Origin of the sequence: Actinacidiphila acididurans (assembly GCF_016918855.1) — a bacterium.
Classification (GTDB): Bacteria; Actinomycetota; Actinomycetes; order Streptomycetales; family Streptomycetaceae; genus Actinacidiphila; species Actinacidiphila acididurans.
Window position 1 is genome coordinate 115344 of sequence record NZ_JADKYB010000023.1, and the last position, 43440, is coordinate 158783.

31 protein-coding genes (1 of these 31 cut by a window edge) are annotated in these 43440 nt (G+C 73.6%); 8 read left to right on the forward strand and 23 right to left on the reverse strand.

Annotated features, from left to right (window positions below; all coding sequences use genetic code 11):
• On the reverse strand, positions 1-264 hold the 5' portion of the coding sequence (locus tag ITX44_RS32705; RefSeq protein ID WP_205361998.1) for a DUF488 domain-containing protein. Its footprint begins 108 nt before the window's first position; the window shows 264 of its 372 coding nt (coding positions 1-264); its start codon is at positions 262-264; its stop codon lies off the left edge, out of view.
• Positions 265-580: 316 nt separating this feature from the next.
• Between ITX44_RS32705 and ITX44_RS32710 the strand changes: the two genes are divergently transcribed.
• Positions 581-1315 (forward strand): uracil-DNA glycosylase, encoded by a 735-nt coding sequence (locus ITX44_RS32710; RefSeq protein WP_236062120.1) that lies wholly within the window; start codon positions 581-583, stop codon positions 1313-1315.
• A gap of 33 nt (positions 1316-1348) precedes the next feature.
• Here the strand turns inward: ITX44_RS32710 and ITX44_RS32715 are convergent, their stop codons facing one another.
• Entirely contained in the window at positions 1349-2095 is a 747-nt protein-coding gene (locus ITX44_RS32715) for an SDR family oxidoreductase (protein WP_205362001.1), read from the reverse strand.
• Positions 2096-2232: 137 nt separating this feature from the next.
• Entirely contained in the window at positions 2233-2679 is a 447-nt protein-coding gene (locus ITX44_RS32720; RefSeq protein WP_205362002.1) for a MarR family winged helix-turn-helix transcriptional regulator, read from the reverse strand.
• Positions 2680-2737: 58 nt separating this feature from the next.
• On the opposite strand from ITX44_RS32720, the gene ITX44_RS32725 reads away from it, so the two are divergent.
• Positions 2738-3523: an SDR family oxidoreductase gene (locus ITX44_RS32725; RefSeq protein WP_205362003.1), complete on the forward strand. Its 786-nt coding sequence runs from the start codon at positions 2738-2740 to the stop codon at positions 3521-3523.
• Positions 3524-3565: 42 nt separating this feature from the next.
• Here the strand turns inward: ITX44_RS32725 and ITX44_RS32730 are convergent, their stop codons facing one another.
• Both ITX44_RS32730 and ITX44_RS32735 read right to left on the reverse strand, forming a co-directional pair.
• Positions 3566-4132 (reverse strand): hypothetical protein, encoded by a 567-nt coding sequence (locus tag ITX44_RS32730; protein WP_205362004.1) that lies wholly within the window; start codon positions 4130-4132, stop codon positions 3566-3568.
• Positions 4133-4409: 277 nt separating this feature from the next.
• Complete coding sequence (locus ITX44_RS32735; RefSeq protein ID WP_205362005.1) at positions 4410-5297, reverse strand: helix-turn-helix domain-containing protein; 888 nt, start codon at positions 5295-5297, stop codon at positions 4410-4412.
• 197 nt (positions 5298-5494) lie between these two features.
• On the opposite strand from ITX44_RS32735, the gene ITX44_RS32740 reads away from it, so the two are divergent.
• Complete coding sequence (locus ITX44_RS32740) at positions 5495-5956, forward strand: hypothetical protein (RefSeq protein ID WP_205362006.1); 462 nt, start codon at positions 5495-5497, stop codon at positions 5954-5956.
• A 246-nt stretch (positions 5957-6202) separates the two neighbouring features.
• Here ITX44_RS32740 and ITX44_RS32745 read toward each other — a convergent pair whose 3' ends face one another.
• Positions 6203-6421, reverse strand: a complete 219-nt coding sequence (locus tag ITX44_RS32745) for a nuclear transport factor 2-like protein (protein ID WP_205362007.1) — start codon at positions 6419-6421, stop codon at positions 6203-6205.
• 131 nt (positions 6422-6552) lie between these two features.
• On the reverse strand, positions 6553-7266 hold the full coding sequence (locus ITX44_RS32750) for an SDR family oxidoreductase (protein WP_205362008.1): 714 nt from the start codon (positions 7264-7266) through the stop codon (positions 6553-6555).
• Between the two features lie 148 nt (positions 7267-7414).
• On the opposite strand from ITX44_RS32750, the gene ITX44_RS32755 reads away from it, so the two are divergent.
• Complete coding sequence (locus ITX44_RS32755; RefSeq protein WP_205362010.1) at positions 7415-8131, forward strand: TetR/AcrR family transcriptional regulator; 717 nt, start codon at positions 7415-7417, stop codon at positions 8129-8131.
• 286 nt (positions 8132-8417) lie between these two features.
• On the opposite strand, the gene ITX44_RS32760 is transcribed toward ITX44_RS32755, so the two are convergent.
• From ITX44_RS32760 to ku, 10 genes are all read right to left on the reverse strand, one after another.
• Positions 8418-9566, reverse strand: coding sequence for an LLM class flavin-dependent oxidoreductase (locus ITX44_RS32760; protein ID WP_205362013.1), 1149 nt, complete (start codon positions 9564-9566; stop codon positions 8418-8420).
• Complete coding sequence (locus ITX44_RS32765) at positions 9563-10954, reverse strand: NtaA/DmoA family FMN-dependent monooxygenase (RefSeq protein WP_205362021.1); 1392 nt, start codon at positions 10952-10954, stop codon at positions 9563-9565. Before ITX44_RS32765 ends, ITX44_RS32760 begins: the two co-directional genes overlap by 4 nt.
• Positions 10955-10976: 22 nt before the next feature.
• Positions 10977-12182, reverse strand: coding sequence for an LLM class flavin-dependent oxidoreductase (locus ITX44_RS32770; RefSeq protein WP_205362022.1), 1206 nt, complete (start codon positions 12180-12182; stop codon positions 10977-10979).
• Between the two features lie 114 nt (positions 12183-12296).
• On the reverse strand, positions 12297-12473 hold the full coding sequence (locus ITX44_RS43145) for a putative leader peptide (protein ID WP_372441059.1): 177 nt from the start codon (positions 12471-12473) through the stop codon (positions 12297-12299).
• A 183-nt stretch (positions 12474-12656) separates the two neighbouring features.
• The gene (locus tag ITX44_RS32775) at positions 12657-13595 is read right to left on the reverse strand and encodes an NADP-dependent oxidoreductase (RefSeq protein ID WP_205362023.1); all 939 of its coding nucleotides are present in this window, start codon (positions 13593-13595) and stop codon (positions 12657-12659) included.
• A gap of 43 nt (positions 13596-13638) precedes the next feature.
• Complete coding sequence (locus ITX44_RS32780; RefSeq protein ID WP_205362024.1) at positions 13639-14427, reverse strand: GNAT family N-acetyltransferase; 789 nt, start codon at positions 14425-14427, stop codon at positions 13639-13641.
• Between the two features lie 124 nt (positions 14428-14551).
• On the reverse strand, positions 14552-15574 hold the full coding sequence (locus ITX44_RS32785) for a transporter substrate-binding domain-containing protein (RefSeq protein ID WP_205362025.1): 1023 nt from the start codon (positions 15572-15574) through the stop codon (positions 14552-14554).
• A gap of 155 nt (positions 15575-15729) precedes the next feature.
• Complete coding sequence (locus ITX44_RS32790; protein WP_205362026.1) at positions 15730-16521, reverse strand: amino acid ABC transporter ATP-binding protein; 792 nt, start codon at positions 16519-16521, stop codon at positions 15730-15732.
• Complete coding sequence (locus ITX44_RS32795; RefSeq protein WP_205362027.1) at positions 16518-17507, reverse strand: amino acid ABC transporter permease; 990 nt, start codon at positions 17505-17507, stop codon at positions 16518-16520. Before ITX44_RS32795 ends, ITX44_RS32790 begins: the two co-directional genes overlap by 4 nt.
• Before the next feature lie 531 nt (positions 17508-18038).
• Positions 18039-18956, reverse strand: a complete 918-nt coding sequence (ku, locus tag ITX44_RS32800) for a non-homologous end joining protein Ku (RefSeq protein WP_205362034.1) — start codon at positions 18954-18956, stop codon at positions 18039-18041.
• A gap of 39 nt (positions 18957-18995) precedes the next feature.
• On the opposite strand from ku, the gene ligD reads away from it, so the two are divergent.
• On the forward strand, positions 18996-19883 hold the full coding sequence (ligD, locus tag ITX44_RS32805; RefSeq protein WP_205362036.1) for a non-homologous end-joining DNA ligase: 888 nt from the start codon (positions 18996-18998) through the stop codon (positions 19881-19883).
• Positions 19884-20319: 436 nt separating this feature from the next.
• Here the strand turns inward: ligD and ITX44_RS32810 are convergent, their stop codons facing one another.
• Positions 20320-24441 carry a hypothetical protein gene (locus ITX44_RS32810; protein ID WP_205362038.1) on the reverse strand — a complete coding sequence of 1374 codons (4122 nt, stop codon included), beginning with the start codon at positions 24439-24441 and terminating at the stop codon, positions 20320-20322.
• 446 nt (positions 24442-24887) lie between these two features.
• Entirely contained in the window at positions 24888-25292 is a 405-nt protein-coding gene (locus ITX44_RS41775) for a mycothiol transferase (protein ID WP_307795599.1), read from the reverse strand.
• 371 nt (positions 25293-25663) lie between these two features.
• On the opposite strand from ITX44_RS41775, the gene dpgA reads away from it, so the two are divergent.
• Both dpgA and dpgB read left to right on the forward strand, forming a co-directional pair.
• Entirely contained in the window at positions 25664-26791 is a 1128-nt protein-coding gene (dpgA, locus tag ITX44_RS32820; RefSeq protein ID WP_205362040.1) for a 3,5-dihydroxyphenylacetyl-CoA synthase DpgA, read from the forward strand.
• A 49-nt stretch (positions 26792-26840) separates the two neighbouring features.
• On the forward strand, positions 26841-27533 hold the full coding sequence (dpgB, locus tag ITX44_RS32825) for an enoyl-CoA-hydratase DpgB (protein ID WP_205362042.1): 693 nt from the start codon (positions 26841-26843) through the stop codon (positions 27531-27533).
• Positions 27534-27582: 49 nt separating this feature from the next.
• Here dpgB and ITX44_RS32830 read toward each other — a convergent pair whose 3' ends face one another.
• From ITX44_RS32830 to ITX44_RS41780, 4 genes are read right to left on the reverse strand one after another with little or no spacing between them, the layout of a single operon-like run.
• A complete protein-coding gene (locus ITX44_RS32830; RefSeq protein WP_205362045.1) occupies positions 27583-30207 on the reverse strand; it encodes a non-ribosomal peptide synthetase in 2625 nt (874 codons plus the stop codon).
• Entirely contained in the window at positions 30204-31028 is an 825-nt protein-coding gene (locus ITX44_RS32835) for an SDR family oxidoreductase (RefSeq protein ID WP_205362083.1), read from the reverse strand. Before ITX44_RS32835 ends, ITX44_RS32830 begins: the two co-directional genes overlap by 4 nt.
• Positions 31029-31045: 17 nt before the next feature.
• Positions 31046-31741, reverse strand: coding sequence for a thioesterase II family protein (locus ITX44_RS32840; RefSeq protein ID WP_205362047.1), 696 nt, complete (start codon positions 31739-31741; stop codon positions 31046-31048).
• Entirely contained in the window at positions 31741-31947 is a 207-nt protein-coding gene (locus ITX44_RS41780; protein WP_307795600.1) for an MbtH family protein, read from the reverse strand. Before ITX44_RS41780 ends, ITX44_RS32840 begins: the two co-directional genes overlap by 1 nt.
• Positions 31948-32185: 238 nt before the next feature.
• On the opposite strand from ITX44_RS41780, the gene ITX44_RS32850 reads away from it, so the two are divergent.
• On the forward strand, positions 32186-43440 hold an 11255-nt coding region (locus ITX44_RS32850; RefSeq protein WP_205362057.1), incomplete at its 3' end, for a non-ribosomal peptide synthetase.

Here is a 43440-nt window from a genome sequence, read left to right on the forward strand (position 1 = left end):
GTCACGGAGCCGGCCGGCGGCCTCGCGGTGGTCGGCGTCGCGCAGCTCGGCCAGGTAGCGGCGGCGGAACTCGGTGAAGCGGCTGGATTCGTGGCCGTACCACTTGCGCAGTTCGGTCGACGGGGCGACATCACGCAGCCACTCGTCCACGTGCGCGTCCTCCTTGCGCATGCCCCGCGGCCAGACCCGGTCGACGAGCACGCGCCTGCCCTCGCGCGGGGCGGTCTCCTCGTAGACTCGGCGGAAAGCGATCTGTCCGGCCATGACGACGCCCTTCCCGATCGGTCGGCCGCCCCGGCCCTGAGCGGGTGGACAGCTCCGTACCCTGATGCGGGGCGGATGGTCCCGACTCGGCCATTTTATCGGGTTCATCCGGGTTCATCCGGGTTTCGTCGGGGCCGGGCCATGCGGAGCCGCACGCATCGCGCGGGGTGGGTCACCGCAGGCGCGCGGCACGGTGCGGGCGGCGATGTGCCGTACGGAGATACGAAGCACGGATCGTACGGATAAGGAGCGCGGTGTGCCCGGCAGAGATCCCTCACCCGCGTCACACGAATTTCCCGCGCGGACGGCTCCGCGGATGGCCTCGCCGGGCGAACTCGACAGGGCAGTGGCCGACTGCCGCGCCTGCCCGCGCCTGGTGGCCTGGCGGGAGGAGGCCGCGCGGGTCAAGCGCAGGGCGTTCCGGGACTGGGAGTACTGGGCGCGTCCGGTGCCCGGTTTCGGCCCTGCGGACGCGCCACTGGTGATCGTCGGCCTGGCCCCGGCCGCGCACGGCGGGAACCGCACCGGGCGCGCCTTCACCGGCGATCCGTCCGGCGACGCGATGTACGCGGCCCTGTACGAGATCGGCCTGGCCTCCCGGCCCACCGCCATCCACCGGGACGACGGGCTGGAGCTGTACGGGGTGCGGATCACCATGCCGGTGCACTGCGCCCCGCCCGACAACCGGCCCACCACCGAGGAGCGGGACACCTGCCGGCCGTGGCTCGCGCGCGAACTGGACCTGCTGCGGCCCACCCTCCGCGCGATCGTGGTGCTCGGCGCGTTCGCCTGGCAGGCGCTGCTGCCGGTGCTCGCCTCCGCCGGATGGCAGGTGCCCCGGCCGCGCCCGGTCTTCGGCCACGCAGCCGAGGTCGTACTCCCCGATCCCGCCGGCGGATCGCCGCTGCACCTGGTCGGCAGCTACCACCCGAGCCAGCGCAACATGTCCACCCGCACCCTGACCCCCGCCATGCTCCGCGACGCACTGCGCCGCGGAGCCGACCTCGCCGGGCTCCCGACCCGCCTCCGCCACGACGGACCGGACAGCTGACCCGGGCCGCCGTGGGCAGGGCCACCCGTAGGCCTACCGCTGCCGCGCGAGCCAGTCGGTGAACCGGGTCTCCCCGATGTGCGCGTTTGGACCGGGCAGGAGCGTGGACTCCGTCACCTCGATACCCCAGTACAGGCCGTGCGGATCCGTGACGACGGTGCGGGGGTCGTTCTGAGCGGCGAGCCGCAGACGGACGAGTTCCTCGTACGGGAACGCGTCGGGGCCGGCCACCTCCACCACGCCGTTCACCGGCGTGCCGACCGCGGTGCGGGCGACGGCCGCGGCCACGTCGTCCGAGTGGACCGGCTGGAGCTTGATCGGTGCCAGGCGCACCGTGTCCCCCTCGGTCGCCGTGTCCGCGAGCGTCTTGACGAACTCGAAGAACTGCGTCGCGTGGACGATCGAGTACGGGCTTCCCGCCTCCTTGATCAGCTCTTCCTGGGCCAGCTTGGCCCGGAAGTACCCGCTCTGCTGGAGGCGGTCCGTGCCGACGACCGACAGCGCCACATGGTGTGTCACGCCGGCCTCCGCCTCGGCCTTGAGGAGGTTGGCGGTCGAGGTACGGAAGAAGCTCATGGCGTCGTCGTCCGCGAACGACGGCGAGTTGGACACGTCGATCACGACCGACGCGCCCTGGAGGACCTCGGCCAGACCCTCGCCCGTCACGGTGTTGACGCCGGTGTTGGGGGAGGCCGGAACCGCCTCGTGCCCGTCCGCCTTGAGCTTCTCGACCACCTTCGACCCGATGAGCCCGGTGCCGCCGATCACTACGACCTTCATGATGGAGTCCTCTCAGTGGTGCTCATGTTTCTCTGCACTACCAGGGACCGGGTGCTGGAGCTGTTTGTGACAGGCGCCCACACGGCAAACCACTGAATGAGCGGAGCGGGGTCGGGGGCAGGGGATCCCTTTGGCCGCTACGCCGTGCCTTGCGGGCTGGCGGCGATGCCGCCGATGGTCTGCCAGAAGTCGCCTTCGGGCCGGTCGGCGAGCTGGAACAGGGTGCGGCGGACGGCTTGGGCGTGGGCTGGGCGGGCGGCGGACAGGGCGGATTCGCCCTGGGGGGTGACGGCGATGAGTTGCTGGCGGCCGTGGCCCGGTTCACGTCGCAGCAGGCCGCGTTCGGCCATGCGGGTCAGCTGGCGGGACAGGCGGGCGCGTTTCCAGTCGAGCATGGCGCCCAGGTCGTGCTGGGGCATGCGTCCGCTGCCGTTCTCGACCAGACGGGACAGGACGGAGAAATCGGCCACTGAGATGCCCGCGGCGTGCCGGATCTCCTCCCCGATGGCTTCCAGCACGGTCTCGTGAGCGCGTTTCCACGCCGTCCAGCGCGCCGTTTCGGTCGGGTCGAGAGGCTCTGTCATGCGCTCCAGAATACGCGGCGAGTTGCCATGTAAACATCCGAGTGGCAGCCTTGTTTACATGACAACATCGACGAAGCGATCGGTTCTGATCACCGGCGGCACCTCAGGTATCGGTCTCGGCCTTGCCGAGCGGTACGCGGCAGCCGGTCATCGAGTCGTGATCACCGGACGGAATTCCGAACGGCTCGCCGCAGTGGCCGAGCGCGTGCCCGTAATCGAAACCTTCGCCAACGACGTCGGCGACCCGCAGGATCGCGGACGCCTGGCGGAGCACGTCCGGCGGGTCATGCCGGATCTGGACGTGCTGATCAACAACGCCGGGATCCAGCGGCGGGTGGGCATCGCCTCGGACCGCGCCGCCTGGTCCCAGGTGCAGAACGAGATCGACATTCTGCTGGCCGCACCGGTGCATCTCGGCCGGCTGCTCGTCCCGCTGATGCTCGCCCACCGGCGCCCCAGCGTGCTGGTCAACGTCACCTCGGGCGGTGCGTTCTTTCCCCAGCCCTTCGCCCCCGTCTACAGCGCGGCCAAGGCGGCCCTGCACAGCTACACCGTGAACCAGCGCCACGCCCTCGCAGCCACCTCGTGCCGGGTGGTGGAACTGATCCCGCCGGCCGTGGCCACCGCCCTCGCCGGCCCCGGCCAGGCGCACGGCGCCGACCCGGACGAGTTCTGCGACACCGTCTTCCCCCTGCTCGACGGCTCCCACCCCGAGGTCGGCTTCGGCCCGACCGCAGCCGCCGCTTTCATCGAGCAACGCGCCGCCGAACAGCGCACGTTCGAGGAGATGTCCACCCGGTTCGACGTGCCGGTCCACCGATCCGACGGCACCGCGGAGGAGTGACCTTTCCTGAAGACGGCGACCACCAGGTTGCTGCGCGGTGGCTCAGAGTGTGGATGGGGCCGGGCGTTCGGCGCGGCGGGGCTTGCGGCGCACCGTTCCGAAGGGTTTGGCGTAGGAGAGCGCGATCGTCGCGATCAGTACGCAGCAGGCGGCGCCCGAATCGCGGACCAGTCCGGTGGCGTCGGCGACAGGATGCCGGGCCAGCGCTGCTGAGGCCGCCGACCCCAGGCCGGGGACCAGCACGAAGGTGGCCAGTGCGGTGCCCCCGGCCGTTATCGCGAGGCTTATGGCCACCCACCAGTAGCGCAGCAGGCCCCAGGGCGTGAGCAGGCCCAGTGCGACGCCGGTGGCCAGGGCCAGTACGGCCAGCGGCAGGAGCAGCAGTTGGCCGATCAAGTGGGCGGCCGGGTAGACGGTTACGGGGTTGCTGCCCAGCCGCCCCGCCGAGACCAGGGTGAGTACGGCGGCGTCGCTGCCCAGCAGTCCGATCGAGACCGTCACGTGTGCGGCCCGTAGCGCCTTGCGCCACTGCGGCGGCAGCCGCGTGCCGGTGCGGCGCGGGCGGCCCGCCTGGTGCGGGTGTGTCGTTCGGGTGGTGGGGGTGCTCACAGGTCTGGGGTCCTCGGTGTCCGGTGTGTGTCCTGTCGGGACTCAGGCGTCCTCTCCGATCCTGGACGCGGGCCGTGCGGACTTCGTCGTCCCCGGGGCGGCACACCGCCTACTCCGCGGGAAGTACCGAGGGGTCCCCGGCAAGGCCGGTCGTGGGCCGGCCCTTGGGTCCGTCGGCATCGGCGTACATGTGAACGTGCAGGGCCGAAGTGATCGGCGCGCCTCCCACCTCGCCCGTTCGATCCGCGCCCCTTGTCGCCATCCAGGGCGGGCTCGGTCAGGGCGCGGGGGGCTGGGGCTGGATGCAGGCGGTACGCGCGGTTGGGCCGGTGCGGGTGTCGCGGTCGACGTGCGCGGTCACGTAGACGCAACCGGTGCGTGTGGACAGGACGTTGCCCCAGCTTCCGGGCAGTTTCTGGTTGCCGGAGTAGCTGGAGGGCGCGAGGGCCCGGTCGGGATCGCGGTGGGCGTCGACGTGGGTCCGCCAGCGGGCCGACTCCGGGCCCTGGAGGTATCCCCACGCGGCGCGGCACGTCGGGGAGTACATCAGGATCAGCGTGCCGTACGTCTTTCCGTCCGGCCACGCGACCGGCTGCCAGTCGAGCTGCTTCTCGTCGGCTTTGCAGGAGTCGTCGTACGGATCGGTGCCGTCGGCTGCCGGCGTTCGGCTGGGTACGGGCACTGTGGCGGAGGGGCGCCCCGCCGTCGCCCGGTGCACGCCGGAGGAGCTCGGCCAGGCGACGAAGGCCACCAGGGCCAGGCCGCACGCGCCGCCGGCGACGGCGGCCACCAGCGGTGCTCTTCCCCGCCAGGGGCGGCCACCGGTCGTACGGCCCTCGGCTGCCGGGGGTTCCCCTCCACCCGCCGGTTCGAACTCGCTCACCGTCTCCGTACCTGCCGGAGTCGCAGCCGCAGAAGGCCCCCGCTTTGGGCCCATGCGCGCCCATTCCCAGCGGGCCCGCCACAGTACGGGGTCCTGCCCGCAGGTCTGGACGAACGCGGAGATCAGGTCCCAGGAGGGGACGGTCCGGCCGGCCTCGGCGGTGGAGAGCGCGGCCTGCGAGTAGCCGCTGCGCTGGGCGAGTTCGCGCAGCGTCATGCCGCTGGTGTCACGCAACTCGCGCAGTGCGCGGGCCAGTTCGGTCACCGGCCCCTGACCGGTCAACGGCATTCTTCTGCGCCCAGGCATGCCCACCCCCTGTGAACTGGCAGTTCGGCGCTCATTGTGCACAGTCGTTCAGCGTCCGCCCAGTCCACTGTCGGCCGAAGTCCCGCTCGCCCACCATCGGTTGCCGTGCCGCCGTGGGGCGGTGCGCAAGGCCCCCGACAACGGTGCCGGGGACGGATGACGGAGGTGGCAAGGTGGCAGTGATCACAAAGGGCCGGCCCCGCGGGGACGCCTGCCGGCGGACACGGCGGCGGCCGGGCGGACGGGTCCTGGCGGTGGCGGCGGTGGCCGGGGCTGCGGCACTGCTCGCGGCAGGGCCCGCGTCCGCGTACAGCAACACGGGCACCGTGGCGGCGACGGCCGGGCTCAACGCCCGGTGGGACCCCAACGGTGCCGCAGGCCCCATCGCCGGCGGGCCCGTGGTGGCCACGGTCCCGTACAACAGCACCGTCTACATCGACTGCTACTGGACGGACGCGAGCGTGACCGGGCCCTGGGGCGCGACCAAGGTCTGGGACGACATCGAGGGCTACCGGACGCCCAACGGCGCCTACCACGACCTCAGTGGGTACGCCGGGTGGGTCTTCGTGTCCGACGCGTGGGTGAACACCGGGGCCGCGCCGGGCTCGGGTGAGCCGCCCTGCTTCGGTTACTGACGCCCGTCCCTGGTGGTGCCTGCGCCCGGCAGCCGTGCGGCCGTCCGCCGTACGACTGCCGGGCCGCCGCAAGCGCCGACTGACCGGGCGGCGGGGTCGCGGGTGCGCTTGCGGCGATGGTCGCCACGCGCGCACCCGCCAAGCCGCGGCCGGCAAACTCGTCCGTCGCGGCCGCGAGGATTCGTTGCTGCGTGGCTGCTGCGTCTCGCAGCGCGGGCTCGGCCTGTCGCGTCATGACGGGCCACGCTACGCGACGAAGATCTCGCTCGCGTGGATGGTGTCCAGGTCCTCCCGGGCGGCCTTGATCCTTCCGTCCTCGAGGTCGAAGACATGGACAAGCGCGTTGTCGTACGTGGTGCCGGCGGCGGATACGGCGGTGACGTGCGCCTCGATCACTTCGTGGCCCGAGTCCGTGGTGACCGAGGTGACGTCGACCTGCGGCCCTGCCGGCAGGAAGCCGCCCACGCGCCCGAGCATCTCGACGTAGCTGTCGCGGTCGTAGGTGCCCGCGAGAATCCGGGGCGGCGGAGGGGCGCCGCGCTCCGCCGCCGGCGCCCCCCGGGTCCTGCCCGCTGTACGCGATGGTGCCGTACGGATCAGCGCGAGGCCGCGGCGATCTCGGGGTACAGCGCCTCGGGGCCGACCGACAGGGCCGACTTGACCTGCTTGCTGATGTCGTCGGCGACCACCTCGTGCAGGCCGGCGGCCACGCCGTCCAGGGCGATGCGGGCGATGCTCGCCGGGTCGACCTTGGGCACCTCGAGGTGCGCGGTCATGTCCGTGTCCATGTAGCCGACGTGCAGCGCGGTGACCTGGGTGCCCTGTTCGGCCAGGCCGACGCGCAGGGCGTTGGTCACCGACCAGGCGGCGGACTTGGCCGCGCTGTAGGCGGCGCTGCCCGGGAAGGTGATCCAGGAGAGCACGGACAGCACGTTCAGGACGGCGCCGCCGCCGTTCTTGGCCAGCACCGGGGCGAATGCCCGGCTGACCGCGAGGGTGCCGAGGACGTGCGTCTCGTACTCCCGGCGGAAGTCGGCGAAGTCGCCGTCGAGCAGGCCGGCGCCCGTCGAGGAGCCGGCGTTGTTGATCAGCAGGGTCACGTCGGAGGCCGTCTCGGCGGCGGCGCGCACGGCCTCGGGGTCGGTGACGTCCAGGGCGAGCGGGATCGCGCCGGGCACGGTGACCTTCTTAGGGTCACGGGCGGCGGCGTAGACCTTGGCCGCTCCGGCGTCGAGCAGCGCGCGGACGAACTGCTCGCCGAGGCCGCGGTTGGCGCCGGTGACGAGCGCTACGGAGTCCTTGATCTGCATGACGGTTGCCCTTCGTGAGCGGGTGTGGCGGGTACGGCCCCGGGCCGGCGGAAGGGGCGGTCCTCCCGTCGGATCGGAAACCGATCGGTTTCCACCGAGCGTATACCGATCGGTTTCCGATGCCAAGGCGAGGCGGTAATCTGGCGATATGAGCAGCACCACGCCCAGCTCCCGGCGGCCCGCGGCCGGGGCGGAGACGACCTCGCGGGCCGGGGGCGGCACGCCCGGGACTCCCAGGGCAGCAGAAGAGCGGCTGGCCCCGGCGGCTGCCGCGGGCGGGACCGCCGTGAAGACGTCATCGCGCGACCGGTTGCTCGACGCGGCGGCGGACCTCTTCTACCGCCAAGGCGTCGGCATCGGCATCGACGCGCTGTGCAAGGCCGCCGGCGTCTCCAAGCGGTCCATGTACCAGCTCTTCGGCAGCAAGGACGACATGCTCGCCGCCGCCCTGGACCGGCAGCAGGCCCGTATCGGCGCACGTCTGATGCCGCCGCGGGGCGCGCCCGCGGACCCGCGGGCCCGGCTGCTCTACGTCTTCGAGCGCCTGGAGGAGATCGCAGGCCTGCCCGACTACTGGGGGTGCCCGTACCTGGCCACCCAGGTCGAGCTGAAGGACCCGGCGCACCCGGCGAGCGTCGTCGCCGCCGGCGCCAAGCAGCGGATCACCGACTTCTTCCGGGCCGAGGCCGAGCGCGCCGGCGCCGCGGACCCCGACCTGCTGGCCCGCCGGCTGACCCTGGTCTACGACGGCGGGGCCGCCCGCGCCGGGATCAAGGCCGACGCCCTCGACGGCCTCGCCGTCTCCACCGCGGCCGCCCTCCTGGACGCGGCGGGCGTGACCGGCCCGCCGGTCCCGTCCGACTGAACCGGCGGATTGACGCGGCCGATCGACCCGGCCCGTCCGGAGTCGCCCGGCGCGTGGGAGAGCCGCGCGGCCGCCCGGACGGCACCCGAGGCGACCCGCCCGCAGGGCCACCGGTCCGGCCCTGCGGACGGGTCAATTCCGGAGCCAGGCCCGGAGCCGGAGCCGGAGCCGGAGCCGGAGCCGAGGCCGGAGTCCGAGCCCGAACCGGGCCGTTGCCGGAGCCGGACCCGGAGCACGAGCCGGAGCCGCAGTCGGACCCCCGATCCGAGCCCGCCCGCTCCCGGCCCTACCCCCGCACCCCCCACGCCTCTGCGAGCAGATGCAGCGACCTGACCCGGTCCGCGTGGTCGTGGGTGATGGTGGTGACCAGCAACTCGTCCGCCTGCGTGGCCCGTTGCAGCACGCGCAGCTTCTCGACCACGGTCTGCGGGCTGCCCACGAACTGGGTGCGTATCCGGTCGTCCACCAGGGCGCGTTCGTCCGGGGTCCAGGCGTGGGCGGCGGCCTGCTCCGGGGTGGGGAAGGGGATCGCGCCGCGTCCGGATCGGATGCTGTGCACCCACAGGCCGTACGGGGCGGCCAGCCGCTGGGCGGCGGCGTCGTCCTCGGCGACCACCACGTCCGCGGAGACCAGGACGTACGGCTTGTCGAGCTTCCCGGACGGCACGAACGCCTTGCGGTAGGCGGTCACGGCGTCCAACACCGCGGCAGGCGACACGTGGTAGTTCGCGCCGAAGGGCAGGCCGAGCGCGCCCGCGGCCTCGGCGCTCGCGCCCGCGCTGCTGCCGAGCACCCACACGCCCAAGTCGGCGCCCTCGCCCGGGACCGCGTGCGCCTCCAGCCCCTCCGGGGTCCGGTAGTCGCCGCGGATCAGGCCGAGGATCTGCTCCACCTGGGCGCGGTAGTCCGGGAGTTCGGCGCCGGGGAACTGGACCAGCCGCACGTAGCGGGTGAGCAGCGGCGAGCCGATCAGGCTGCTGACGTCGTACGGCGGCGGGAGCAGCAGGCCCTCGGGGGTCCAGCGGTCCTCGGTGTGCGCGGGCTTCGGCCGCGGCGGCGGTGGCGTGCCGCCGGGACCGGGCAGCCGGAAGCCGGTACGGCCCAGACCCAGGTCGATCCGACCCGGGTGCAGCGCGTCCAGCAGCCCGAACTCCTCCACCACCGACAGCGGCGTGCGGTGGCCGAGCTGCACCGCGCCGGAGCCGACCCGGATGCGCTCGGTGGCCGCGGCGACGAGCTGGATCACCAGCGCGGGAGAGATGCCCGCCACCCCGGTGGTCAGGTGGTGCTCGGCCAGCCAGTAGCGCGCGTATCCCGCGGCCTCGGCGTGCCGCGCCAGGTCGACGGTGTTGTGGAGTGCTTGCGCCGGAGTGGAACCCGCGCTGATCGGGGACAGGTCCAGGACGGACAGCGGGACGGGAGGAGGCGGAGTCACGAGGCGGCCTCCTCAGCGCCGGAGCGGACCGGGGCGCCGGCCGGCTCCGGGGTGCGCAGGCCCAGGTGGTCGCGCAGCGTGGTGCCCTCGTAGTCGTGCCGGAACACCCCGCGCTCCTGGAGCAGCGGCACCACGGTGTCGGCGAATTCGTCGAGGCCGCCGGGGGTGATGTGCGGCGCCAGGATGAAGCCGTCGGAGGCCTCGGCCTGCACGAACTCCTCGATGGTGCGGGCCACGGTGCGCGCGCTGCCGATGAAGGTCTGCCGGGCGGAGGTGCGGATGACCAGGTCGCGGATCGACAGCTTCTCGGCCTCGGCCAGCGCCCGCCACTCCCGGGCGGTGGCCAGCGGGTCGCGCACCATGCGGACGCTCGCCCGGCCCTGGGACACGTGCTGCTCACCGGTGTCGGGGTCGATCTCCGGCAGCGGCCCGTCCGGGTCGTACGCCGACAGGTCCCGGTTCCACACCTGTTCCAGCAGCTTGATCGCGGTCTGCCCGCTGACCTGGGCGCGGCGCACCTCGTGGGCCCGCTCCTGCGCCTCCTCGTCGGTGTCGCCCAGCACGAAGGTGGCCGCGGGCAGGATCAGCAGCTCCTCCGGCGTGCGGCCGAACCGGGCCAGCCGGCCCTTGACGTCGCGGTAGAAGGCCTGCCCGGCCTCCAGCGTGGCGTGCCGGCTGAAGATCGCGTCGGCGGTGGCCGCGGCGAAGGTGCGGCCCTCGTCGGAGTCGCCGGCCTGGAAGATCACCGGCCGGCCCTGGGGGCTGCGCGGCACATTGAACCGGCCGGCGATGTCGAAGTGCCGGTCCTTGTGGCGGAAGGCACCGGCCGCCGGGTCGGTCAGGAAGCGGCCGGACTCCTTGTCGGCGGCTATTTCGTCCCCGCGCCAGGAGTCGAACAGCTCCTGGGCGGTGCGCAGGAACTGCTCCGCCCGGTCGTAGCGGTCGCCTTGGGCCAGGAAGCCGCCGCGCCGGAAGTTCTCGCCGGTGAAGGCGTCCCAGGAGGTCACCACGTTCCACGCCGCCCGCCCGCCGGACAGGTGGTCCAGGGAGGCGAACTGCCGGGCCACCTCGTAGGGCTCGTTGAAGGTGGAGTTGATGGTGCCGGTCAGTCCGATCCGGGTGGTGACGGCGGCCAGCGCGGACAGCACCGTGAAGGTGTCCGGCCGGCCCATCACGTCCAGGTCGTAGATCTTTCCGCCCTGTTCGCGCAGCCGCAGGCCCTCGGCGAGGAACAGGAAGTCGAACTTCGCGCGCTCGGCGGTGCGGGCGAAGTGCGTGAAGGACTCGAACTCGATGTGGCTGCCGGCCGCCGGGTCGCTCCACACGGTGGTGTTGTTGACGCCGGGGAAGTGGGCCGCCAGATGGATCTGCTTGCGGTCGCTGGTCATGGCTCGTGCGGGTCCTTCCCGGTCAGGCGCCCGCGGGCGCGTAACGGTTGGCGGGGCGGGGCAGGCCCAGCAGGCCGCGCAGCGTGCCGGCCTCGTAGGAGCGGCGGAAGACGCCGCGGTCCTGGAGTTCGGGCACCAGCCCGGTGGTGATCGCCCGCAGGTCGTGGACCGCGTCGGCCGGGCGCAGCCGGAACCCGGTCAGGCCGCCCTCGCGCAGCTCCAGCAGCAGGTCGGCCAGGCCCGCGGGGGTACCGGTGAAGACCAAGGCGTCGCTGGTGTACGGCTCGCCCAGCAGCGCGTCCAGCCGGTCGCGGCGGGCCCTGGCCTCGGCCTCGGTCCGGTCCAGGAACACCAGCACCTCGCCGAAGACGTGCACCGTGTCCGCCGCCCGCCCGGCCGCCTCCTGTTCGCGGCGGATCCCGTCGGTGATCGCGGCGGCCTGACCCGGATCCTGCGGGGTGACGAAGCCGATGTCGGCGGCCCGGCCGACCAGCCGGTACGGCACGGCCGCGTGCGCGAGCGCCGCCACCGGCGGCTGGCCCTGCGGCGGGCGCGGGGTGATCGCGGGGCCGCGGACGCTGAAGTGGCGCCCCTCGAAGTCGATGTAGTGCAGCTTGTCGCGGTCCACGAACCGGCCGGTGGCCGCGTCCCTGATCTCGGCGTCGTCCTCCCAGCTGTCCCAGAGCCGGCGCACCGCCTCCACGTAGTCGGCGGCCTCGTCGAACAGGTCCTCCACGATCTGCGGCGGCCGCGGCCCGGCCAGGTCGGTCAGCCCCACCTGCGGCAGGTCCCGGCGGCCGAAGTGCGCGGCGACGTGGCGCTGCGCGGCGATCTGCACCCGCAGGCCGGCCCGCCCGCCGCTGACGTAGTCCAGGGTCGCGATCGCCTTGGACAGGTGGAACGGCTCGGTGTGGGTGGCGACCAGGGTCGGGACCAGCCCGATCGACCGGGTCAGCGGGGCCACCCGGGCCGCGGTGAGGACCGCGTCGAGCCGGCCGCGCACCTCGTCGGTGCGCTCGTCGGGGAGCAGCGGGTCGTGGGACTGCAGGGCCAGGGAGTCCTCGAAGGTGACGAAGTCGAGCAGGCCGCGTTCGGCCTCCTGGACCAGGTCGGCCCAGTAGCCGGCGGTGAACAGCTCGCCGGGCCGGGCGTCCGGCTCCCGCCAGGCGGCGGGGTGCCAGCCGGCGTCGTTGAGCGCCACGGCCAGATGGAGCGGGGATGCGGACATGGGGGTGCCTTTCTCGATCGACCGGAGGCGAACGCGACGGCACGGAAAGCGGCGTACGGGCATCGGCCCGTACGGCGGGAAGGTGCGGGAAGTCGCGTCGCGGGGGGAGTCGGATCAGCGGCTACAGAGCGCGCCGGCCACTCGCTGCAGATCGATGTGCTGGCGCCCGTACAGGTGCACGACGGGCCCGCGGGCGACAAGGGTGCGCACGGCGGAAAGGCGGAAGAGGGAGGTGTCCGCGCCGGGCCGGTACGGGGCCGCGGTCCGGTTCGTCGTCGGCACCGCCGTCACCCCCGCCCTTTGTCGAACCTGCCCTGTCGGACGTGCCCTGTGGAACCCGCCCTGACGACACTGCCGTGTCGCGTGAAGCTAACTCGCCGCGGTGCCGCCGCGCAATCCCCGTCCGGAGAGCGGAAGGCTCCCGGGCGGGTCCGGCGCAGCGGCGCGGTCCCGCGGACCGCGCCACCCGCCGTATTACCGCTCCTGGGTGTCAGGTGCGTCGAAGTCCAGCACGATCTTGCCCCGGGTGTGGCCCTCCTCGACCGCCCGCAGCGCGCGGCCGGCCTCGGCGAAGGGGAGCACCTGGGTGACAGAGGTGCTGAAGACGCCCTCGGCCGCCAGGCGGCCCACGGTGCCGAACACCTCGGTGGTGCGGTGCCGGACGATGCCGGAGCCGCCCAGCTCGGCCGCGGTCGCCCGGTCGGCCCCGGTGATCAGCCCGGCCGGTTCGCGCAGCAGCGGAGCGAGCTCGCGCAGCGGCTCCCCGCCCACCAGGTCGAACAGGCCGTCGAGGCCGTCCGGCGCGGCGGCCCGCACCCGGTCGGCGACACCCGGCCCGGACGGTACGTGGACCGCGCCGAGCGAGGTCACGAAGTCGGCCTTGGCCGCGCTCGCCGTGCCGATCACCGTCAGCCCCTCGTGCCGGGCGAGCTGCACCGCGATCGCCCCGACCCCGCCGCCGGCCCCGTTGACCAGCAGCGTCGCCCCGGCCGGCAGGCCGAGCTGGCGCAGCCCGTCGTACGCCGTCCCGGCCGCGATCGGCAGCACCGCCGCGTCGGTCCAGGCCAGGGCGGCCGGCTTGTGCGCCGCTTGGGTCGCCGGCACCAGCACGTACTGCGCGTACGCCCCGCCGACCGGCTGCCCGAACACCTCGTCGCCGACCCCGAAGCCGGTGACACCCTCGCCGACCGCCTCGACGGTGCCGGCGGCCTCCCGGCCGAAGACGGCCGGCAGCGGCGGCGGCGCCTCGCCGGGGGACAGGTGCCCCGCACGGCGTTTCCAGTCCGCCGGGTTGACGCCCGCCGCCCGCACCCGGACCAGCAACTGGCCGGGTCCTGGCACCGGTTCCGGGACCTCGGCGAAGGCCTCGGTCTCCGGGCCGCCGATCGCGGTGTAGACGTACGCGGTGGGCATCGTCAGCTCCTCCTGTGCGGTTCGCCGTGCGTTTCGCGGACCGTCACGCGCGGTCCCGCACGGCATTGTCGGGCACCCGCAGGAAGTGGAAGAGCGTGGAGCGCCGCAGGGTGAAGCCGATCGACTCGTACAGCCGGATGGCGCCGGTGTTCACCGCGGCCGCGTGCAGGAACGGCGTGTCGCCGCGGTCCCGGATGCCCGCCGCCACGTGCCGCACCAGCCGGGTGGCCAGGCCCTGGCCGCGGTGGTCGGCGTCGGTGCACACCGCGCTGATCTCGGTCCAGCCCGGCGGGCGCAGCCGCTCCCCGGCCATGGCCACCAGCTTCCCGTCCCGCCGGATGCCGTAGTACGCGCCCATCTCCACGGTGCGCGGCAGAAACGGGCCGGGCTGCGCGCGGGAGACCAGGTCCAGCATCTCCGGCACGTCCTGCGGGCCCAGCCGCAGCGCCTCGGTGTCCGGCTCGGCCCGCAGCGAGGTGGCGACCATCTGCACGCCCTGCCCGGACTGGCCGGTGGACCAGCCCTCGGGCAGGTCGCGCACGCCGGCCAGCGCGAAGGAGTTGCCCGGGCCCACCAGCTCGGCCAGGTCCGCCCAGGAGCGCGGGTCCTCGATGTCGGCGAGGGCGACGAAGGGGGAGACGTCCTGCTGGTAGCGGGCGGCCGCGCCGTTGATGTCGGCCAGGTGCCGGTGCGGACCGGTGAGCGCGGCCCAGGCCGGATTGTCCAGGAGGGCGGTGTCGGGCGCGCCGGCACCGGCCGCGCGGCCGGCGCTCTCCTGGGACAAGGGTTCTTGGGGCAGGGGCTCGTGCGGCGGCTGGAGGCTGGTGGACATGGTCGGGGTCTTTCTCCGTTCCGTTCCCGTCAGGCAGTCGCGGTCGCCGGGGGCACCACGTGATCTTCACCGAGGACAACGGGGAAGCGCCCCGGGAAAATCCCCGGGGCGGCTGTCGTCCCCGTCACGAGTTGGTCAGCGGCAGTCCGGGCGGATTGACCAGGGAGGTCGGCACGGACTCGTTGCTCAGGTTCCAGGCGGCCAGCCACTGGGCGTACTGCCCGTTCTTGATCAGGTAGTTGACGGCGTCGGACAGCGGCTTGACCAGGCCGTCGTCCTTCTTGGTGGTCGCGCAGATCAGGCCCTGCAGGCTCGCCCCCGCGCCGGAGTACGTGCCGGCGGTGCGGGTCGCCTGCGGGGTGCCGGCGGTCTTGGTGACGTGATAGGCGACATCGGGGTTCGGGCCGAAGTAGGCGTCGATCTTGTGGGAGGTCAGCGCCAGGTAGGTGCTGGAGTTCTCCGGGAAGTACTTGACGGTGAGGTTCTTGCCCTCCGCCTTGAGCTTGCTTTGCCAGGTCAGCAGGATCTTCTCCTGGTTGGTGCCCGAGCCGACCGCGACCGTCTTGCCGGCCAGCACGTGGTAGTCGCCGGTGAAGGTGAGCGGGTCGTCCTTGCGCACTTCCAGGGCGAGGTTGTCCTTGCGGTAGGCGGCGAAGTCGTACTTCAGCTTGCGCTGCTCGGTGTCGGTGATGTTGGAGAAGCCGACGTCGGTCTTTCCGCTGTCGATGCCGACGAAGAGGTTGTCCCAGGTGGAGTTCGTCAGCTCCGGCTTCAGGCCGAACACGGCGGCGACCAGGCGGCCGAAGTCGGGTTCCGAGCCGGTGAGCGTCTTCTGGTCGGCGCCGATGTAGCCCAGCGGGGTGCTGCCGCCGGGCAGGAAGCCGAGGCCGATCACCAGCTTGCCGCTGTCGCGCACCTTCTGTGGGAGTTCGGCACGGATGGCGGCCACTTCGGGGACCTTCAACGTGGTCTCCTTGGCGGCGCCGTTGGACTGGAGGCCGACGATGACGGTGCCCTTGGCGTCGGCCGCGGCGGGGGCGGCGCCGGAGCCGGCGCCCGACGAGTCGCTGCCGCAGGCGGCCAGGCCCAGGGCGAGCGTGGTCACAGCGGCGGCGGACAGCAGGAGTCCGGGGCGGAAGCGGGGCATGGTGGGGTTCCTCGCTGGGGGTCGTGGACGGTGTGGACGGTGGGACGTGCGGTACGCGGCGGTGCGGGAGTACGTGGCGGTGCGGCGGCCGGGGTGCGCGGGATCCGGATTCACGGCAGCCGGATTCACGGCGCCCGGATTCACAGCACCCGGATTCACAGCACCCGGCTGAGGAACTCGCGGGTGCGCGCCTCACGGGGACGGCTCAGCACCTGCTCGGGCGGGCCCTGTTCGAGGATCCGGCCGCCGTCGAGGAAGACGACGGTGTCGGCGACCTCGCGGGCGAAGGCGATCTCGTGGGTGACCACGATGAGCGTGGTGCCGCCGCCGGCCAGGTCCTTGATGACGGCCAGCACCTCGCCGACCAGCTCCGGGTCCAGCGCCGAGGTGGGCTCGTCGAAGAGGATCACGCCGGGTTCCAGGGCCAGCGCGCGGGCGATCGCCACCCGCTGCTGCTGGCCGCCGGACAGCTGCCGGGGATAGGCGTCGGCCTTGCCGGCCAGGCCCACCCGGCCGAGCAGCCGCAGCGCCGACTCCCTGGCCTGCGCCTTGGTCGCGCGGCGGGTGGCCACCGGCGCGGCGGCCACATTCTCCAGCACGGTCAGGTGCGGGAAGAGGTTGAAGTTCTGGAAGACGAAGCCGATCCGGCTGCGCTGGGCGAGGATGGCCCGCTCGCCGAGTTCCTTGAGCCGGCCGCGGTGGTGCCGCACCCCGATGGGTTCGCCGCCCACGCTGACATGGCCGACGTCCAGCTTCTCCAGGTGGTTGACCGCCCGCAGCAGCGTGGACTTGCCCGACCCCGAGGGGCCCAGGATCACCGTCACCTGCCCGGCCGGCACGGTCAGGTCGATCCCGTTCAGCACCCGGTGCGAGCCGTACCACTTGTGGGCGTTGTGCACGGTGACCTCGGCGGCGGCGCGTTCCCGGGCCGGCGTCGCCGCGCTCATCGGGCCGTCTCCAGCGCGATACGGGCCCGCAGGTCGCGCAGCCCGCCCCGCAGCCGTTGCAGCGGGGTGGGCGGCACCGTACGAAGCGCGCCGCGCGAGTAGTAGCGCTCGACGTAGAACTGCACGACCGACACCACGCTGGTGAGGATCACGTACCAGACGGTGGCCACCATCAGCAGCGGCACCACGTCCCCGGGGTACGTGCTCTCCATCGTCTGCACCTTTCCGAACAGGTCGAGCAGCGAGACGTAGAAGACCAGCGAGGTGCCCTTGATCAGGCCGATCAACTGGTTGACGTAGGCCGGCACGATCGCCCGCAGGGCCTGCGGCATGACGATCCGGGTGAACTGGTAGCCGCGCGGCAGTCCGAGGGCGGCGGCCGCCTCGTGCTGGCCCTGGTCCACCGACAGCACCCCGGCGCGCACCACCTCGGCGGCGTACGCGGCCTCGTTGAGGCTGATGCCGACCACCGCGACCACCATGTCGGTGGCCAGGCTCGACTCCTTGAAGTGCACCAGGCCCGGCCCGAACGGCACGCCCAGGCTCAGCCGGGAGTACAGGGCGCTGAAGTTGTACAGGAACAGAAGCACCACGATCAGCGGCACCGAGCGGAACAGCCACACGTACACCCAGCTCGCCGCGCGCAGCACCGGGCTGCGGGAGAGCCGGGCCAGCGCCAGCAGCACCCCGCCGAGCAGGCCGAGCACCGCGCTCCACGCGGTGACCTTGAGGGTGACGACCAGGCCGTCGAGGATCACCGGGCGCAGGAACCAGTAGCGGAACCGGTCCCACTGGAAGAAGCGGTTGGTGACCAGCCCGTGCCCGATCTGGGCCAGGACCACCAGGACCAGGGCGGTCAGCACCCAGCGCCACGGGTGCCGCAGCGGGATCACCCGCTGGGCCTCGGGTCTGCCGCTTTCCTTGTCCGAGGCGGGCGGGGACGCCTCGGGTCCCGCCGCGGGCACGGCGGGCGGGGATTCCGTCATCGGGGAACTCCAGCGCGAGGGAGGAGGAGGCCGCCGCCCCGGGGCCGGCCCGGGCAGGGGGCGGCCGGATACGCCGGGGCGGCGGTGCGGGGGAACCGTGCGGAAGCCGCGCGGCGGGAGGGCGGCGCGGGGCACGGCGGGAGCGGGGTACGGCGGTGCGGTACCGGGACCGGCGGGGCGGCGCGCCCATGACCGGCCAGGTCAGGCGGCGCAGGCCCGACCGTACGGCGGCCGGACCGGGATCAGGCCGAGGTCAGACCGTACAGAGGGCGCTGTTGACGCGGAGCAGGTCGATGTGCCGGGACAGGAACGCGGCGACCCGGCCGTGGCGTCGCCACGCGGCCATACCCGGTCCTGAATACATCCTGGTCACCCTCGTCCGTCTGCCGTCGCCCGGCGGGCGACCGATGGCGGCCGGGTCCGCCCCGGCCTGCGCCGTACGCTAGGCAGCGCCCTCGAAGCGTGTCAATGAACGCCCGGCAGGCTTCACACGCCGTTCAGAATCCCGGAGCCCGTCAGCCCGTCAGCCCGTCAGCCCGCCTTGCGCTTGCCGGTCGTCTTCTTCGCCGCGCTCTTTCCGGCGGCGGTTTTCTTGGCGGCAGCCTTCTTCGCGGGGGCCTGCTTCTTCGCGGCGGTCTTCTTCGCCGTACGTTTGCCGGGCCCGCCCCCGGCGCGCCCGCCGCCGCCCTGCGCGGCCTCGACCGAGGCGCGCAGGGCCGCCATCAGGTCGACCACCTCGCCGCCGCGTTCCTCCTCGGCCGTGGGCGGTTCGGCGCCGGCCAGCTTGGCGGCCACCAGTGCCTCCACGGCCTCCGCGTACTCGTCCCGGAAGGCCGACAGGTCCGCCTCGCCGAGGGCGTCGATGAGGGTGTCGGCGAGCTTCAGTTCGTTCTGGCTGACCGAGATCCTGCCCTTGGGGGCCGCGGAGTCGGCGGGGTTGAGCTCGTCCGGCCAGCGCAGCGTCTGGAGCAGCAGCACGTCGCCGTGGGCGGTGATCAGCGCCAGGCGCTCGGAGTTGCGCATGGCGAACTTGCCGACGGCCGCCTTGCCGGTCCGGGTCAGCGCTTCGCGCATCAGCACGTACGGCTTGCCGGCGGCAGGAGAGCCGGGCGCGAGGAAGTACGGCGTGTCGAGCTGCATCGAGTCCACCGCGGCCAGCTCGATGAAGCCGTTGACCTCGATCGTCTTGGCGGTGGGCAGCGGCAGTGCCTTCAGGTCGTCGTCGGTGACCGGCACGAGCCGGTCGTCGGGGGTCTCGAAGGCCCGCCCGATCTCGGCCGGGCCGAGCACCTCCTCGTCCAGCTCGCAGGTCTTCTGGTACCGCACCCGCCCGTGGTCGGCCCGGTGGATCTGGCGGAAGCCGATCCGGTGGCTGGAGACCGCCGACCCCAGCTTGACCGGGAAGGACACCAGGCCGAAGGCGAGGGTCCCGGACCAGACACTGCGCATAACCTGTCCCTTTTTGTCAGACTATGGGACCTTTATGGTATGCCGATCACCGAGGTCGAGGGCCGCCGGCTGAAGCTCAGCCATCTGGACCGCGTGCTCTGGCCGCGTACCGGCACGACCAAGGGCGAGATGCTGCACTACTACGCGACGGTGGCCCCGGTCCTGCTGCCGTACACGGTCGGCCGCCCGGTCAGCTTCGTGCGCACCCCCGACGGCGTGGCGGGTCAGCGCTTCTTCCAGAAACGGCCGCCGGCCGGCACGCCCGACTGGGTCACGACCGCCGACACCCTCCGCAAGAGCGGCGAATTCATGTCACAGGTCCTGGTCGACGACCTGCCGACGCTGATCTGGGCGGGCAACCTCGCCTGCGTGGAGATCCACACCCCGCAATGGCTGGCCGCCGACCCGGGGACCGCCGACCGGCTGGTGATCGACCTCGATCCCGGCCCCGACCGCACCGTGATCGACTGCTGCCGGGTGGCGCTGCTGCTGCGCGAGCGGCTGGCCGAGGACGGGCTGACCGCCTGGGCCAAGACCAGCGGCTCCAAGGGACTGCACCTGTACGCCGCCCTGCGCGACGCGAGCCCAAGGGCGGCCGGGGACTACGCCAAGCGGGTGGCGCAGGAGTTGGAGCGGCGCCACCCGGACCGGGTGATCTCCCGGATGACCAGGGCCGACCGCACCGGGCGGGTCTTCCTCGACTGGTCGCAGAACTCGGCGAAGAAGACCACCGCGACGGCGTACACCGTCCGCGCCCAGGAGCGGCCGACCGTGTCCGTCCCGCTGTCCTGGCGCGAGGTCGCCGAGGCCGACGACCCGGCGGGGCTGGTCTTCACCATCGACGACGTCCCCGGCCGGGTGGCCGAACGCGGCGACCTGCTCGCCGGGTTGCTCGACCCGGCCGCCGCGGCCCCCCTGCCGGGGTGAGCCTCACTCCTCGTCGTTCTCGTGCGCTCCGGTCGGCGGCAGGGGAGCCGCCGCCGGCGGCGCTGTCGGTCCGGCCACCAGGCGCTCGGCGGCAGCGGTCAGCTCCACCCGGACCGTGGGCTCGGCAGCCGGGCCCGGGACAGGGGCTGACGTACGGGCAGGAGCGGGGGCCGGGTCGGGTCGGGCATCAGAAGAGTCCGAGCTTCTTCGCGGAGTAGCTGACCAGCAGGTTCTTGGTCTGCCGGTCAGGGGTGCTGTGAAGGTGGGTGGTCACCCGTGCCCGGCCGCAGCCGAGTTGCCGTCGTGGCCATCCCGGTGCCTGGCTGCGGCCCGCGCCCCCGCTTCGACCGCGGCGCGGGACAAGAGCGCGGACCGGCGCCCGGGGGGGGTGCCCCGGGCGCCGGTCCGCAGGGCGGCCGGCAGGCCGCGGGAGGGGTCAGTAGTGGAAGACGGAGAGCTGGCTCCCGTGCGGCCCCGGCGTGTAGCCGGTGCGGGTCGCCGGGTCGACCTGCACGAAGGAGCCGTTGATCGGCAGGCTGACGTTGTACCAGTAGAAGCCGGACACCCGGGAGACCAGCTTGCCGGTCTCGTCCACGACCACGATGGCGCTGGTCGCGTTGTTGTCCGGATTCCCGGCACTGGTGCCGGGCGAGACGACCTCCTGCATCACGAACAGGTGGTGCGCCTCGTCGGCCACCGGATGCTGGTAGCCGCCCCCGGGCAGGGTGAAGCGGGTACCGGCACCGGTGCCGACGTCGTACAGGCCGAGCGCCCCGTCGTCGGTGGCCGCCAGCATGGTGTGGGTGGTCGAGTCGATCGCCAGCCCGTGCTGGGAGCCGGCAGTGACGCCGGGGAACGAGGAGACCGAGCCGTCGGCGGCGACCGTGACGAAGCGGTTCGGGCCGGCGTAGGTGAAGAAGTCGCTCGCGCCCAGCACTGCGGTGCCGGTGCTGTTGTCGGCCCCGAAGGCGGTCACGAACGGGTACTGGTAACCGCTCAGCTCGGGCTCCACGTCGATGGGCGGGCCGAAGGTGCCGGCCGCCACGTTCGAGGTGAACACGCGGTAGGCCCCGGTCGGGCCGTTCTTGCCGTAGAGGAAGGAGCTGGTGTCCGTCCGCTGGTTGGGCGCCGGCAGCGGACCGGTGCCGCCGCCCGGCGTGACGTCCGCGGCCGGCGGCGTCCAGGCGCCGGCGTCCGTCCCCTTCGACAGCGGGGCCACCACGTGGTAGCTGCGGCTCCCGTCGGGGTCGATGCGCTCGTACAGCCCGGTGTCCCCGGCGAACAGGCCGGCACCGGCGCCGAGCGAGCCGGGCGTCTGGTAGGTGGACGCCGAGGACGCCACGGTGCGGGTCACCTTGTTCGTCCCCTGGTCGAAGACGTCCACCGTGCCGCCGGCCGCCCCGTTGGAGGTGACGAAGCCGGCGTGACCGCCCGCCGCGACGCCGAAGCCGCTGTAGACGGTGCCGCCGGACGACGGCACGACACCGTCGCGGGTGACCATGCTGACCTCGCTGCCCTCGCCGGTTGTCCGGCCGTTGTGCGTCGCGAGGACCCGGACCACGTGGTTCATCGCGGTGTCGAGCTGCAGCACGCTCTGCGGGAGCGTGACGGTGCCCTGCGTGCCGTGCACGGTGCCGTGGTAGACCGAGCCGGTGTCCACGCCGTTGGCGTCGATCCGGGACCCATTGGGGTTGTTGAAGGGGTTCTGATTGCCCGTCGAGGTCGGACCCGCCGCGCTGACCTCGACGATCGCGCCGTCGGCACCGGGGACGTCACGTACGTCCCAGGTCACCGCGAGACCCTGGTCGTAGTCGACCGCGACGTCGTGCCCGCTCGCGCCCGGCTGACCGGCCGGCGCGAGCAGCGGCGCCGGCGGGCGGGCGTCACCGGTCGGCGCGACCCGGACGAAAGCCCAGTGCGTGTACGTGACGGCCGCACGCCCGGCCCCCGCGGGCTGGATGCCGATGCCGTAGATCCCGGCGCCCGGCAGCGCCGTGACGGGCACCTCGACGGTCCCCACCGCGGCGGTCAGCGGGACGGTGTACGCCGGCCGGAAGTAGCCCGAGGACGCCGGGTCGACCCGTCCGGGCTGCGAGACCACCAGCACCGGGTCCGGCGCGCTCACCAGGTCGCGCAGGTCGTAGTGGACGGCGATGGTGGCGCCGCGGGCGACCGCCGGAGCCGCGGGCGCGAGGCCGTAGGTGGCGAGCCCGTCGCTCGGCCCGAAGGTGAGCGTGACCGAGCGGCTCGCCAGGGCCCGCCCGCCGCTGCTCGCGGCATAGGTGAGCGTGACGCTCCGCGAGGTGGTCGCGGCCAGCGGCAGCCCGGCCGCGGCGAGGATCGCCGAGGGCTGCAGGCGGGCGTTCGCCGTCGCGGCCAGCTGCTTCTCGCCGACCGTGAGGGAGTAGCTCACCCCGTGGGCGGGCAGCCCCTGCCAGTCGGGTGCCAGGACGATCCAGTCGTTGACGTGCGCGTGGTCCAGCGGGATCGCCGCGGGGTCGGTCTCGTTGTTGAAGATGGTGTCGAACCCGTCGAGCGGATGCCGGGCCACGACCGCGATGCGCGGCAGCGAAGGCGCCGCCGGCTCCCCGGCCCGCCGCAGCAGCGTCTCCACCGCCCTGCCGACGTCGACCTGTGGGCCGACGTGGAGGTCGAGATCGGTCTGCGCGGGCTGCGCGACGGGGGAGGCGGTGCCGACCAGCAGGTCGCGCACCTCGAGCGGGTCGGACATGCCCTGGGCGTGCGTGAGCCGGGCCACCTGGAGCACGACGGCCGCCGCCGCGGCGACCTCCGGCGTCGAGGCGGACGTACCGCCCTGGTAGGCCACGGACACCGCGGTGGCCGGACGGCCGGCGGCATGGGCCAGGGCGATGACGTTGTCGCCCGGCGCCGAGATCTCCACCCGGGACCCGCGCCCGCTCGCGAACCCGCGGGAGCCGTTGTACCGCGTCTCCGGGTAGGGCGTGACGCTCGCCGGCCCGGCGCCGCCACCGGTCGAGGCGATGTCGTCGAGCGTGGTCGCCCCGACGTCGATCGACCCGGTGTCCGCGACGAACGACGGCGCCGTCGACATCGCCACGTCGTTGAGGTCGGTGGGCTGCTGCCCGTGCCCGGCCAGCTCGGTGGCCGTGCTGCCGCCGGAGGGCGGCACCGCGGCGTTGGTGTACGTCCGCAGGCCGTCGCCGGCCGAGACCGTCACCACGATTCCGTACTGGTGCACGATCGTCGCGATCACCGAGGCGATGACCGGGTCCTCCTCCATGTACCGCCCGGAGAAGCCGTAGCTGTCGTAGCCGAAGCCGAGCGAGGCGGTGATCACCGAAGGGCGCGGCTTCTGCTGCGCCGCGGCCAGGAACGCCGCCGCCATGTCCGCCGTCGCCGGACCGGAGACCGACGGCAGGACGAGCCGGTACTGCGCGCCCGGCGCGATGCCCAGCAGGTCCGTGACGCCGCTGCCCGGGTTCTCCGGCCGCTGGAGGTCGTGCGGCAGCGGAGCCATCATCGAGAAGTCCAGGCCGACTTCGGTCAGCGTCGGGTCGTCCGCGCCGCACACCTGCCCGACCGGGTCGAGCGTGCCGTCCGCGCCGGCGGTGTAGGTCGGGATGAGGGGCATGCCGGGCCAGTCGAGATACCGCTGCCCGTGCTGGACGACCGTCGTCGGCCCGTAGGCCGCCGCCCACTGGTAGCAGGGGTTGGTGCTGTCCGCGGCGGCCGAGGCGTCGGTGAGCGTCCCGAGCGAGACGTTGGTGATGATCTCGCCCTGCCCGGGCAGCTGCCCGAAGCGCTGCCCGATCTGCGAGTAGGCCGAGGCCGCGTCCACGCCCGTCGAGCCGAGCAGGCTCTGCAGGCCCGACGTGAGGCCGTAGTTCGACGGCAGGGCGGCGGACGGCTGCTGACCGCCGGTCACCGTGCCGCGGGCGGTGGCGGCCTGGACGGCCGCGCGTGCCGCGGGCGCCGGGGTGTCGCTCAGCGGCGTCCCGCCGGTGTTCAGCGAGGTGACGCGCCAGTCGGGCGAGGCGTAGGCGATCGCAGGGTCCTGGCGCAGCACGGCGAGGGCGTGCCCGGCGGTCGCGGCCGGCACGTGCAGCCGGTAGACCCGCGACAGGTTCAGCGGCGCCCCGTCGGCGCGGGTGTCCGCACCGGCGTCCGGTGCGACCGGCTCCGTCCCGCTCACCCCGAGCCCGGCCAGCACGCCGTCCAGGCGCGCGTCCCCGGTGTAGCGGGCCGGACGGCCGGCGTCCGGGCGGGTGCTGAGGCTCACCCGCGCGGGGATGGCAACGTTGTCAGAGTAAGCGACCAGCAGGTCGTCGGAGGCGTACGGTTCGGGACGCCCCTGCGCCAGGTCGGCGACCAGCTCCGACCGCGGGGGCAGCGCGGCGGTGGCCCGGCCGGCTTCGTGGTGCAGCGGGACGTGCTCGAATTCGGAGGTGCCGCCGGCCCGGTCCTGCAACTCGGCGAGCCCGTCGCTGTAGACGGTCGCGTAGCGGCCGTCGGGGAGCGCGAGCCGCTGGTAGACCACATCCGGGCGGGTGGCGCCCGCGGAGTCGTTGCCTGCCACGGGGGCCGCCGTGGCAATCGATGGGTTCCACACTGGCGTGCAGAGAGCGGTGACCACGGCGAATGCCGCCGCGATCACCGTTCTGGCGCGTGGGTGCACAGACTGTCCTCACGTCGATGGTGGGGATGCGATGCCGCCCGCTCGCAGGCGGCACGCGCCGACACTAGGAAGTACATGGGTCAACAATCAACCAAATGGCGTAGCCGCCGGCCGTCCCGGAACGGCCACAGTGTCCAGGCGCCGCGCATGACCTGCGGTTTGTCCGTGGACACTCATTCTGGGATTTCGTATACGGCGGCTGGAATGTGCCCTGACTCACCGCGGTGCGACGCTACCTCCAGGTGCCGGCCGCCCTGGGATCTGCCCTGGCGGGGGCTCAGACCCGTGCGGCCGTCGAGGAGTTCACGCGCAGTCGAGGGGGCCCGGATGCCGGGCGGTCTCCTCGATCATGTGGAGCACGGTGCCCGCAGGTCGGAGACCTCGCCGTCGGGGTCGTCGCCATGGGGACCGGCGGGCCTGGCGTCCAGCGGCGTGGTCGCCGGTACCGCGTACTGCTCCCGGTGGAAGGCGGACACCTCCTCGGCCGGGTGCTCCGACGTCAGCCGCTCCTCGTCGTCGCCGGGCCACGGCACTTCGGCAGTGCTCCCGAGGAACACCCGCTGGAGCCAGTGCCGTTCGGCGTACCCCAGATGCTTGACCAGCCCGAGCGGCGTCCAGTCCGAGGGCAGGACCGCGGTCCTCAACTGCTCGGTGAGGGGCGGGCGCGCGGTGACGGGAGTTCGGGGCTGGGCCTCGGGAATCCGGCACGCCCAATGGGTGCTGCTCGGTCCTGAGTCGCGCCGGGAGGGCACCAGCGACCGTGTCCTGGCCCTGATGCCAGGTGCGGCTGGCGCCGGTCGGGTGGGCGAGCGCGGTCGCGTGGACCACGGTATCCGGGGTGTTCAGGGCGTTCGTCATGGTCTTGCCCCTGGGCCGCGAAGAAGTGGCTGAGGCCGAGTTCGCGCAGGCCGCGGCGGTAGGCGATGGAGCGTGGAGCAATCGCTCGTCCACGCGACCTTAAGGTGATCGTCCACCATCGCCCCGCTCCGGCACTCGCCGCCGCGTAACGGCGGCGAGCGCCGATTTCCGGGCTGGCCGGGCCCCGGACGATGGTCATTACGTCGCGGATCAACGGGCCTGCCTGGCCGCGACATCCCTCGGACTGGAAGGGTGGCGTCGTCCCATGGGCACTGCGCTCACGGCCACGCCCGGCGTGCGGGCGATCGGCAGCACGGATCCGGCGGTGGCCCGGACCCGGCCGGCCCTGGTCGGGTTGGGCACGGCCGTACCGGCGACCTCGTACTCGCAGACCGAGGTGCTCGACTACTTCGGCATCAACGACCGGCGGATGCGGCTGCTGTTCGCCAACAGCGCGATCGAGCGGCGACATCTCTCGCTGCCCCCGGCGGGCGCCGACGGCCGACCGGTCACCGAGTCGCAGGGCGATCTGCTGCGCAAGCACTCGAGCGTCGCGATCCGGATCGGCGCCGATGCGGTCCGCAGGTGCCTGGCCGACGCCGGACTGCAACTGTCCGACGTGGACTACCTCTGCTGCGTCACCACGACCGGGATGCTCGCGCCCAGCCTCAGCGCCCTGGTCGCCGGCGAGCTGGCGATCGGCCCCGGTACCGCCCGGCTCGACGTCGTGGGGATGGGCTGCAACGCCGGGGTGAGCGCGCTGAGCACCGTCGCCGGCTGGAGCGCCGGCAACCCGGGCAAGGTCGCGGTGCTGCTCTGCGTGGAGATCTGCTCGGCCATCTACGCCGTCGACGACACCATGCGTACGGCCGTGGTCAACAGCCTGTTCGGGGACGGGGCGGCCGCGGTGGCCGTGCGCACCCCCGCGAGCGCCGCCCCGGAGATGCCGACCGGGCCTTACCTGCTGAAATTCGCCGGTACCCTGTTGTCGGAGTTCAGCGACACGATCCGCTTCGACTGGGACGATTCGCTGGGCAAGTACAGCTTCTACCTGAGCCCCGACATCCCGTACATCGTGGGCGCGCACGTCGGCGACCTCGTCGACGCTCTGCTGGCCGGCACCGGGCTCGCGCGGACCGACATCGCCCACTGGGTCGTGCACTCCGGGGGCAAGAAGGTCGTCGACTCGGTCCGCATCAACCTCGGCCTGACCCGGCACGACGTCCGGCACACCACGTCGACCCTGCGCGACTTCGGCAACCTGTCGAGCGGGTCGTTCCTCTTCGCCTACCAGCGGCTCGTGGGCGAGGGCGTCTGCCGGCCGGGGGACTACGGCGTGATGATGGCGATGGGCCCGGGACCGACGATCGAGACCGCCCTCTTCGCGTGCTGACTGTTCACGTGCTGACACACCGAACCGACCACAACGCTGAGGAGCGCAGATGGTGCTGCGGACCGCGCCTGTGACGGCGGGCGGCCGAGAAGTCGCCCGCGTCGATCTCGACCTGTCGGTGCCGTTGACCGCCGAGACGGTGGCCGCGGTCGGCGACGCCTGCGCGCGGGCCACCGCCTCGGCGAGCCCGCTGCTGATCCTGCGCCTGACCGGCGGCGCCGCGACGGACGTGCCGTGGCCCGGCCAGGTCGACGTATACCTGGTCAACAAGTGGGAGGGCGCGCTGCGGCGGCTGGAACGGCTGGACGCGTACACGGTCGCGGTCCTCGACGGCCGGTGCTCCCAGGGCGCGTTCGAGCTGCTGTTGGCCACCGACCATCACCTCGCGACCCACGAGTCGACGGTCTCGCTGTCCGGCCGTACCGACGGCGTGTGGCCGGGCGCCCTGCTGCACCGCCTGGTCCACCAGGTCGGGCTGGCGAAGGCCCGCCGGCTGGCGCTGCTGCCCGCGGACCTGGACGCGGCGGCGCTGATGGACCTCGACGTGCTCGACAACCTGGTGGTGGACGCCGAGAGCGGTATCGCCGAGGTCGTCGCCCGAGCCGGGGGAGTCGACGGCACCGAGGTCGCCGTACGACGGCAGCTGCTGCTCGACGCGGTGACTGTGGGCTACGAGGACGCCCTCGGCACCCATCTGGCCGCCTGTGACCGCGCGCTGCGACGCGCGAAGGCCGGAGTCTGACACGATCGCAATGACGCCCCGGGCGCAAGCCGCCCGGGGCGTCGCCGTGTCAGCCGTCGATGGTCGTCCGGACGAGGTCGACGAACTGCGCCAGCGTGGAGTTGCGGTAGAACTGCCGCACCGGCACTTTCGGCAGGCCCCGTTCCTGCATCCGGGCCAGCACCCGGACCACCCCGAGCGAGGTGCCGCCGGCGGTGAAGAAGTTGGTGGTCATCGCGACGTCGGCCTTGAGCACCTCGGCCCAGATGGCACTCAGCCTCCCGGCCAGCGCGTCGTCCCCCTCTTGTGAGGCGGCCGGAGCCGGCGCGACCGCGGGATCGGGCAGTGCGGACATGTCGACCTTTCCGTTGGCGGTCATCGGCAGTCCGGCCAGCGCCGTCACGCTCGACGGGACCATGTAGCCGGGCAGGATCCGGCGGCAGGCCTCGAGCACCTGCTCGGTCGTTGCGCCCTCCAGGACCGCGTACGCCTCGATGCGGCCGTCGCCGTCGTCGCCGGCGCGGAACCGGACGGCCGCTTCGCGTACCCCGGGCAGGTCCAGGATCACCGAGCGGATCTCGTCCAGCTCGATCCGGTGACCGCGGACCTTGACCTGGTGGTCGAGCCGGCCCAGGTGGTCCAGCCGCCCGTCCGGGTGCAGCCGGCCGAGGTCGCCGCTGCGGTAGACCCGGTCGCCGGCGGTCGTTCCTCCGGCGACGAATCGCTGCGCGGTCAGCCCGGGACGGCCCCGGTAGCCGGTGGCCACGCCGGCGCCTCCGACCACGATCTCGCCCGGTACGCCGGGCGGCAGCACTCGTCCGTGCGCGTCGCGGACCGACACCGACCAGCCCGGCAGGGCCCGGCCGACGCTGCGGGAGCCGCTGCTCACCGCGGATGGCGTCACGGTCTCGCTGGTCACGTGCACGGTGGTCTCGGTGATGCCGAACATGTTGACGATCCGGCAGGTCGCGCTGGGATGCCGGGCGAACCAGGGCGCGAGCATCCGTACGTTCAAAGCCTCCCCGCCGAACACCACCAGCCGCAGGGCGAGTTCACCGCGGCGGCGTTCGTCGGTGCGGACCAACTGGGCGAAGGCCGACGGCGTCTGGTTCAGCACGGTGACACGCTCGCGGACCAGCAGGTCGTAGAACTCGTCGCTGTCGCGCCGGGTCCAGTACGGCACCAGCACCAGACGCCCGCCGGTCAGCAGGCAGCCCCAGATTTCCCACACGGAGAAGTCGAACGCGCTGGAGTGGAACAGCGTCCACGTGTCGTCCGGTCCGAGCCGCAGGTCGTCGCGGACGGCGTCGACCAGGGCGCAGACGTTGCGCTGCGGGACGACCACACCCTTCGGCCGCCCGGTGGAGCCGGAGGTGTAGATGACGTACGCGGCCCGCGCGCCGTCGTCCGCCGCCGGTGGCTCGGGGCCAGCCGGTTCACGACCGAGCTCGGCGGGTTCGACAACGGTCATCGCCCCGGCGTCCGGGAAGGTGGCCGCCGACCCGATCACCAGCCGCAGCCGGGCGTCGTCGGCCAGGTAGCGCAGCCGGTCCGCGGGATGGCCCGGATCCATCGGGACGTAGGTGCCGCCGGCCTTGAGCACCGCCAACTGGCTGACGACCAGCGCCGCGCCCACGTCCAGGCAGATACCGACCGGCACCCCCGGGCCGACGCCGTACGCGCGCAGCCCCGCGGCCATCGCGCCGGACTCCCGGTCGAGCCGGGCGTACGTCCACTGCTCGGTGCCGTCGCAGAGGGCGACCGCCCCGGGCCGGCGGACGGCGATCTCCCGGAACCGCCGGGCGACCACCTGCTCGCCGGGCGGCCGGGCACCGCCATCGCCCAGGCGCAGTACCTCGGCCGTCTCGGCCGACGTCAGCAGATCGAGACGCCCGGCGTCGAGATCCGGCGCGACCTGGCCGAGCCGGCCGGCCAGCCGCGAGACCTGATCGGCGAAACGCCGGGCGGTCGCGGGATGGACCAGATCGGTAAAGGACCAGCGGACCCGGACGATCGTGGCGCCGCCGAGCTCGACGTGCGCGGTCACCGGGTACGGCGGGCGGTGGTGCGCGACGTATTCGTCCGGGCCGTCGCAGCTGGTGACGACGACGCCCAGCACGGCCTCCCCGGCGGTGGTCACCACCGGCGGGGCGAGCAGGTCCGCCACCGTACGACCGGAAACCTCGGCCGTCACGAGCCGGGCCTCCGCGTCGGCACCCGGCACGACGGCGAAGGTGACCCGGTCGCGGGCCTCGTAACAGGCGAGCACGAGCGCCGCCGCGGCCAGGAACTCCCGCTCACCGCCGGTCACCGGGACCGTCTCGAAGGACCGCGCCTGCCCGGGCACGCCCTGACCCCAGCTCACCGCGGTCGCGGCCGGGGCGGTGGCGGCCCACGGCGCGGCGACCACGTCGAGGTTCTGTTCGAAGTCCTGCTCGAAGCCCTGCTCGAGACGGGATCGGGACACGGCGTTGCGGTCCGCCACGATCACCAGGTCGGCGACGTCCCCGGCGGTCACCAGCACCCGGCGTACGGGGGCGGCGGCGGGATGCATCGGGCGCGCGGCCTCGCGGCGCGCCACCGCGCGGACCGACTCGGGGCTCGCGGCCGTCCTCCGCCAGCACAAGACGCCCGGCGGCAGGCGATCGGCGCCGCCGGGCAGCCGGACGATGAGGCTGTGCGTCTCGACGGTCATCGGGCGCCGAACCCGCCATCGACGGCCGTCACGGTACCGGTGACCTGCCGGGAGTCGTCGCCGGCCAACCACAGTGCCGCGCCGGCCACGTCGGCTGCCTCCAACAGGGCGTTCATCGGTTGATCGCGCAGGAAGATCTGCTCGTGCTCGCCGACCGGGACGTCCAGCGAGCGGGCGATCTCGCTCAGCATGCGCCCGTCGAGGTGCGGGTCGTCGCGCACGGAGCCGGGGCACACTGCGTTCACGCGGACCCCGAAGGGCGCGTAGTCCAGCGCGGCCGCCCGGGTCAGCCCGATGAGGCCGTGCTTGGCGGCCACGTAGCCGGCGAAGTGCCGGTAGCCGACCGTACCGGCGGTGGACGCCACGTTGACGATGCTGCCGCGCCGCTCCCGCAGCATCTCCGGCGCCACCGCCGCGATCATCCGCCACGCCCCGGACAGGTCGATGTCGAGCATCAGCGCCCACTCGTCCTCGGTGACCTCGTGGACCGCCTTGCCCGAGGGCGCCGCGATCCCGGCGTTGTTCACCAGGACGTCGAGCGTCCCGAACCGCTCCAGCGCGGTGTCCACGGCCGAGCCTACGGCCGCCGTGTCCCGCACGTCGGCCAGGACGGTCAGCACCGCGGCGCCCGCCCGCTCGCACAGCGCCCCGGTCTGCTTCAGCTGATCGGCGCTGCCGAGCGGATAGCCGACCCCCGGCAGATCGTGCCCGATGTCGAGCAGCACCAAGTCGGCGCCCTCGGCCGCGAAGCGGGTCGCGCAGGCCCGCCCGATGCCGCGGGCGGCGCCGGTGATCAGGACGGTCCGGCCCTCCAGCCGCATGCCGGTGCTCCGCCCGCTCAGCATCCGGCGATCAGCCGCAGCAGCAGCTGCGGCAGCTCGGCGAGGTACATGTGACCGCCGGGAAGCTCGGCGTACTGGAAGTACTCCCGGGTGCACGAGCGCCACTGCTGCGCCTGCTCGGCCGTCACCAGCGTGTCCCGGCCGCCGCGCAGCGCGGTGATCGGGATCGGCAGCGGCTCGTGGAAGACCGGCTGATAGTTCTCGTGCATCGCCACGTCGGCGCGCAGCAACGGCAGCAGCACCTCGCGCAGGTCCTCGTCGTCCAGCGCCTCGTGCCGGAAGCCGGCGAATTCGCGGACCCGCTCCACGAACGCGTCGTCGTCGAGACCGGTGGCCCGTTCGGCCCGCATCCCCTCCGGGCCGGCCGAGCCGCTGACGAACAGGCCGGCCGGTGCCGGTCCGCCCGAGCGCACCAGCTGCTGGGCCAGCTCGTAGGCGAGCAGGGCGCCCATGCTGTGGCCGAAGAGCGCGTACGGCCCGTTCGGCACCTGCGCGGCGACGGCGGGCGCCAGCTGTTTCGCGGCCTCGCCCAGATCGGTGAACGGCTCCTCGGTGAACGCCTCCTCCCGCCCCGGCAGTTGCACGGGCACCACGGTCAGGCCGACGGGGGCGTGCCTCTTCCAGTCCCGGAAGAAGCCCGCCCCACTGCCCGCGAAGGGAAGACAGACGAGCGACAGCCCGGTGTCGGTCATCAGCCGCCCATCGCCTCGATCAGGCTCTTCGGGCGCATGTCGGTCCAGTTCTCCTCGATGTAGGCGAGGCTGGCCTCCCGGGTGTCCCGGTCGTGCACGATCTCCCAGCCGGCCGGCACGTCGGCGAACGTCGGCCAGAGGGAGTACTGGCCCTCGTCGTTGATCAGGACGAAGAATTCGCCGTCCGGATCGTCAAAAGGATTCACGTCGGCCCTCCTTGAGTTCTCCCCGCGGTTTGCCGGGGTGGCCAGCGTCCACCGCCGGCCGCCCGGGCGGCGTCTGTGGTCGCCGCCGTTACGGCTGCCGCGCGGCGCTCGCGGCCGGTTGTACGCGGCCCGTCGTAACGGTGGCGACCACGCATCCCCTCCGGGGCTCGCCGGAGCAGCCTGGACCGAACGGGTCGGCGCCCCCTGCTGTCCCGGTGATGTGGAGGGCGTGCGCGTGATGCCGGAGCAGCCGGAACCGACGGACGACATCGACCTCAGCGAGATCCTCGCGATGGACGACGCCGAGCGGCAGCGCATCGTGGTCGGCTGGAACGACACCGGGCGCGGGATAGCGGCGGCCACGCTGCCCGAGCTGTTCGCCGCACAGGCCCGGCGCACCCCGGACGCCACGGCGCTGGCCGGCGGCACCGTGACGATGGACTACCGGGAGCTCGACGAGCGGTCCAACCGGCTGGCCCGGGTGTTCGCCGCCGCCGGGGTCGGCCCCGAGGTCCGGGTCGCGATCATGCTGCCCCGCTCTCCCGAGATGGTGATCACGATGCTGGCCGTGGTCAAGGCCGGCGGGGCGTACGTGCCGGTCGACCCGGACTATCCGGCCACGCGGATCTCGCTGATGCTCGACGACGCCGAGGTCTCCCTGGTGGTGGCCGGGCGCCCGCTGAACGGGACCGCGCCCGGGCGGCGGGTCGTGGTGCTCGACGAACCGGCGACCGTTCGCGAGATCGCCCGCGCCGACCCCGGGCCGCTGCCGGCGAACGCGGCCCTGACCCCGGACAGCGCCCTCTGCGTCTTCTACACCTCCGGCTCGACCGGCACCCCCAAGGGCGCGGTGGCGGTGCACCGGGCCGTCGACCGGCTGGTCCGCGAGTCCTGGTTCTGGGACGCAGGCCCGGGCGACGTCGTCGGCCACCTCGCCTCGGTCTCGTTCGACGCGGCCCTGCTGGAGATCTGGGGCGCTCTGCTGACCGGCGCGACCGTGGCCGTGGCGCCCCCGGGCCGGCTGTCCATCGGCGACCTGACGGCGTTCTTGACCGGGCACGACGTCAGCCTGCTGTTCATGACCTGCGGCCTGTTCCACACCGTGGCCGACGTCGATCCGGACACGTTCGCCGGCCTGCGGCTGCTGATCACCGGCGGCGACGTGGTCTCGCCGGCCGCGTGCGCCCGGGTGCTGAGCCACGTCCCCGGCATCCGGATGGTCAACGCGTACGGGCCGACCGAGAACTCCTGCTTCACGACCGTGTACACGGTGACCGAGCAGGACACGGCCGGGGCGCTGCCCATCGGGGCGCCGATCGCCGAAACCCGGCTCTACGTCCTGGACGACCGGCTGGCCACAGTGCCGGTGGGCGTCGACGGCGAGCTGTACCTGGCCGGTGACGGCCTGGCCCGAGGGTACTTCGGACGCCGGGGCCTGACCGCCCACCGGTTCGTGGCCGACCCCTTCACCCCGGGTGGCCGGCTCTACCGGACCGGCGACATCGCCCGGTGGCGCCGCGACGGTGTCGTCGAGTTCGCCGGGCGCGCCGACGAACAGGTCAAGATCCGGGGCTTTCGGGTCGAGCCCGGCGAGGTCGAGGTCGTGCTCGCCGGGCACGAGGCGGTCGCGTCCACGGTGGTGCAGGCCCGCGAGGACATCCCCGGCGACAAGCGGCTGGTCGCGTACGTGGTGCCGCGCGGCACGGCGACGGCCGCGGACCTGCGGGAGCACCTGACCGCCCGGCTGCCGGAGTACCTGGTGCCGTCGGCGTTCGTGTTCCTCGGCGAGCTGCCGCTGAACACCAACGGCAAGGTGGACCGGCGCGCGCTGCCGGCCCCCGAGCACACCACCGGCTCCCGTGCTCCCCGCGACGTGCGCGAGGAGCTGATCTGCGCGGCGTTCGCCGAGGTGCTCGCGGTGGAGGCGGTCGGCGTCGAGGACAGCTTCTTCGACCTCGGCGGTCACTCGCTGCTGGCCGTACGCCTCGTGGAACTGCTGCGCGAACGCGGCGTCACGATCGACGTCCGCACCCTGTTCGCCAGTCCGACCCCGGCCCGGCTCGCCGTCGCCGCGGCCCGCGAGCGGGTCGACGTCCCGCCGTGCCTCATCCCGCCCGGCGCCGATGCCGCGACCGTGCTGACGGCCGCGATGGTGCCGCTGTCCGGGCTCACCACCGAGCAGCTCGCCACCGTCGTGGCCCGCGTGGACGGCGGCGTCGCCAACGTGGCCGACGTCTACCCGCTGGCACCCCTGCAGGAGGGCCTGCTCTTCCACCACCAGCTCGGCTCCGGCGACGGTCAGGACCCGTACGTCCTGCGGCAGGTGCTGCGTTTCGACTCGCGCGCACGGCTCGACGCCTTCCTCGGCGGCTGGCAGCAGGTCGTCGACCGGCACGACATCCTGCGCACGGCGGTCTTCGCCGACGGGCTGCCGCACCCGGTGCAGGTCGTTCAGCGGCACGCCGAGCTGCCCGTGCACGAGCTGGGGGAACCGGCCGGCGACGACCCCGTGGCCTGGTTGCTGGCGCGGTGCGACGAGCCGATGGACCTGGGCCACGCCCCGCTGATGGACGCCTGGGCGGCCCCCGAGCCGGGCGGTGACCGGTGGCTGCTGGCCCTGCGCAACCACCACATCGTGCTCGACCACACCACCTCCGAGGTCGTGCTGGCCGAGGTCCGGGCGGTGCTGGCAGGCCGGGGCGACGAGCTGCCGCCGGTGCTGCCCTACCGTGAGTTCGTCGGCCAGGCCCGGATGGGGGTCAGCGACGCCGAGCACGCCGAGTACTTCACCCGGCTGCTCGGCGGTGTCACCGAGACCACGGCGCCCTACGGCGTGCTCGACGTGCGTGGCTCCGGCGAGGACGTCGCCACGGTCTGGGCCGACCTGCCACCGGAGCTGGCTCGTCGGGTTCACGCGCAGGCCCGCCGCCACGGCGTCAGCGCGGCCACCATCTTCCACGTCGTCTGGGCCCGGGCGCTCGCCGAGGCCGCGGGCCGCGAGGACGTCGTGTTCGGCACCGTCCTGTTCGGGCGGATGCAGGCCGGCGCGGGCGCCGACCGGGTGCTCGGGCTGTTCATCAACACCCTCCCGGTGTACGTGCGCACCGGCGGCACCGGGGTCCTCGACGCCGTCCGCGCCATGCGTGACCAGCTGGCCGAGCTGATGGTGCACGAGCACGCACCCCTCTCGCTCGCGCAGAGCGTCAGCGGCGTCCGGCACCCGGCCCCGCTGTTCACCGCCCTGTTCAACTACCGCCACTTCTCGGCGAGCGCGGAGAGCACCCCCTTCGCCGAGGCCAGCGGCATCGAGCCGATCTGGGCGCGGGAACGCAGCAACTATCCGCTGAACGTCTCCGTGAACGACCTGGGCGACGGCTTCAGCTTCACCGTCCAGTGCGTGTCGCGCATCGACGCCGGCGCCGTCGCGGAGTTGCTCGCCACCGAGACCGAGACCGTCGTCGGAGCACTGGAGAGCGACCCGCAGCGCCGCCTGCCGACCCGGGCGGTCACCGCCCCGGCCGGCTCCGCTTCATCCGGCCCGGCCGAAGAGCCGGCCGTCGCCCGGCGCGGCCCGCGTGACCTGCGCGAGGAGCTGCTCTGCGACCTCTTCGCCGAGGTGCTCGGCCGGGAGGAGGTCGGCGTCGACGACAACTTCTTCCACGTCGGCGGGCACTCGCTGCTGGCCACCCGCCTGGTCGCCCGGATCCGCGGCCTGCTCGGCGTCGAGATCCGGCTGGCCACGGTGTTCGACGCGCCGACCGTGGCCGCGCTCGCCCGGCACCTGGACGCGGCGTCGCCGGCCCGGGCCGCGGTGCCCGTCGCCGAGCGCCCGGCGGTGCTCCCGCTGTCGTTCGCGCAGCGCCGGCTGTGGTTCCTCGCCCAGCTCGAGGGCCCCAGCGCCACCTACAACATCCCCCTGATGCTGCGGCTGCGCGGCGAGCTGGACGTCGCGGCCATGCAGGCCGCCCTCACCGACGTCGTCGTGCGCCACGAGAGCCTGCGGACCCGGTTCGGGGTGGCCGACGGCACCGCGTACCAGCAGATCGTCGACGCGGACCGGGCCGGGGTCGGCCTGCCGGTCGTCGTGGCCGCCGCCGCTGACGTCCGAGCCCGCGCCGCCGAGGCCGCCGCCGAGCCGTTCGACCTGGCCCGGGACCTGCCCGTCCGGGCCCGGCTGATCGACGTCGGAGGCGCCGCCGAGGAGTGGGTGTTCATCCTGGTCCTGCACCACATCGCGGGCGACGGCTGGTCGATGGTGCCGCTGTGGCACGACCTGACCCGGGCCTACGCCGCGCGGGCGGCGGGCGCCGCGCCGGACTGGGCGCCGCTGCCCGTGCAGTACGCCGACTACACCCTTTGGCAGCACGACCTGCTCGGGCCGGCCGACGAACCGACGAGCCTCGCCACCCGGCAGGTCGAGTTCTGGCGCGACGCGCTGGCCGGCGCCCCGCGGGAACTGGCCCTGCCGGTCGACCATCGCCGCCCGCGGGTGACCGGCTACGACGGCGCGGCGGTCTCCTTCACCATCCCCGCCCCCCTGCACGACGCGCTGCGCACACTGGCCCGCGACCACCAGTCGACGATCTTCATGGTGCTGCAGGCCGCGGTCGCCGTGCTGCTGTCGCGGCTGGGCGCGGGCACCGACGTACCGATCGGCACGGTCGTGGCCGGGCGGACCGACGAGGCGCTGGACGACCTGGTCGGGCTGTTCGTCAACACGCTCGTGCTGCGGACCGACCTGTCCGGCGACCCGACCTTCGCCGACCTGCTCGACCGGGTCCGGGCCGGCGGGCTGGCCGCCTTCGAGAACCAGGACGTGCCGTTCGAGCGGCTCGTCGAGGAACTGGCGCCGGAACGCTCGCTCGCGCGGCACCCGCTGTTCCAGGTGATGCTCACCCTGCAGAACGCGCACCACGCCGCGCGTGACCCCCGGCTGCCCGGCCTGCCGGGGGTGGAGGCCGAACCGTACGGCGAGGACATCACCGCGGCCAAGTTCGACCTGCAGTTCTCCTTTGCCGAGATGTTCACCCCCGGCGGCGGCCCGGCCGGGGTGGACGCGGTCATCGTGTTCGCGGTGGACCTGTTCGAACGCGCGACCGCCGAGGCCCTGGGCCGGCGGCTGGTCCGAGTGCTCGAGCGGGTGACCGCCGACCCCACGACCCGGGTGACCAGGATCGACGTCCTGGAACCGGCCGAGCGCCTCCGGCTGGCCGCCTGGTCCGACGGCGAGGCGGCGCCGGCCGGAGAGCCGGGGACGACCCTGCCGGAGCTCTTCGCGCGGGCGGTCCGCTCGGCGCCCGGGGCGGTGGCCGTGGTCGACGGCCCCGACGAGGTCACCTACGCCGAGCTGGACGCCTGGTCGGACCGGGTCGCCGCGAAGCTGGCCGGCCGGGGCGTCGGGCCCGAGTCGACGGTGGCCGTGGTCCTGCCGCGCTCGGCGGAGCTGATCGCGGTCCTGCTCGGCGTCTGGAAGGCCGGGGGCGCGTACGTGCCGGTGGACCCCGGGTATCCGGCCGAGCGGATCGCCGCGACGATCGCCGACGCGGCCCCGGCGGTCGTGATCGACGAGCCGGGCTGGGCGCCGGCCGACGACGGGCCCGCGACCGTACCGGCACCGGATCTGCGGCCGGAGAATCCGGCGTACGTCATCTACACCTCCGGTACGACCGGTCGGCCGAAGGGTGTCGTGGTGCCGCACGGCAACGTGGTGGCGCTGTTCGCCGCGACCCGGGAGCGGTTCGGCCTCGGCCCGCGCGACGTGTGGTCGTGGTTCCACTCATTCGCCTTCGACTTCTCCGTCTGGGAGCTGTGGGGTGCGCTGCTGCACGGCGGCCGGGTCGTGGTGGTGCCGCCCGAGGTGAGCCGCTCGCCCCGCGACTTCGCCGACCTGCTGGCCGCCCGCGGCGTCACCGTGCTCAGCCAGACCCCGTCGGCGTTCCACCAGTTGCCCGCGGGCGCCCTCGACGACACTGCCGTCCGGCTGGTCGTCTTCGGCGGGGAGGCGCTGGACGCGTCCGCGCTCGCGTCCGTACCGGCCCGGGTGCGGCTGGTGAACATGTACGGCATCACCGAGACGACCGTCCACGCGACCTGGGTGGACGTGCCCGGCGGCGGCTGGGGGCCGCGCAGCGTGATCGGCCATGGCCTGCCCGGCCTGGCGACCCTGGTGCTCGACGACGCGCTGCTGAGCGTGCCGGCCGGGGTCGCCGGCGAACTGTACGTGGGCGGCGCCCAGGTCGCGCGCGGGTACGCGGACCGGGCCGGCCTGACCGCGTCGCGGTTCGTGGCCGACCCACGCGGAACCGGCGGCCGCCTCTACCGGACGGGCGACGTCGTGCGCCGCGACGCCGACGGGCGGCTGGAGTTCCTCGGGCGCGCCGACGACCAGGTGAAGGTCCGCGGCTTCCGCGTCGAGCCCGCCGAGATCGAGGCCGTGCTCACCGAGGACGGCGGTGCCGAGCGGGCGGTCGTGGTGCTGCACGGCGACGACCCGGCCGACCGGCGGCTCGTCGCCTACCTGGTGCCCGCGGACGTGGACGTGGCCGCCGTCCGGGAGCGGGTCGCGCGACGGCTGCCCGGGCACATGGCGCCGGCCGCGTACCTGGCCCTGGCCGAGCTGCCGCTGACCCCGAACGGCAAGGTGGACCGCCGAGCCCTGCCGGCCCCGGACTACTCGGCCGCAGCGGGCACTCGCCGGGCACCGAGATCGGTGCGCGAGCACCTGCTCTGCGCGGTCTTCGCCGAGGTGCTCGCCGTCGACGAGGCCGGTCCCGACGACAGCTTCTTCGACCTCGGCGGGCACTCGCTGCTGGTGACCCGGCTGGTGTCGCGGATCCGGACGGTCCTCGGCACGGAGATCCGGGTCCGGGACGTGTTCGACGCGCCGACGCCGGCCGGTCTCGACCGCCGAATGGAGACCGCCGACCGGGCCCGTCCCGCCCTGACCGCCGGCCCGCGCCCCGACCCGATGCCGCTGTCGTACGCCCAGCGGCGGCTGTGGTTCCTCGACCAGCTCGACGGCCCGAGCGCCACCTACGACATCCCGCTCGTGCTCGGCCTGACCGGTGCCCTCGACGTGCCCGCCCTGGACGCGGCGCTGCTGGACGTGCTGCGCCGGCACGAGAGCCTGCGGACCCGCGCGGAGTCGGCCGACGGCAACGCGTCCGCGCGGGTGGTGGACGCCGGCGACGTCACGTCGGTGCTGACCGTGGCCGGGCCCGCGGAACCGGACGTGGTGGCGCGAGCGGCCGGGCACCGCTTCGACCTGGCGGTGGACCTGCCCGTCCGGGCCTGGCTGTTCCCGGACGGGGACGGCCGCTGGGTGCTGGTCCTGGTGGTGCACCACATCGCCGGCGACGGCTGGTCGCTCGGCCCGCTGTGGCGCGACGTCGCGACCGCGTACGAGGCGCGCGTGGCGGGACGGGTACCCGGGTGGCGCCCGCTGCCGGTGCAGTACGCCGACTACGTGCTGTGGCAGCGCGACCTGCTCGGCGACCCCGCCGACCCGTCGAGCGTCCTCGCGGCCCAGACCGGCTGGTGGCGGGAGGCGCTGCGCGGGGCACCGGCCGAGCTCCCGCTGCCGTACGACCGGCCGCGTCCCCGGGTGGCGTCGCACCGGGGTGACGTCGTGGCGGTATCGATCCCCGGCGACGTGTACGCCCAGGTGGTGCGGGTCGCGCGGGCCCGGCCGGTGACCGTCTTCATGGTGTTGCACGCCGCCCTGGTGGCCACGCTCTCGCGCTCGGGCGCCGGCACCGACGTCAGCGTCGGGACGGTGGTGGCCGGGCGGACCGACGAGGCGCTGGACGACCTGGTCGGGCTGTTCGTCAACACGCTGGTCCTGCGCACGGACCTGTCCGGCGACCCGACCTTCGCCGACCTGCTGGACCGGGTCCGGGAGACCGGGCTGTCCGCGTTCGAGAACCAGGACGTGCCGTTCGAGCGGCTCGTCGAGGAGCTGGCGCCGGAACGCTCGCTCGCGCGGCACCCGCTGTTCCAGGTGATGCTCACCCTGCAGAACGCCCCGGCGAGCGCCCCACGGCTGGCCGGGGTCGGCGTCGAGCCGTACGCCGCACCCGGGGTCACCGCGAAGTTCGACCTGGAGTTCGCGTTCACCGAGTCGCCCGACGGTCTGACCGGCCTGCTCGCCTACACCACCGACCTGTTCGACCGGGCCACCGCCGAGGCACTGGCCGGCCGGTTCGTCCGGGTCCTCGCCGCGGCCACCGCCGACCCGGGCACCCCGCTCGACGGGCTGCCGGTCCTCGGCGCGGCCGAGCGTCGCGACCTGCTCGAGGCCGGGACCGGCGAGACCCGTGCCGTGCCCGGCCTCTCCGTGCCGGAGCTGGTCACCCGGCAGGCAGCCCGTACGCCCGGCGCCCCCGCGATCGTCTCCGGGTCCACCACGATGACCTACCGCGAGCTCGACGACCGCTCCGACCGCCTGGCCCGTGCGCTGACCGGCGCCGGCGCGCGGGTGGGGGTCGTCATGCGGCGCTCGCCCGAGCTGATCGTGACGCTGCTGGCGGTGCTGAAGTCCGGCGCCGCGTACGTGCCGGTGGACATCGCCGCCCCGCCGGCCCGTTGGCGTACCGTCCTCGACGGGATCCCCGTCGTGGTCGCCGATCCGGACCTCGCCCCGGCCGTGCGCGAAGCCGCCCCTGACGCGACGGTGCTGACCCCTGCCGACGAGCTCCCGGACGGCGCCGGACCGCTCGGCCGGCCGATCCCCGGCAGCGGTCTCGCGTACGTCATGTACACCTCGGGCTCCTCCGGCGTGCCCCAGGGTGTCGCCGTGACCCACCGCGACGTCGCCGAGCTGGTCAGCGACCGGTGCTGGAGCGTCGACGACACCTCCGCCGTCCTGATGGTCGCGCCGCATTCCTTCGACGCGTCCGTCTTCGAGATCTGGGTGCCGCTGACCCGCGGCGCCCGGGTGGTGCAGGCGCCGGCCGGCGACCTCAGCGCCGCGTCCTTGCGGACCCTGATCAGGACGTACGGCCTCACCCACGTCCACCTGACCGCCGGCCTGTTCCGGGTGGTCGCCGAGGAGGATCCCGGTGCGTTCACCGGCGTGCGCGAGGTGCTGACCGGCGGCGACGTGGTGCCCGCGCCGGCCGTGGCTCGGGTGCTGGCCGCGGTGCCCGGCGTGACGGTCCGCGCGCTGTACGGGCCGACCGAGATCACTCTGTGCTGCACCCAGATCGCGTTCACGGACCCCGCCGAGGTCGGGCCGGCCGTGCCGATCGGCCGTCCCCTGGACAACACCCGCGCGTACGTCCTGGACGACCGCCTGTCCCCGGTGCCGGCCGGAGTGCGCGGCGAGCTGTACGTGGCCGGCGCGGGCCTGGCCCGCGGCTACCTCGGGCAGCCCGCGCGCACGGCCGAGCGGTTCGTCGCCGACCCGTACACCCCCGGCGGCCGCCTCTACCGCACCGGGGACGTGGTCCGCTGGACCGGGGGCGGCCGGCTGGAGTTCGTGAGCCGGGCCGACGAACAGGTGAAGGTCCGCGGCTATCGGGTCGAGCCGGCCGAGATCGAGGCGGTGCTCGGCGCGGACCCGTCGGTGGCCCAGTCGGTGGTGGTGGCCCGCGACGACACCCTGATCGCGTACGTGGTGCCTGCCACGGTGGACCCGGAGGCGCTGCGGGAGCTGGTCGCCGCCATCCTGCCCGAATACTCGGTGCCGTCCGCGTTCGTGACCCTCGATGCGCTCCCGTTGACCCCGAACGGCAAGGTGGACCGGCGCGCCCTGCCCCTTCCCGGCCGGCCCGACGGCCACGCCGGCCGTGCGCCGCGGACGCCCCGGCAACAGGTGCTGGCCGAGGTGTTCAAGGAGATCCTCGCCCGGCCGAGCCTCGGCGCCGACGACAGCTTCTTCGACCTGGGCGGCCACTCGCTGCTCGCGACCCGGCTGGTGGCCCGCGTCCGGTCGGTGCTCGGCGCCGAGCTGAGCGTGCGGGACGTGTTCGACGCGCCGACCGTCGCCGGGCTGGACCGGCTGCTCGACCGGGCCCGCCCGGCCCGCCCCGAGCTGACCGTGCGCGCCCGCCCGCCCCGGCTGCCGCTGTCCTCCGCCCAGCAGCGGCTGTGGTTCCTGACCCGCCTGGACGGGCCGTCGGCGGCCTACAACATCCCGCTGGTCCTGCGGCTGACCGGCGCAGTCGACCCCGGTGCGCTGCGTGACGCCCTGCGCGACGTGGTCATCCGGCACGAGAGCCTGCGGACGCGGTTCGGCTCCGCCGACGGCCGGCCGTTCCAGCAGGTGCTCACCGCCGGATCGGCCGACGTCGCCCTGCCGGTGGTGGACGTCGCCGACGAGGACCTGCGACGGCACGTCACCGCTGCCGCCGCCCACGAGTTCGATCTGGAGAACGAAGCGCCGCTGCGGGCGACCCTGTTCCGGCTCCCGGGCGACCGGTGGGTCCTGGTCCTGGTCGTGCACCACCTCGCCGGCGACGGCGCGTCCCTCGACCCGCTGTGGCGTGACCTCTCCCTGGCGTACGCCGAACGCCGCACCGGCCGCCAGCCGAGTCGGCCTCCGCTCCCGGTGCAGTACGCCGACTATGCCCTCTGGCAGCACGACCTGCTCGGCGACGCCGACGACCCGGCGAGCCTGGTGAACACCCAGGTCGGTTTCTGGCGCGCGGCCCTGGCCGGGGCCCCGCCCGAGCTGACCCTGCCGGCCGACCGCCCCCGCCCGCCGCGGCCGAGCCATGCGGGCGGCCTGGTCGAGCTGCATCTGACCGCCGAGGAGCACGAACGGCTGCGGGCGCTCGCCCGGGAACACCAGGTCACCGTGTTCATGGTCCTGCAAGCCGCGGTGGCGGTGCTGCTGTCCCGGCTCGGGGCCGGCACCGACATCCCGATCGGCACGCCGGTGGCCGGGCGTACCGACACGGCCGTGCAGGACCTCGTCGGGTTCTTCGTCAACACGCTCGTGCTGCGTACGGACCTGTCCGGCGATCCGGCGTTCGCCGAGGTGCTGCGGCGGGTCCGGCAGGCCGGGCTGTCCGCCTTCGAGCACCAGGACGTGCCGTTCGAGCGGCTGGTGGAGGAGCTGGCCCCGGAACGCTCGCTGTCCCGCCACCCGCTGTTCCAGATCATGCTCACCGTGCAGAACACCGAGCCGGTGCCGCCCGAGCTGGACGGGGTCCGGGTCGAGTCCTTCTCGGCGGGCGAGATCACGGCCAAGTTCGACCTGGAGTTCTCCTTCGCCGAGCGGCTCACCGCTGACGGGGCGCCGGCCGGGGTGGACGGATCCCTGGTGTACGCCACCGACCTGTTCGACGAACGGACGGCGGCCGGTATCGGGGAGCGGCTGATCGGGGTGCTCGATGCGGTCGGGGCGGACCCTTCCGTACGAGTCGCCGACGTACCTGTTCTGAGTCGCGCTGAGCTGGATGAGTTCGCTGGCTGGAATGACACGGTGGTTCCGGCTCGTCCGGTTTCGCTGGTGGATTTGTTCGCGTCGTCGGTTTCGCGGTGGCCGGG

Excerpts from the sequence above, each read along its gene's own strand:
- ITX44_RS32710 (WP_236062120.1), top strand. The coding sequence starts at position 581 with ATGGCCTCGCCGGGCGAACTCGACAGGGCAGTGGCCGACTGCCGCGCC.
- ITX44_RS32715 (WP_205362001.1), bottom strand. The coding sequence starts at position 2,095 with ATGAAGGTCGTAGTGATCGGCGGCACCGGGCTCATCGGGTCGAAGGTG.
- ITX44_RS32720 (WP_205362002.1), bottom strand. The coding sequence starts at position 2,679 with ATGACAGAGCCTCTCGACCCGACCGAAACGGCGCGCTGGACGGCGTGG.
- ITX44_RS32725 (WP_205362003.1), top strand. The coding sequence starts at position 2,738 with ATGACAACATCGACGAAGCGATCGGTTCTGATCACCGGCGGCACCTCA.
- ITX44_RS32750 (WP_205362008.1), bottom strand. The coding sequence starts at position 7,266 with ATGCAGATCAAGGACTCCGTAGCGCTCGTCACCGGCGCCAACCGCGGC.
- ITX44_RS32755 (WP_205362010.1), top strand. The coding sequence starts at position 7,415 with ATGAGCAGCACCACGCCCAGCTCCCGGCGGCCCGCGGCCGGGGCGGAG.
- ITX44_RS32765 (WP_205362021.1), bottom strand. The coding sequence starts at position 10,954 with ATGACCAGCGACCGCAAGCAGATCCATCTGGCGGCCCACTTCCCCGGC.
- ITX44_RS32770 (WP_205362022.1), bottom strand. The coding sequence starts at position 12,182 with ATGTCCGCATCCCCGCTCCATCTGGCCGTGGCGCTCAACGACGCCGGC.
- ITX44_RS32775 (WP_205362023.1), bottom strand. The coding sequence starts at position 13,595 with ATGCCCACCGCGTACGTCTACACCGCGATCGGCGGCCCGGAGACCGAG.
- ITX44_RS32780 (WP_205362024.1), bottom strand. The coding sequence starts at position 14,427 with ATGTCCACCAGCCTCCAGCCGCCGCACGAGCCCCTGCCCCAAGAACCC.
- ITX44_RS32785 (WP_205362025.1), bottom strand. The coding sequence starts at position 15,574 with ATGCCCCGCTTCCGCCCCGGACTCCTGCTGTCCGCCGCCGCTGTGACC.
- ITX44_RS32790 (WP_205362026.1), bottom strand. The coding sequence starts at position 16,521 with ATGAGCGCGGCGACGCCGGCCCGGGAACGCGCCGCCGCCGAGGTCACC.
- ITX44_RS32795 (WP_205362027.1), bottom strand. The coding sequence starts at position 17,507 with ATGACGGAATCCCCGCCCGCCGTGCCCGCGGCGGGACCCGAGGCGTCC.
- ku (WP_205362034.1), bottom strand. The coding sequence starts at position 18,956 with ATGCGCAGTGTCTGGTCCGGGACCCTCGCCTTCGGCCTGGTGTCCTTC.
- ligD (WP_205362036.1), top strand. The coding sequence starts at position 18,996 with ATGCCGATCACCGAGGTCGAGGGCCGCCGGCTGAAGCTCAGCCATCTG.
- dpgA (WP_205362040.1), top strand. The coding sequence starts at position 25,664 with ATGGGCACTGCGCTCACGGCCACGCCCGGCGTGCGGGCGATCGGCAGC.
- dpgB (WP_205362042.1), top strand. The coding sequence starts at position 26,841 with ATGGTGCTGCGGACCGCGCCTGTGACGGCGGGCGGCCGAGAAGTCGCC.
- ITX44_RS32830 (WP_205362045.1), bottom strand. The coding sequence starts at position 30,207 with ATGACCGTCGAGACGCACAGCCTCATCGTCCGGCTGCCCGGCGGCGCC.
- ITX44_RS32835 (WP_205362083.1), bottom strand. The coding sequence starts at position 31,028 with ATGCGGCTGGAGGGCCGGACCGTCCTGATCACCGGCGCCGCCCGCGGC.
- ITX44_RS32840 (WP_205362047.1), bottom strand. The coding sequence starts at position 31,741 with ATGACCGACACCGGGCTGTCGCTCGTCTGTCTTCCCTTCGCGGGCAGT.